Origin of the sequence: Paraburkholderia sp. Ac-20336 (assembly GCF_017105025.1) — a bacterium.
Classification (GTDB): domain Bacteria; phylum Pseudomonadota; class Gammaproteobacteria; order Burkholderiales; family Burkholderiaceae; genus Paraburkholderia.
On record NZ_JAAGPS010000013.1, the window covers coordinates 1 to 56522 of the forward strand.

At 63.2% G+C, this 56522-nt stretch carries 56 protein-coding genes, 1 tRNA gene and 2 pseudogenes (1 of these 59 running past the window's edge); 19 read left to right on the top strand and 40 right to left on the bottom strand.

All coding sequences use genetic code 11. The features are described from left to right. The coding region (locus tag GXB81_RS07320) for a hypothetical protein (protein ID WP_205988762.1) at nt 1–244 on the top strand (244 nt) is incomplete at its 5' end. Nucleotides 245–386: 142 nt separating this feature from the next. On the opposite strand, the gene GXB81_RS07325 is transcribed toward GXB81_RS07320, so the two are convergent. Beyond that, a complete protein-coding gene (locus GXB81_RS07325; protein WP_167047640.1) occupies nt 387–1502 on the bottom strand; it encodes an AI-2E family transporter in 1116 nt (371 codons plus the stop codon). Between the two features lie 262 nt (nt 1503–1764). Here GXB81_RS07325 and GXB81_RS07330 point away from each other — a divergent pair, with 262 nt between their 5' ends. The 4 genes and pseudogenes from GXB81_RS07330 (at nt 1765) to GXB81_RS07345 (ending at nt 5684) form a co-directional block, all read left to right on the top strand. Next, nucleotides 1765–2979: a DUF2863 family protein gene (locus tag GXB81_RS07330; protein ID WP_167283378.1), complete on the top strand. Its 1215-nt coding sequence runs from the start codon at nt 1765–1767 to the stop codon at nt 2977–2979. Between the two features lie 215 nt (nt 2980–3194). Then, nucleotides 3195–4076 (top strand): annotated as a pseudogene (locus GXB81_RS07335) (response regulator transcription factor). A gap of 111 nt (nt 4077–4187) precedes the next feature. After that, a complete protein-coding gene (locus GXB81_RS07340) occupies nt 4188–4862 on the top strand; it encodes an energy-coupling factor ABC transporter permease (RefSeq protein ID WP_167047649.1) in 675 nt (224 codons plus the stop codon). 177 nt (nt 4863–5039) lie between these two features. Then, the gene (locus GXB81_RS07345) at nt 5040–5684 is read left to right on the top strand and encodes a hypothetical protein (RefSeq protein ID WP_167047652.1); all 645 of its coding nucleotides are present in this window, start codon (nt 5040–5042) and stop codon (nt 5682–5684) included. 111 nt (nt 5685–5795) lie between these two features. On the opposite strand, the gene GXB81_RS07350 is transcribed toward GXB81_RS07345, so the two are convergent. Then, on the bottom strand, nt 5796–6962 hold the full coding sequence (locus tag GXB81_RS07350; RefSeq protein WP_167047655.1) for a M14-type cytosolic carboxypeptidase: 1167 nt from the start codon (nt 6960–6962) through the stop codon (nt 5796–5798). Nucleotides 6963–6994: 32 nt separating this feature from the next. Beyond that, entirely contained in the window at nt 6995–7777 is a 783-nt protein-coding gene (yaaA, locus tag GXB81_RS07355; RefSeq protein ID WP_167047658.1) for a peroxide stress protein YaaA, read from the bottom strand. Between the two features lie 61 nt (nt 7778–7838). Here yaaA and GXB81_RS07360 point away from each other — a divergent pair, with 61 nt between their 5' ends. Together GXB81_RS07360 and GXB81_RS07365 are read left to right on the top strand one after the other, a co-directional pair. After that, nucleotides 7839–8342 carry a putative toxin-antitoxin system toxin component, PIN family gene (locus tag GXB81_RS07360; RefSeq protein ID WP_205988763.1) on the top strand — a complete coding sequence of 168 codons (504 nt, stop codon included), beginning with the start codon at nt 7839–7841 and terminating at the stop codon, nt 8340–8342. A gap of 48 nt (nt 8343–8390) precedes the next feature. Beyond that, nucleotides 8391–9563, top strand: a complete 1173-nt coding sequence (locus GXB81_RS07365) for a pyridoxal phosphate-dependent aminotransferase (RefSeq protein ID WP_167047664.1) — start codon at nt 8391–8393, stop codon at nt 9561–9563. Nucleotides 9564–9774: 211 nt separating this feature from the next. On the opposite strand, the gene GXB81_RS07370 is transcribed toward GXB81_RS07365, so the two are convergent. Further along, the gene (locus GXB81_RS07370; RefSeq protein WP_167047667.1) at nt 9775–10422 is read right to left on the bottom strand and encodes a glutathione S-transferase; all 648 of its coding nucleotides are present in this window, start codon (nt 10420–10422) and stop codon (nt 9775–9777) included. A 127-nt stretch (nt 10423–10549) separates the two neighbouring features. Here GXB81_RS07370 and GXB81_RS07375 point away from each other — a divergent pair, with 127 nt between their 5' ends. The 6 genes from GXB81_RS07375 to GXB81_RS07400 all read left to right on the top strand — a co-directional run bounded on the left by GXB81_RS07375 (nt 10550) and on the right by GXB81_RS07400 (nt 16994). Further along, nucleotides 10550–12106 carry a 3-hydroxyacyl-CoA dehydrogenase gene (locus GXB81_RS07375; RefSeq protein ID WP_205988764.1) on the top strand — a complete coding sequence of 519 codons (1557 nt, stop codon included), beginning with the start codon at nt 10550–10552 and terminating at the stop codon, nt 12104–12106. Continuing rightward, on the top strand, nt 12103–12891 hold the full coding sequence (locus GXB81_RS07380) for an enoyl-CoA hydratase (RefSeq protein WP_167047673.1): 789 nt from the start codon (nt 12103–12105) through the stop codon (nt 12889–12891). The genes GXB81_RS07375 and GXB81_RS07380 overlap by 4 nt, the downstream gene beginning before the upstream one ends. 33 nt (nt 12892–12924) lie before the next feature. Beyond that, on the top strand, nt 12925–13641 hold the full coding sequence (locus GXB81_RS07385; protein ID WP_205988765.1) for a histidine phosphatase family protein: 717 nt from the start codon (nt 12925–12927) through the stop codon (nt 13639–13641). A gap of 20 nt (nt 13642–13661) precedes the next feature. Then, a complete protein-coding gene (locus GXB81_RS07390; RefSeq protein WP_205988766.1) occupies nt 13662–14768 on the top strand; it encodes a phosphotransferase in 1107 nt (368 codons plus the stop codon). Nucleotides 14769–14897: 129 nt separating this feature from the next. Further along, complete coding sequence (locus GXB81_RS07395) at nt 14898–16157, top strand: acyl-CoA dehydrogenase family protein (RefSeq protein WP_205988767.1); 1260 nt, start codon at nt 14898–14900, stop codon at nt 16155–16157. A 135-nt stretch (nt 16158–16292) separates the two neighbouring features. Continuing rightward, nucleotides 16293–16994: a glutathione binding-like protein gene (locus GXB81_RS07400; RefSeq protein WP_167047685.1), complete on the top strand. Its 702-nt coding sequence runs from the start codon at nt 16293–16295 to the stop codon at nt 16992–16994. 54 nt (nt 16995–17048) lie between these two features. Here GXB81_RS07400 and GXB81_RS07405 read toward each other — a convergent pair. From GXB81_RS07405 to GXB81_RS07550, 30 genes and pseudogenes are all read right to left on the bottom strand, one after another. Continuing rightward, nucleotides 17049–17495, bottom strand: a pseudogene (locus GXB81_RS07405) (MaoC family dehydratase); the annotation flags it as partial. Next, nucleotides 17492–17950, bottom strand: a complete 459-nt coding sequence (locus GXB81_RS07410; RefSeq protein ID WP_167047691.1) for a MaoC family dehydratase — start codon at nt 17948–17950, stop codon at nt 17492–17494. The gene GXB81_RS07410 and the pseudogene GXB81_RS07405, both read right to left, overlap by 4 nt. A gap of 34 nt (nt 17951–17984) precedes the next feature. Continuing rightward, nucleotides 17985–19112 (bottom strand): acyl-CoA dehydrogenase, encoded by a 1128-nt coding sequence (locus tag GXB81_RS07415; protein WP_167047694.1) that lies wholly within the window; start codon nt 19110–19112, stop codon nt 17985–17987. A gap of 10 nt (nt 19113–19122) precedes the next feature. Next, complete coding sequence (locus GXB81_RS07420) at nt 19123–20319, bottom strand: acyl-CoA dehydrogenase family protein (protein ID WP_167283370.1); 1197 nt, start codon at nt 20317–20319, stop codon at nt 19123–19125. Nucleotides 20320–20366: 47 nt separating this feature from the next. After that, nucleotides 20367–20792 carry a DUF1178 family protein gene (locus GXB81_RS07425; protein ID WP_167047700.1) on the bottom strand — a complete coding sequence of 142 codons (426 nt, stop codon included), beginning with the start codon at nt 20790–20792 and terminating at the stop codon, nt 20367–20369. A gap of 256 nt (nt 20793–21048) precedes the next feature. Beyond that, the gene (locus tag GXB81_RS07430; protein WP_205988768.1) at nt 21049–21573 is read right to left on the bottom strand and encodes a DNA-binding protein; all 525 of its coding nucleotides are present in this window, start codon (nt 21571–21573) and stop codon (nt 21049–21051) included. A gap of 19 nt (nt 21574–21592) precedes the next feature. Further along, nucleotides 21593–21883, bottom strand: a complete 291-nt coding sequence (locus tag GXB81_RS07435) for a hypothetical protein (RefSeq protein ID WP_167047706.1) — start codon at nt 21881–21883, stop codon at nt 21593–21595. A 299-nt stretch (nt 21884–22182) separates the two neighbouring features. Beyond that, nucleotides 22183–22773, bottom strand: a complete 591-nt coding sequence (locus tag GXB81_RS07440; protein WP_167047709.1) for an NUDIX hydrolase — start codon at nt 22771–22773, stop codon at nt 22183–22185. 43 nt (nt 22774–22816) lie between these two features. After that, a complete protein-coding gene (locus GXB81_RS07445; protein WP_167047712.1) occupies nt 22817–23113 on the bottom strand; it encodes a DUF2818 family protein in 297 nt (98 codons plus the stop codon). Further along, nucleotides 23113–24585 carry an NADH-quinone oxidoreductase subunit NuoN gene (nuoN, locus tag GXB81_RS07450; protein ID WP_167047715.1) on the bottom strand — a complete coding sequence of 491 codons (1473 nt, stop codon included), beginning with the start codon at nt 24583–24585 and terminating at the stop codon, nt 23113–23115. Before nuoN ends, GXB81_RS07445 begins: the two co-directional genes overlap by 1 nt. A 24-nt stretch (nt 24586–24609) precedes the next feature. Continuing rightward, nucleotides 24610–26100, bottom strand: coding sequence for an NADH-quinone oxidoreductase subunit M (locus tag GXB81_RS07455; protein WP_167047718.1), 1491 nt, complete (start codon nt 26098–26100; stop codon nt 24610–24612). Between the two features lie 14 nt (nt 26101–26114). Continuing rightward, a complete protein-coding gene (gene nuoL, locus GXB81_RS07460; RefSeq protein WP_167047721.1) occupies nt 26115–28187 on the bottom strand; it encodes an NADH-quinone oxidoreductase subunit L in 2073 nt (690 codons plus the stop codon). Between the two features lie 17 nt (nt 28188–28204). Then, a complete protein-coding gene (gene nuoK / locus GXB81_RS07465; protein WP_006052894.1) occupies nt 28205–28510 on the bottom strand; it encodes an NADH-quinone oxidoreductase subunit NuoK in 306 nt (101 codons plus the stop codon). Nucleotides 28511–28530: 20 nt separating this feature from the next. Continuing rightward, nucleotides 28531–29220 (bottom strand): NADH-quinone oxidoreductase subunit J, encoded by a 690-nt coding sequence (locus GXB81_RS07470; protein ID WP_205988769.1) that lies wholly within the window; start codon nt 29218–29220, stop codon nt 28531–28533. A 191-nt stretch (nt 29221–29411) separates the two neighbouring features. Further along, complete coding sequence (gene nuoI / locus GXB81_RS07475) at nt 29412–29900, bottom strand: NADH-quinone oxidoreductase subunit NuoI (protein WP_012432383.1); 489 nt, start codon at nt 29898–29900, stop codon at nt 29412–29414. Nucleotides 29901–29915: 15 nt separating this feature from the next. Next, nucleotides 29916–30980 (bottom strand): NADH-quinone oxidoreductase subunit NuoH, encoded by a 1065-nt coding sequence (gene nuoH / locus GXB81_RS07480; RefSeq protein ID WP_167047726.1) that lies wholly within the window; start codon nt 30978–30980, stop codon nt 29916–29918. Continuing rightward, entirely contained in the window at nt 30981–33314 is a 2334-nt protein-coding gene (nuoG, locus tag GXB81_RS07485) for an NADH-quinone oxidoreductase subunit NuoG (RefSeq protein WP_167047729.1), read from the bottom strand. It abuts the gene before it with no gap. 153 nt (nt 33315–33467) lie between these two features. Then, a complete protein-coding gene (gene nuoF / locus GXB81_RS07490) occupies nt 33468–34796 on the bottom strand; it encodes an NADH-quinone oxidoreductase subunit NuoF (RefSeq protein ID WP_167283364.1) in 1329 nt (442 codons plus the stop codon). Beyond that, entirely contained in the window at nt 34793–35278 is a 486-nt protein-coding gene (gene nuoE, locus GXB81_RS07495; RefSeq protein ID WP_167047735.1) for an NADH-quinone oxidoreductase subunit NuoE, read from the bottom strand. Before nuoE ends, nuoF begins: the two co-directional genes overlap by 4 nt. Nucleotides 35279–35411: 133 nt before the next feature. Continuing rightward, complete coding sequence (locus tag GXB81_RS07500) at nt 35412–36665, bottom strand: NADH-quinone oxidoreductase subunit D (RefSeq protein ID WP_167047738.1); 1254 nt, start codon at nt 36663–36665, stop codon at nt 35412–35414. Between the two features lie 9 nt (nt 36666–36674). Beyond that, nucleotides 36675–37277, bottom strand: coding sequence for an NADH-quinone oxidoreductase subunit C (locus tag GXB81_RS07505; RefSeq protein WP_167047741.1), 603 nt, complete (start codon nt 37275–37277; stop codon nt 36675–36677). Between the two features lie 20 nt (nt 37278–37297). Continuing rightward, nucleotides 37298–37777, bottom strand: a complete 480-nt coding sequence (locus tag GXB81_RS07510) for an NADH-quinone oxidoreductase subunit B (protein ID WP_006052903.1) — start codon at nt 37775–37777, stop codon at nt 37298–37300. Between the two features lie 63 nt (nt 37778–37840). Further along, nucleotides 37841–38200: an NADH-quinone oxidoreductase subunit A gene (locus tag GXB81_RS07515; RefSeq protein ID WP_167047744.1), complete on the bottom strand. Its 360-nt coding sequence runs from the start codon at nt 38198–38200 to the stop codon at nt 37841–37843. A 159-nt stretch (nt 38201–38359) separates the two neighbouring features. Continuing rightward, nucleotides 38360–38444, bottom strand: a tRNA-Leu gene (locus tag GXB81_RS07520). 112 nt (nt 38445–38556) lie between these two features. Further along, nucleotides 38557–38946: a preprotein translocase subunit SecG gene (secG, locus tag GXB81_RS07525; RefSeq protein ID WP_167047747.1), complete on the bottom strand. Its 390-nt coding sequence runs from the start codon at nt 38944–38946 to the stop codon at nt 38557–38559. A 79-nt stretch (nt 38947–39025) separates the two neighbouring features. Continuing rightward, nucleotides 39026–39799, bottom strand: coding sequence for a triose-phosphate isomerase (tpiA, locus tag GXB81_RS07530; protein ID WP_205988770.1), 774 nt, complete (start codon nt 39797–39799; stop codon nt 39026–39028). 161 nt (nt 39800–39960) lie between these two features. Further along, nucleotides 39961–40977, bottom strand: coding sequence for an NAD(P)H-quinone oxidoreductase (locus tag GXB81_RS07535; RefSeq protein ID WP_205988771.1), 1017 nt, complete (start codon nt 40975–40977; stop codon nt 39961–39963). A gap of 150 nt (nt 40978–41127) precedes the next feature. After that, a complete protein-coding gene (gene pnp / locus GXB81_RS07540; RefSeq protein ID WP_205988772.1) occupies nt 41128–43275 on the bottom strand; it encodes a polyribonucleotide nucleotidyltransferase in 2148 nt (715 codons plus the stop codon). Nucleotides 43276–43622: 347 nt separating this feature from the next. Further along, entirely contained in the window at nt 43623–43895 is a 273-nt protein-coding gene (rpsO, locus tag GXB81_RS07545; protein ID WP_008920609.1) for a 30S ribosomal protein S15, read from the bottom strand. A gap of 212 nt (nt 43896–44107) precedes the next feature. After that, nucleotides 44108–45529 (bottom strand): branched-chain amino acid ABC transporter substrate-binding protein, encoded by a 1422-nt coding sequence (locus GXB81_RS07550; protein ID WP_241016278.1) that lies wholly within the window; start codon nt 45527–45529, stop codon nt 44108–44110. A 188-nt stretch (nt 45530–45717) separates the two neighbouring features. Here GXB81_RS07550 and GXB81_RS07555 point away from each other — a divergent pair, with 188 nt between their 5' ends. After that, a complete protein-coding gene (locus GXB81_RS07555) occupies nt 45718–46269 on the top strand; it encodes a hypothetical protein (RefSeq protein ID WP_205988773.1) in 552 nt (183 codons plus the stop codon). Nucleotides 46270–46428: 159 nt separating this feature from the next. Here GXB81_RS07555 and GXB81_RS07560 read toward each other — a convergent pair whose 3' ends face one another. From GXB81_RS07560 to GXB81_RS07585, 6 genes are all read right to left on the bottom strand, one after another. Continuing rightward, nucleotides 46429–47982, bottom strand: a complete 1554-nt coding sequence (locus tag GXB81_RS07560) for a 2-isopropylmalate synthase (protein ID WP_205988774.1) — start codon at nt 47980–47982, stop codon at nt 46429–46431. Nucleotides 47983–48365: 383 nt separating this feature from the next. Further along, nucleotides 48366–49235, bottom strand: coding sequence for a CDP-diacylglycerol--serine O-phosphatidyltransferase (gene pssA, locus GXB81_RS07565; RefSeq protein ID WP_167047765.1), 870 nt, complete (start codon nt 49233–49235; stop codon nt 48366–48368). A gap of 24 nt (nt 49236–49259) precedes the next feature. Beyond that, complete coding sequence (locus tag GXB81_RS07570) at nt 49260–49898, bottom strand: phosphatidylserine decarboxylase (RefSeq protein WP_205988775.1); 639 nt, start codon at nt 49896–49898, stop codon at nt 49260–49262. Between the two features lie 132 nt (nt 49899–50030). Beyond that, nucleotides 50031–51047, bottom strand: a complete 1017-nt coding sequence (gene ilvC, locus GXB81_RS07575; protein WP_008920617.1) for a ketol-acid reductoisomerase — start codon at nt 51045–51047, stop codon at nt 50031–50033. Between the two features lie 140 nt (nt 51048–51187). Beyond that, entirely contained in the window at nt 51188–51679 is a 492-nt protein-coding gene (gene ilvN / locus GXB81_RS07580) for an acetolactate synthase small subunit (protein WP_167047783.1), read from the bottom strand. A 111-nt stretch (nt 51680–51790) separates the two neighbouring features. Then, nucleotides 51791–53554: an acetolactate synthase 3 catalytic subunit gene (locus GXB81_RS07585; protein WP_205988776.1), complete on the bottom strand. Its 1764-nt coding sequence runs from the start codon at nt 53552–53554 to the stop codon at nt 51791–51793. A gap of 386 nt (nt 53555–53940) precedes the next feature. Between GXB81_RS07585 and GXB81_RS07590 the strand changes: the two genes are divergently transcribed. The 5 genes from GXB81_RS07590 to GXB81_RS07610 all read left to right on the top strand — a co-directional run. Beyond that, entirely contained in the window at nt 53941–54504 is a 564-nt protein-coding gene (locus tag GXB81_RS07590; RefSeq protein ID WP_167047789.1) for an RNA polymerase sigma factor, read from the top strand. After that, nucleotides 54501–54935 (top strand): DUF3619 family protein, encoded by a 435-nt coding sequence (locus GXB81_RS07595; protein WP_167047792.1) that lies wholly within the window; start codon nt 54501–54503, stop codon nt 54933–54935. Before GXB81_RS07590 ends, GXB81_RS07595 begins: the two co-directional genes overlap by 4 nt. Nucleotides 54936–54951: 16 nt before the next feature. Then, nucleotides 54952–55722 (top strand): DUF3106 domain-containing protein, encoded by a 771-nt coding sequence (locus GXB81_RS07600; protein WP_205988777.1) that lies wholly within the window; start codon nt 54952–54954, stop codon nt 55720–55722. 82 nt (nt 55723–55804) lie between these two features. Then, entirely contained in the window at nt 55805–56272 is a 468-nt protein-coding gene (locus tag GXB81_RS07605) for an RDD family protein (protein WP_205988784.1), read from the top strand. 141 nt (nt 56273–56413) lie between these two features. Beyond that, nucleotides 56414–56522, top strand: partial view of a UDP-2,3-diacylglucosamine diphosphatase gene (locus GXB81_RS07610; RefSeq protein WP_167047798.1) — the beginning only. 833 nt of this gene lie beyond the right edge of the window; the window shows 109 of its 942 coding nt (coding positions 1–109); it begins with the start codon at nt 56414–56416; its stop codon lies beyond the right edge, outside the window.

The following is a 56522-nucleotide window of genomic DNA, read 5'->3' on the forward strand; positions in this document are numbered from 1 at the left end:
CTCAACAGGCAAACCTTCCTCTTTACTGTGTGAGACTCTTGATACTTTTGCCTCGACCCGATCCGAAGATCAGGTCCGCACCCCGCATCAAGCGCCCACACTTATCGGCTGTTGGTTTTTAAAGATCAGTCCGCTCACTCAACCATGCCCAACACCACCCGGCACCGCTTCGTTTGCGTCGCTGCGTCTGCAGCAGAGAAACGAGATTATGGAGACTTTCCGGCACGCCGTCAACAGGTTTTAACACACTGCCCAACCTGCCTGCGCCGCGAAAACCCCTGCCATCCAGGGCCTCCCGCTTCCCCGTGCCCCGCTGGGCGGAACACGAAAGAGCGGAATTCTAGCGGGACCGGATACGACTTGCAAGTACGAATTCAGGGTTTTCCTTAGCGACCCTTGCCGAGGCCGTCCACTTCGCCAACGGCAGGCACCTTCGCATCAGGAGCCAAAGCCCCCGCGGTCGGCGCGCCAATCGCCCAGTCGTGCAGCACGGTATAAGCGACCGCCAGCAAAGTCGGTCCGATGAAAACGCCGAGGAAACCAAATGCCAACGCCCCGCCAAGGATGCCCAGCATCACCAGGATCAGCGGCATATCGCTATTCTTGCCAATCAGGATCGGCTTGATGACGTTATCGGACATACCAACGACCAGCACGCCCCACACGACCAGAAAGATCGCCCACCCTGTCACGCCCCCCTGATACAGCCAGATCGCGGCAGGCAGCCACACGATGACCGGACCGCCCGGCACCACCGACAGAAAAAACGTCGCCAGCCCAAGCAACGCCGGAGCCGGCACGCCTGCAATCCAGCAGCCGAACCCTGCGAGAATGGCCTGCACGAGTGCCGTACCCAGAATCCCGTAGACCACGCCCTTCACCGTGCTGCCCGCCAGCGCGAGCAGATAGTCGGCGCGCTCACCGGCAATACGCCGCATGCCCGCATTCAGCCACGCGGCCGCACCTTCGCCGCCGATATAAAAGAAAAACGCCAGCACAATGCTCAGCGCCAGCAACCCCAGCCCGTGCGTCACGGCAATCGCCGCCGCCAGAATCCACTTGCCGGCGGGAGCCGCGAACGTGTGCAACTGCGCGATCAACTCCGAGTTGCTGCTCGTCACCCGCTCCCAGAAGGCTTCGATGCTCGAACCGACGAGCGGGATTCGCTGCACCCACGGCGGAAGATCCGGCAAGCCCGACTCGAAGAGTCTTTGCACCAGCGCCACGATATCGTGAACATGCGCACCGAATGCAAACCCCGCATACACGAATGGCCCAAGCACAACAACCAGAATGATCAGCACGATCAGCATCGCGGCCAGCTTGCGGCGCCCGCCGACCGCGCTCGTGAGCCGCCGGTAAAGCCCCCACGAGCTATAGCTGAGAATGGCGCCCCACAGCAGCGCGGTCGTGAAAGGTGCCAGCACCAGCAACGAGCCGCCCACGAGAACGATCAACGCGAATACAGCGGCAAGACGTTCGATCAGTTGATCCGATTTCACGATGAATCTCCTATTGCGCCAGGCCATGGCGATGAATTGACATACGCCTGTCAGGCGCCCGCGAAACGCCGTCAGTATAGGGGCGAGTCGCGCGTCCTGAGTGACTTATGCCATTCGGCCAGGAGAACATGAGCCACGCGCGCAAAGAAGCGGCTTTCCCGTCACGAAACGATCCGATTCATGTGCCAATGCTGGCTAAACGGTATAGCGTCCCGGAAAAGATTAGAATATAAGGTTCCGTGCCTCCAATTTTTCCGGATTTATGCGCTCGCGAATCGCCAAACGTCTCCCTCCCGATGCCGACAAGCTTGTCGGTCTCTCGCTCGCGCTTTTCGCGTCGGGCAGCCGCACCGAAGATCGCTTCTGGGAAGCCAAGCTCGATGCGTTGCTGGCCAGGATCGTGCGCAACGCCAACCAGACCACGCTGGACGCCGCGCTCGATCATCTGCAGCAAAACCACCCCGACGCCTATGGCGCGCTCGCCGACATGGCGGAAACCCATAGCGAGTCGTTCCTCATCGAGCACGAAGGCGCGCCCTACGAAGCGCTGCTGATCGCCGCGCCCGTGCTCGCCTGGACCCGCTACGTGATTCCGTCCGGCCCGCTCAAGACCGACGCGGCCGACGCCTTGCGCGCGCATCTGCAGGCGCACGTGCTCGCGGCAAACACGCGCGTCGCGATGGCGCCGTTCCTGTACAGCATCGACCAGTTGCCGCGCCATCACGTCGAAACGTGGCGCATCGCCCAGCAGCTCGCGCAAGCGGCGCTCACCGGCGGCAATGCCAGGCTCAATTTCGGCGAGTTGCCGGAAACCTCGCCGATTCTCGCCGACCCGCGCTTCCTGCTGGCCGTCGTCGCAGCGCCGGTAGGCGAGGCGACCTTCCGTTGGCAGGAAGAAGAGCACGGCAGCCGCATCGAGCGCGGCCAGTGTCTCGAGCAATGGGCCACACAAGGTGGCGCGAATCTGTCGCTCGTGCTGCCGGGTTGCGAATTCGAGTGCCTGTTGCCCGACGCGTACTACTCAGCCTGCCGCGATGCCGACGAAAGCGTGCGTCCTCACACCGTGCGGACCGCCGTGCGTTATCTATTTGACACAATTGGCGCGGCGCCGCAGGACCTTCGCGCGGTGGTCGCCGGCTTCGGCGAACGACGTATCGACGAGTACCGTGTCGGCTTCACGCGCAAGGGCAGCAACGACGTGATTTACGGTGTCGTGTGGCCGCTCTACGGTCGCGAAAACGGCGAGCCGGGCATCGACGAAGAACCGCAGGAGACCGCCGGCTCGGACGACCCGCTCGAGGAAATCGTCGCACTGCTCAAGGAGACAGGCATTACTGACGTGCGTCGCCACGCGGGCCGCTTCGAGCCGGAATATTGCGACGACTGCGGCGTGCCGCTCTACGCAGACCCGCTCGGTGAGATCGTCCACGCGGAAATGCCCGAAGACGCGGAGCCCGCGCAACCACATTTCCATTGAATCTCGACGCCAGCTTCAACGCGTTATCGCAAAAAAGCCCCGCCTCGTGCGGGGCTTTTTGTTGGCGTAGCCGCGCGTCCTATGCCTTTCGGACAGCCGTCAAATCCGAGGGAATTTGTCATCATAGGACTGGTGACGCATGAAAGTGAGTGAGCCCGGTTCATGAACCGCACGAGTGCGTCGCGCTATTTCGCCCGATTAATCTGGAGACATGCATGCGCTTCTCGATTCTCAATTCAAACGCGGAACGACGTGACGGACTCAAGGCCCTGCTGAGGCAGATCGACCGGCTGGCGCGTTTTACCGAAGCCCAGGACTGACGTCAGCTCGAGCGTCCGTTCAAGCGCTATGTGCCTGATCTCGTCGTGATCGACTGGCAGGACTGGATGTCGGTTCTGGATGTCCGTCACCTGCTCAGCGACTACCCCGACCTGCGCATCGCCGTGCTGACCGACGGCACCCCGCCCGCCCTCGTGCGCGCGCTGCTCGACGAAGGCGTGCTCGGCGTCGTGCCGCGCGACACCGATCCGTGTCTCATCGTGCGCGCCTTCGAAATGGTGCTGCTCGGCGGTCATTACGTGCCGCCCGGCGCACTCGCGCTCGATCCTCCGTTGCCATCCGACACCGCGATCCGTCTGTTCGATGAAAAAAATCCGCCGCCGCGCCGCAACCGCCTCTCGAGCGGACTGTCGCCGCGCCAGGAGCAGATCATGCGCTGCGTTCACATGGGCAGCACGAACAAGATGATCGCGCGCACGCTCGGCATTAGCGAAGGCACGGTCAAGATCCATCTGACCAGCATCTTCCAGCAGCTCGGCGCCCCCAATCGCGCCGCCGCGGTCGCGCTTTACAACGGCTGGCTCACGAACCATCTGCAAGTGCTGCACAACAACGGCGAAAGCTCCGCGCGGCCGGTAACGATGGGGCAGACCGGCGCGACTCCGCTGCGACGTCATAAGCGCGCGCGTTTTCAGTATCCGTTGCCAACCAGCGACACTACCCCGGCGCTGCCCATGGCCGCCGAACCCACGACATCGTATGGCGACCCGCCGCATCCCACGCTCCCGCCGAAGCCACTCACACCGGGTTCGACATAACGGCCGGCGTCATACGCGGCATGTCCGCGCGCGTGCGCCCAGAGAGCGGTGGCGGGAGCTGGCATGGAATCCGCTCACACCTTTTCCCGTCCAACGAGTAATATGAGACACATGGGTTTCCTATACACACCGCTTCCGTTCTGGGTCGCTGTCGGCGGCTGGGTTGCCACTGCGATGATGGTCGCGCTCGCGCTGTGGAAAAATCCTTTCAAAAGACTTCAGGACGGCACACTCCAGCACGTATGGCTCGCGATCATTGTCGCGGTGTCGGTGCTGTGGGCGAGCAATGCCTGGCTCGACGACGGCACCGTCATGCATCTGCTCGGCGCCACGCTCTTCGTCACGCTCTTCGACTGGCGGCTCGCGCTGGTCGCCATGGCGTTCGTCACGGGCCTTGCCGCCGTCGTCTTCGATGCGCCATGGCAAGGCATCGCGCTGACGTTCCTCGTGTACGGCGCGCTGCCCGTCGGTATCTCGACCCTGCTCCAGCGCATCTGCATCGCGTGGCTGCCACGCAATCTCTTCATGTTCATCTTTGGCCAGGGCTTCGTTTCTCCCGCCATTGCCGTATCACTGACCGTCGCGGCGGCGCTCGGCCTTCATGTCGCGCTGGCCGGCGGCTCGACAACCGTGGTGCCGGCCGGCTATGCGCTCAGCGTGCTGCTGCTCGCCACCGGCGAGGCGTGGTTTACCGGCATGGCAACCGCGCTGATCGCGGTTTACCGTCCCGCCTGGGTAACCACGTACGATGTCCGCCGATACCGCTTGGGCGGCCCACGCACCTGAGGATTCGTGCGTTGCTGCGAGCGCCGGTGCGTATCTGTGATAATTCAACGCCTGGTCGCGTGAGATTCAGCGAGCGTTCGCGCCAAGACTAGCCCGAATATTTGCAGCAAGATTGAACTCACCCTTTTGCAAGGCATCTTATTTGCCTCATCCCCCCATTAGCGTCTGAAGAACTAGATGGATCGCACCAACGTACCGCGCCGATTGCTGCGGGTGGTCGGCCGGCTGGCAGCCTGCGCAGCGAGTCTCTCGCTCATCTGCACTGCCCCCGCATTCGCCGATCAACTCGAGCAGCACAACGACCTCGTCAACAAGTTTATCAACGACATGCATGCGGACCCGCTCGTCGCGGACTGTGCCGCGCACGGCGACTTCGTCGCCAGCACGTCGACCGCATTCGATCACGTCGAATTTCCACCAAGCTCGTTCGATAGCGCCCACTCGTCCGTCACACCGTGGAACGATTCGTTCGACGAAGGCAAGCAGCGCGTCAAGGTGGACAGCATCGTCACCGTCGAAGGCGTCGGCGTGCCCCAGAACGGCGCCAGCGACCCCGCGGACCTGAAATTCCGCTGCGGCTATGTCGGCTCGCAGATGCTGGCGTTCAGCTGGAACGATCCGGTGCCGCCGAACCGTGCGCATAGCGAGGGATCGCGAGGCGCCTCGGGCAAGCATAAAGGCGGCAAGGGCAAGCACTCGGCGAGCGGCAAGACGTCGAAGAAGTCGGCAGCGAAGTCGTCGAAATCGGGCTCGGGTAAAGCGTCGCGCGCGACCTCGGGCAAATCGGCCACCAAAAGCACAGCGAAGAAAAAGAGCAAATAACGGCGTGGCGTTGATCGACTCGCGTCAACGCCGGCAGCTCGCTCGTCATTCCAATAAGAAAGCGGCGCGCACCGAAAAGTGCGCGCCGCGTTTCTTGCGCCCGTCCGTCTTTTACGCGAACGTCTCCACGTGCCGCAGAATGGCCTGCAACATCGCGGCGCCAAGCGATGCGCTGCGCTCGCCGTTCCAGCCCACGCGTTCATCGGGCAGATTGGCGTTGTCCTTGAACGGCATTTCCAGCGTCAGCGAGAGGCAGTCGAATTCGTTGCCGATGTACTTCGACGCGAGCTTCAAAGCATCCTCGCGATACTTGCTCGCCGCATAGCCATGCTTGTCCTGGAAATCGGGGCTCGCGTGCCTGAACGCCTCGATAAACGCCTTCTGCTCGAGCGCCTGCCGTTCGGTGAAACCCGGCAGCATTTCGGAGCCCGCGACGAACACATAAGGCAGCGCCTCGTCGCCGTGGATATCGAAGAACAGATCGCAGCCCGTCGCGTGGATCGCGTCGCGCACCACCAGCACTTCGGGACTGCGCGCGGCGTCCGGCTCCATCCATTCGCGATTCAGGTTCGCGCCGGCTGCGTTGGTGCGCAGATTGCCGTGCACGCTGCCGTCCGGATTCATGTTCGGCACGATGTGGAACACGGCGTGGTCGTAGAGCTTGCGCGCGACCGGGTCGCCGGCCCAATCGCCCCAGCCGACGAGACGTTTCACGAGCCCTTCGATGAACCATTCGGCCATCGTCTCGCCGGGATGCTGGCGCGCGATCAGCCAGACCTGCTTTTTCGGCGTGGCGGGGGCGGCATCGTCGGCCTCCGGCGTCGCCAGCGTGAGCAGCGAAATGGGCCGCCCTTCGACGCTCCTGCCGAGCTCGGTGAGCGATGCGTGCGGCATCTGCTGCACGGCGCCGAGAAACTCCGCATGGCGTTCCTCGCTATACGGCTCGAAATACGCGTAGTAGATGCTGTCGAAATCGGGCGTGTGATCGATCGTCAGCACGCGGCCGTCATACGAGGTCGGCACGCGAAACCAGTTCACGCGGTCATAGCTCGCGACCGCCCGGTAATCGCGCCAGCCTTCCGCGAACGCGCACGCGGCGGCGTTCTCGAAGGTCATCACGCAGCGCTCGCCGGCCGTGCCGGACAGACGGAAATAGAACCACTGCGCGAATTCCGCGTGGCTGTCGGGCCGCACGCGCAGGCGGATATGGCCGGCGTCCTCGCAGGACAGCACTTCGACCGCCCCCGCGTCGAAATTGCTCGTAATCGATAACGTCATGAGATCCTTCCTGCCCGTGTGCAACGGACGGTTTATTCCGCGATGCGGCGGCGAAATACGTAGGTGGAATCGTTCGAGGCCTCGGCGCTGAACGCATAGCCTTCTGAGTCGAACGCCTGCAGCTGCTCGGGCTCGTCGAGGCGATGCTCGACCGCATAACGCGCCATCAGACCACGCGCGCGTTTTGCGTGGAAGCTGATGATCTTGTAGCGGCCGCCCTTCCAGTCCTCGAACACCGGCGTGACGACCGGCGCTTCGAGCAGCTTCGGCCTGACCGACTTGAAGTATTCGCCCGACGCGCAATTCACGAGCACGCGCGAGCCCGCGGCGTTCTTCTTCAATTGCGCGTTCAACGCCTGCGTGATCCGCTCGCCCCAGAACGCATACAGATCCTTGCCGCGCGGATTGACGAAACGCGTGCCCATTTCGAGCCGGTACGGCTGCAGCAGATCGAGCGGACGCAGCAGGCCGTAGAGGCCGGACAGCACGCGCACATGATTCTGCGCATAGTCGAGATCGGCGGACGACAGCGTCTTCGCGTCGAAGCCTTCGTAGACGTCGCCGTTGAATGCGAGCACCGCCTGCTTGGCGTTGTGCGTGCCGAATTGCGGCGACCAGTCGGCGTAACGCTGGAAATTGAGGTGCGCGAGCTGATCGGAGATGCCCATCAGCGAGGCGATCTGTTGCGGCGACAAACTGCGCAGGCCGTCGATCAGTTCGGCTGCGTCGTCGACGAAATCGGGAATCGTGTGTTTCTTGACGTGCGGCGGGGTTGCGTAGTCGAGCGATTTCGCCGGCGACAGAACGATTATCATAGAGGCTTGCATGCAGGCACGCCGTGCCTGGCGGTCAAAGACGAAAGCCAGATTGTAACGAATGCCCGGTTCCCACGCCTCAAGCGGCGCCTTGCGCGTCGTGCTCGATTCCAATGTCTGGATCGATATTCTCGTGTTCGACGACCCGCATACGCGGCCGATCGCGGCCGCGCTCGAAAGCGGCGCGCTGGCCGCGCTGATCGACGCGCGCTGCCTCGCCGAGCTAACCTACGTGCTCGACTATCCGCAATTCGCGCACAGGAACGTCGACAAGACGGCGGCGCTCGCGTTCGTCGCGCGGTTCGCGCAGATGGTCGAGCCGCCGGCCACCGTCGAACCCGCCGAGGGCGTACGGCCGCTGCCCCAATGCAAGGATCGCGACGACCAGAAGTTTCTCGAACTCGCGCACACAGCACGGGCTGACTGGCTCGTCTCGAAGGACCGCGCGGTGTTGAAGCTCGCGAAGCGGATCGCGCGCGATTTCGGCTTCCAGATCGCCCAGCCGGCGCCGTTCGTCGCGGCTGCGGGCATTGCGCAGAATCTGCCCGTCGCAACGACGCCCTGACGCTTTTCGAGAACCCGGCCCACCCATCGCCCAGCTACGAACCACGCCATGAACGCACCGCACGACACGTCCGCCAGCCCTACGTTTCCGTCCCGCCTGCCGAACGTCGGCACGACGATCTTCACCGTGATGAGCGCGCTCGCCGCGGAAAAAGGCGCGGTGAATCTGGGCCAGGGCTTTCCCGACTTCGCCTGCGATCCGCGCATCGTCGACTCGGTCGCGAACGCGATGCGCGACGGCCACAACCAGTACCCGCCGATGGCGGGCGTTCTGCCGCTGCGTCAGGCGATCGCGGAGAAGATCGCGAATCTGTATGGGCGCCGCTACGACGCAACGAACGAAATCACCGTGACGGCGGGCGCGACGCAGGCGCTCTTGACCGCGATTCTCTGCACCGTCCATCCCGGCGACGAAGTGATCGTGATCGAGCCGACCTACGACAGCTATCTGCCGTCGATCGAACTGGCGGGCGGCAAGCCGGTCTTCGTCACGCTCGAAGCGCCCGACTACGCGATCCCGTTCGACAGGCTGGCCGCCGCGATCACGCCGAAAACGCGGCTCATCATGATCAACACGCCGCACAATCCGACCGGCACAGTGTGGCGCGCGGAGGACATGCGCAAGCTCGAAGAGATCGTGCGCGGCACCAACGTGCTGATCCTCTCCGACGAAGTGTATGAGCACATGGTCTACGACGGCGCGCCACACGAAAGCGCCGCGCGCTATCCGGAACTCGCGCAGCGCAGCTTCGTCGTGTCGAGCTTCGGCAAGACCTACCACGTGACGGGCTGGAAGGTCGGCTACGTGGCGGCGCCCGCCGCGCTCACGGCCGAGTTCCGCAAGGTGCACCAGTTCAACGTGTTCACCGTCAATACGCCGATGCAGATCGGCCTCGCCGATTACATGAAGGACCCCGCGCCCTATCTCGATCTGCCGGCGTTTTATCAGAAGAAGCGCGACTTCTTCCGCGCGGGTCTCGCGAACTCGCGCTTCAGGCTGCTGCCGTGCACGGGCACCTACTTCCAGTGCGTCGACTATTCGGCGATCAGCGATCTGCCCGAAGCCGAATTCGCGCAATGGCTGACCGGCGAGATCGGCGTCGCGGCCATTCCGGTCTCGGCGTTCTACCACGAGGCGCACGAGTCGGGGGTGGTGCGCTTCTGCTTCGCCAAGCAGGAAAGCACGCTCGCCACCGCGCTCGAGCGGCTCGCGCGGCTTTGAGATGCTCCGCGCGATGTCACGAACGAATCCACGTTCCCGGCCATCGCGCATCGTTGCATGGGCGTGTGTGTTACGGCCTGCTTTGTGGTCTGCGTTACATCCGGCCCCACGGCCCGGGTCACAAGCCGATTCACAAGCCGGCTCACGGCCAGCTTCACGCCCCCACCCACACCCCTGCGCAGGCCGTCACACGCCCCACACGCCTCTTTCATCAGGCCGCGCGCGACGCCGCGATATACGCCTTGAGATCATCGGTCACGCGCTGCGCGGCGGGCCGAGCCTTGATCGTCTTGACGTAGCTCTTCCAGTCGATCCCCGCGTCGAGCAGAAAGTCGCGGCCGTAGATGGTCTGCGTCGCCGAGCCCACGAGCGGCAGGTGCACGTAGCCGGAGATATCGGCGACGCTGAAATGCTCGCCGCACAGATACGGCGCGAACTTCGCGATCCGCTTGAAGCCGGCGATGTGATGCGCGAGCAGCTTCTCGACGCGCCCCTTCGTTGCGTCGCTCACCGTGCCGCCGAAAAACGATTCCTTGTACAGATTGCGCGCCGTCAGTTCGAGATGCACGTCGACGAAGGCGATCATCTCGCGCTCCTTGGCCGCCTGCCACGGATCGGCAGAGAAGATCCGCCTGTCGGGAAAGCTCGCGGCGAGATATTCGACGATGCATTGCGATTCGCACAGATCGCCGTTCGCGGTCTGCAGATACGGCACCTTGCCAAGCGGCGAATGCGCGAGCAGCGCCTCGTCCTGGCTCGGCTTCACGAGCACCTCCTCGAACGGAATGCCGTGCTCGAGCAGCACGAACTTGACCTTGTTGTAGTAGTTGGACAGTGCGAAACCGCAGAGCTTCAACATCGGATGCCTCCTTCTTTTCGGTTGTTCGAGCCCGCGCATCGCAATCGAAGCAGCGGCTTTCCATTAAATCATCCAGTAAATTGCACGATCGTGCTATTCTAAAATAACCATGGAGTCGAGCATCGCAATGAACTCTCGCAATTTCAGTATCGAGACCATCGGCATTGTCGGAACCGGTGCAATGGGCCGCGGCATCGCGCAGATCGCCGCGCTCGCGGGCCTGAGCGTGCGGCTCTTCGACACCAACTCCGCTGCCGTCGGCGCCGCGCGCGATTACCTCGCGGACACTTTCGCCAAATTGACGGCCAAAGGCAAGCTCGAGCAGTCGCGCTCGCTGGCCGCGCTCGCGAACGTGAGCGGCGTGCAGAACATCGGCGAGCTGGCCGGCTGCGATCTGGTCGTCGAGGCGATCGTCGAAAAGCTCGACGTGAAGCAGGCGCTCTTTCGCGAACTCGAAACCGTCGTGAGCGGTCGCTGCATCCTCGCGTCGAATACGTCATCGCTGTCGATCACCGCAATCGCCGCGGGCTGCACCGATCCCTCGCGCGTGGTCGGCTATCACTTCTTCAATCCCGTGCCGCTGATGAAGGTCGTCGAAGTGATCGACGGGCTGCGCAGCGACCCCGAGGCCGGCAACGCGCTGATGGACCTCGCGCGCCGCATGGGTCACACGCCGGTGCGCGCGAAGGACATGCCCGGCTTCATCGTCAATCACGCGGGCCGCGGCATGAATACCGAGGGCCTGCGCGCGGCGGGCGAAGGCGTCGCGAGCTTCGCCGATATCGACCGCATCATGCGCGAGCAGGCCGGCTTCCGGCTCGGGCCGTTCGAGCTGCTGGACCTGACCGCGCTCGACGTGTCGCATCCGGTCATGGAATCGATCTATCACCAGTTCTACGAGGAACCGCGCTACACGCCGTCGCCGATCACCGGCACACGGCTGCTCGGCGGACTGCTGGGCCGCAAGACCGGCGAGGGCTTCTACCGCTACGTGGACGGCAAGCAGCAGGTGCCCGACGAAGCGCCCGCGCCGAGCGCGCTGCCGCACAGCGTATGGGTCAGCCAGCGCTACCGCAAAGCGCATGACGCAGTCGTGCAACTGATCGGCCAGGCCGGTGTGAAGCTCGACGACGGCGCGACGCCCGCCGCGAATTCGCTGATCGTCGTCACGCCGTTCGGCCACGACGCGACCACGGCCGCGGTCGACGAAGCGCTCGACGCCAGCCGCGTCGTCGCCGTCGACACGCTGTTCCCGCTCATCGGCGCGAAACGCCGCACGCTGATGACCACGCCGGCCACGACACGCGCCGCCCGCGACGCCGGACACGCGCTCTTCGCCGCCGACGGTGTACCCGTCACCGTGATCCGCGATTCGACCGGCTTCGTCGCGCAGCGCGTGGTCGCGACGATCGTCAACATCGGCTGTGACATCGCGCAAAAGCAGATCGCCACACCCGAGGACATCGACCTCGCGGTCACGCTCGGCCTCGGCTATCCGCGCGGACCGCTCGCGCTCGGTGACGCGCTCGGCGCCACCACGATTCTCGCGATCCTGCGCAACATGTTCGGCGTGCTCGGCGATCCACGCTACCGTCCGTCGCCGTGGCTCGCGCGGCGCGCGCAGCTCGGTCTTTCGCTGACGCAGCGCGACGCCAGCGACATCTCACCGGAGGCCCGATCATGAGCGCCGCCCTGCTCGCTTCACGCCCAGCCAGCAGCGAATCGACGCTGGTCCTCACGCTGTCGAATCCCGGCGCGCGCAACGCGCTGCATCCGGACATGTACGCGGCCGGCATCGAGGCGTTCGACACCGTCGAGCGCGATCCGTCGATTCGCGCGGTCGTGATCACCGGCGCCGACAACTTCTTCTGCGCGGGCGGCAACCTGAACCGCCTGCTCGAAAACCGCGCGAAAGATCCGTCCGTGCAGGCCGAGAGTATCGACCAGCTCGGTCAGTGGATTTCAGCGCTGCGGCTGTCGTCGAAACCAGTCATTGCCGCGGTCGAAGGCGCCGCGGCCGGCGCCGGCTTTTCGCTCGCGCTCGCCTGCGATCTGATCGTCGCCGCGGACAACGCGAAGTTCGCGATGTCGTATGCGCGCGTCGGCCTGACGCCCGATGGCGGCGGCTCGTGGTTCCTCGCGCAGGCGCTGCCGCGCCAGCTCGCCACCGAAGTGCTGATCGAAGCCAAGCCGATCGGCGCGGCACGTCTGCACGAACTCGGCGTCGTCAACCGGCTCACCAAGCCCGGCATCGCGCTCGATAACGCGCTGGCCTGGGCCGACGAACTCGCGGCGATTTCGCCCAATTCGGTGTCACGCATCAAAGGACTGATCGCCGCGGCCGGCACGCAGCCGCTCGCGGATCATCTGGTCACGGAGCGCGACAACTTCGTCGCCTCGCTGCATCACCGCGAGGGCCTCGAAGGGATCAGCGCGTTCCTCGAAAAACGCGCGCCGGTCTACAAATAGTCTGCCAATCAGCCACGAGAGAGCCGCCCGACCATGCCCGACTATCAGTTGCCGAAACGTCGCCGCATCTTCCTGATGCGCCACGGCGACGTCACCTACTTCGACGATTCCGGCCGCGCGATCGACCCCGAGACCGTGCCGCTCAACGCGAACGGCCGCGAGCAGGCGAGCGCCGCGGGCCGCCTGTTCGCCGAACAGCGGGTGCGCTTCGATCGCGTGATCGTGAGCGGCCTGCCGCGCACGATCGAAACCGCGCGACGCGTGCTCGCCGAAACGGGCCAGCAGATCGAGCCGGAAATCGAGCCCGCGTGGCAGGAAATTCGCGGCGGCAGGCTCGGCAGCATTCCGGCGAGCAATATCGAGGCGGCGTTTCTCGGCGTGTTCGACGGCATCGTGCCCGAAAGCACGCGCTTTCTCGACGGCGAAACGATCGGCGAACTGTTCGATCGCGTGCTGCCGGCCGTCGCGGCGCTGCGCGAGGACACCTCGTGGGACACCGTGCTGCTGGTGCTGCACGGCGGCGTCAATCGCGCGATTCTCTCGCACGCACTGACGGCGGGCGGCCGCACGTTCTTCGGCCATCTGTCGCAGGCGACCGGCTGCATCAACGCGCTCGACATCGGCGCCGCGCCGCGCGACTGGGTGCTGCGCATGCTCAACCATTCACCGCCGTCGCCGCTGCATCGTGACGTGCGCAACACCACGATGGAAATGCTTTACGCGCAATTCATCCGCTACCAGCGCAGTTGACACCGAACTGGAGGAGACACATGGCGCAAGCCACGCAGACCGGCGAACCCGCACCCAAACAGGACTACTCGGCCTTCGAAGGCACCCGTCCCGTCAACGAGCGGCAACGCTTCGACAACGACGCGCTCGCCGCGTGGCTGACCCGTCACGTCGACGGCTTCGCGGGACCGCTCACGCTCGAACAGTTCGCGGGCGGCCAGTCCAATCCGACCTTCAAGCTGATCACGCCGTCGCGCTCGTACGTGATGCGCGCGAAGCCCGGCCCCGCCGCGAAGCTGCTGCCGTCCGCGCATGCGATCGAACGCGAATACCGCGTGATGCACGCGCTGGCCGGCACCGACGTGCCGGTCGCGCAAATGCTCGCGCTGTGCGAGGACGAAAGCGTGATCGGCCGCGCGTTCTACGTGATGGAGTTCGTCGAAGGCCGCGTGCTGTGGGACCAGTCGCTGCCCGGCATGACGGCCGCTGAGCGCACGGCGATCTACGACGAAATGAATCGCGTGATCGCGGCTTTGCATAGCGTCGACGTCGCCGCCGCCGGCCTCGCCGATTACGGCAAGCCGGGCAATTACTTCGCCCGGCAGATCGGCCGCTGGAGCAAGCAGTATCTCGCGTCCGAGACCGAGCCGATCGACGCGATGCAGCGTCTGATCGAATGGCTGCCGCAACATATGCCCGCCGAAACGAGCGGCCGCACCTCGGTCGTACATGGCGATTACCGGCTCGACAATCTGATCTTCGATCGCTACGAGCCGCGCGTGCTTGCGGTGCTCGACTGGGAACTGTCGACGCTCGGCGATCCGCTCGCCGACTTCGCGTATCACTGTATGGCGTGGCACGTCGACCCGGGGCAGTTCCGCGGCATCGCGGGGCTCGACTGGAGCGCCCTCGGCATTCCCGACGAAGCACAGTACGTCGAACGCTATTGCCAGCGCACCGGCTTCGAGATTCACGGCGACTGGAACTTCTATCTGGCGTACAACATGTTCCGCATCGCCGCGATTCTGCAAGGCATCATGAAGCGCGTCGTCGACGGCACCGCATCGAGTGCGCAGGCACTCGACGCCGGCCGGCGCGCGAAGCCGATGGCCGAACTGGCCTGGCGCTACGCGCAGAAGGTGCGCTAGCCGCAAAACAATGCGCCGGGGCCGCATGCCCCGGTTATGGGCCGGGCTGGGCATCATGCCGTTATTTGTGCACGAGCTTGCGAGCCCCGCTTCAACATCATCCGCTGTCCGTTATTCGCGAGGTTTCAGATGAATTTCGATTACACCCCGAAGGTCCAGGCGTTGCGCGAAAAACTGCTCGTCTTCTTCGACGAGCATATTTATCCGAACGAGCAGGCGTTCTATGCGGAAATCGCGCGCAATCGCCAGAACGGCAACGCATGGGTGCCGACCGAGCTGATCGAGCAACTGAAGCAGAAGGCGCGCGCCGCCGGTTTGTGGAATCTGTTCCTGCCACAATCGGAGCGCGGCGCCGGACTGACCAACCTCGAATACGCGCCGCTGTGCGAGATCATGGGCCGCGTGCCCTGGGCGCCGGAAGTGTTCAACTGCAACGCGCCCGACACCGGCAACATGGAGACGATCGAGCGCTACGGCAGCGAAGACAACAAGCGCGAATGGCTCGAACCGCTGCTGCAAGGGCAAATCCGCTCCGCGTTCCTGATGACGGAGCCGGAAGTGGCCTCGTCGGATGCGACCAACATTCAGACCCGCATCGTGCGCGATGGCGACCACTACGTGATCGACGGCCACAAGTGGTGGTCGTCGGGTGCGGGCGATCCGCGCTGCAAGGTCTATATCGTGATGGGCAAGACCGATCCCGAGGCGCCGCGCCATCAGCAGCAGTCGATGATCCTCGTGCCCGCCGACGCCGCCGGCATCACCGTGCACCGCCCGCTCACCGTGTTCGGTTACGACGACGCGCCGCACGGCCATATGGAAATCACGCTCGATAACGTGCGCGTGCCTGCCGCCAACATGCTGCTCGGCGAAGGCCGCGGCTTCGAGATCGCGCAGGGCCGCCTCGGCCCGGGGCGCATCCACCATTGCATGCGGCTCATCGGTCTCGCCGAACGCGCAATCGAGCTGATGGCGAAGCGCTCGCTGCAACGCGTCGCGTTCGGCAAGCCGGTCGCGTCGCAAGGCGTCACGCAGGAGCGTCTCGCCGAGGCGCGCTGCATGATCGAGCAGGCGCGTCTGCTGACGCTGAAGACCGCGTACATGATGGACACCGTCGGCAACAAGGGCGCGCGCGGCGAGATCGCGATGATCAAGGTGGTCGCGCCGAACATGGCGTGTCAGGTAATCGACTGGGCGATTCAGGCGCACGGCGGCGGCGGTGTCAGCGACGACTTTCCGCTCGCTTATGCCTACGCATCGGCACGCACGCTGCGTTTCGCCGACGGCCCCGACGAAGTGCATCGCAATGCCATCGCCAAGCTCGAACTCGCACGCCATCTGGATGCGGGCGCGGCCGCTCGCGTGGAGATGCCGGTCACGCGCGTTTGAGTTCCGCGGCCCGATGTGAAAGGTGAGCGCGGGGGGCTGAGCCCACGGCAAGCAGCATCGTACGATCTATGCTCTAATTTTTCGACCACGGCGGCGCCCTCTTTGCGGCGCCGCTTTGACGAACAGGGAGCAACGATGATCGATGTCTATAGCTGGGCGACCCCGAACGGCCACAAGGTTCACATCATGCTCGAAGAGACGGGCCTGCCCTACACCGCGCATGCCGTGAATATCGGTGCCGGCGACCAGTTCAAGCCCGAATTTCTCGCCGTCAGTCCCAACAACAAGATTCCCGCGATCGTCGACTCCGAGGGCCCGAAAGGCGCTGATGGCCGGCCGTTCGCGCTGTTCGAATCGGGCGCGATCCTGATTTACCTGGCTGAAAAAACCGGCAAGTTTCTGCCGACCGATCCGGCCGCGCGCTACTCGGTGCTGCAATGGCTGATGTTCCAGATGGGCGGCCTCGGTCCGATGCTGGGGCAGGCTCACCACTTCCGCCTCTACGCACCCGAGCAGATCGAGTATGCGGTCAAACGCTACACCAACGAAGCGCATCGCCTGTACGGCGTGATGGACACGCAACTCGGCAAGACGCGTTATCTCGCCGGCAACGACTATACGATCGCGGACATCGCCTCGTTCCCGTGGACGCGCTCATGGAAAAACCAGGGCATCGAACTCGATGCGTTCCCGAACGTGAAGCGCTGGCATGAAGAGATTGCCGCTCGGCCCGCGGTGGTGCGCGGCGTCGACGTGCTCGCGTCCGCACGCGTGCCGCTGATGGACGACAAGGCGAAAGAGATGCTGTTCGGTGCCACCCAGTACGCGAAGCATTAACTGCTTCGTCTTCCCGGCGATACGCCCCGACGCCAGGCAAAAAGTGCGAGCCCGCATGCACACCGGCCGCTCGCTGCCCTGCCGCTCCACCGTGACGTTCCATGCGACCTGCACGCCGCCGTCGTCGACTTCGGTCACGGATTCCACCGCAAACTTCCCGCGCAGCGACGAACCCACCAGCACCGGCGACACGAAACGCACACGATTCAACCCGTAGTTGACGCCCATGCGCTGCTCGAACGTCACCGTTTCACCGAGCAGAGCCGGAATCAGCGAGAGCGTCAGAAAACCATGCGCGACCGTGCCGCCAAACGGCGACTCGCGCCTGGCCCGCTCGGGGTCGACGTGAATCCATTGATGATCGCCGGTGGCCTCGGCAAAACGATCGACCTTATCCTGATCGACGCTCAACCATTCGCTGACGAGCGGTTCGGCGCCCACGCGCGCGAGCACAGCCTCGGCATTGTTGAAAGCGGCGAGCGGCGCCGCACTCGCCGTCATGCCGCGGCTCCCGGCTTGCGCAGCCCGAACATGCCCTTCGAACGCACCGTAATCACCGTTTCGCCATGCTGATTGATGCCTTCCCAGCGCGTCGATACGATGCCGCGATCGGGTTTGCTCTCCGACACGCGCTTGTCGACGATGACGTTCATCATCGTGATCGTGTCGCCGACGCGCACCGGCTTGAGCCAGCGAATCTCGTCGATACCGGGCGAGCCCATCGACGTCGAACCCGCCAGCACGTTGCGCACGAGCATGCCCATCATCACCGAGCACGTATGCCAGCCGCTCGCCACGAGGCCACGAAACGGCGATTCGGCCGCTGCGGCTTCGTCGAGGTGAAACGGCTGCGGATCGAACTTCTGCGCGAACTCGACGATCTCCTCGCGCGTGAACGTGTGCTTGCCGACTTCGTGCGTCGTGCCGACTTCCATGTCTTCGAAACTGAATCCCATCGTGCCTCTCCTTGATCCGGTTGAATTGCGCCGATCAGTCTTCGGCGACGGCAAAGCCGGGAAGCGTGGCGAACCGCGCAAGATGATGATCGACGTCGCCAAGCGTGGTCTCGATGATCGCGAGGCGCTTAAATAGATGCGCCGCCGCTACCTCGTTCGTGACGCCCATGCCGCCATGCAACTGCACCGCCTGCTGACCGACGAAACGCGCCGCCTGACCGACGCGCACCTTTGCCGCCGAAATTGCGCGACGGCGTTCGTCGGCATCTTCGCTCGCATAGCGCATCGCAGCGAGATAGGTGATGGAGCGCGCCTGTTCCGCGTGAATCAGCATCTCGACCATACGATGCTGCAACGCCTGGAAACGCGCGATCGGCTGGCCGAACTGCTGGCGCGTTTTCGTGTAGTCGACGGTGGCGTGGTTCAGCGCGTCGAGCGCGCCGATCGCCTCCGCGCACAGCAGCAACGTGCCGTAGTCGGCGATCTGTTCGAGCGCCACCGCGCCCGCGTGCTGACCGGCGAGCCGACGCGCGGGCGTGCCGGTGAATTCGAGCGTGGCCGCGCGCTGGCCGTCGATGGTGCGATATTCGGTGACTTTGGCACCGGCCGCGCCGCGCGCCACGACAAAAAGCGCGATCTCGCCATTCAGGCGTGCCGGCACGATCCAGTGATCCGCCTGCGCGCCGTGCAGCACGACCGACTTCGTGCCACCTAGCGCGTACTGCTCGCCCTGAGCGCTCGCCGTCGTGGCGATGTCGAACAGATCGTAACGTGCGTGCGGTTCATGAAAGGCCACGGCCAGTTTGCATTCGCCCTGCGCCGCGCGCTCGAGCAACGCGGCGTCTTCGCCTTCGCTCGTGCCCGCTATGCGTAGTGCCTCGATGCCGACCACGGTCGCCCAATACGGCTCGATGACCAGCGCGCGACCGAGTTCCTGCATGACCACCAGCATGTCGATCGGACCACCGTTGAAACCGCCCTGCGCTTCCGGCACCGGCAGCGCGGTCAAACCGAGTTCGGTGAACGCGGCCCAGTGCGCGGCCGACACACCGGCTTCCGAGCGCACGATCGCCTGACGCGCCTCGAAGCCGTAGCTTTTCTCGAGATAGCGGCGCAGCGCGTCGGCAAATTGCTGTTGTTCGTCGTTGAAAGTGAAGTCCATGCGCCGCTCCTCAAAGTCCGAGAATCATCTGCGCGATGATGTTCTTTTGAATTTCGTTCGAGCCGCCGTAGATCGACGTCTTGCGGAAGTTGAAGTAGTACGCAGCGAGCGGCGCGGCATCGTCATCGCCGGCGAGGCTGTGCTCGCGCTCGCCTTCGAGGAACGGCACGTCGAACGGCGCGGCAAGCGGACCAATCGCTTCGAACATCAGCTCGGTCAAGCCCTGCTGCACTTCGGTGCCTTTGATTTTCAGCATCGACGCTTCCGGGCCCGGCCCGCGTCCGCCCGCCTCGTTGGCAACCACGCGCTGCACGGTGACTTCGAGCGCCATCAACTCGATTTCGAGATTCGCGACCTTCGCGGCAAAGACCGGGTCCAGCAGCAACGGCTTGCCGTTCTTCTTCTGATTCAGCGCGACGCGCTTAAGAAAGACGAGTTCACGCTTCGAGGTGCCGACCCGCGCGATGCCGGTGCGCTCATGACCTAGCAGGTATTTCGCGTACGTCCAGCCGCGATTTTCCTCGCCGACCAGATTCTCGAGCGGCACTTTCACGTCTTCGAAAAACACCTCGTTGACTTCGTGATCTTCGTCGAGCGTGATGATCGGCCGCACGGTGATGCCCGGCGTTTTCATATCGATCAGCAGAAACGAAATGCCTTCCTGCTTTTTGGCCCCGCTGTCGGTGCGCACGAGGCAGAACATCATGTCGGCGTACTGGCCCAGCGTGGTCCAAGTTTTCTGGCCATTGACCACGTAATGATCGCCGACGCGCTCGGCACGGGTGCGCAGCGATGCGAGATCCGAGCCCGAACCCGGCTCGGAATAGCCCTGGCACCACCAGTCTGTGCCGTCGAGAATACGCGGCAGATAGTGGCGCTTCTGCGCCTCGTTGCCGTATTTCATCAGCACGGGTGCGACCATCGATACACCGAAGGGCAGCACGGAAGGCGCACCAACTCGCGCGCACTCTTCCTCCCAGATATGCCGCTGGGTCGCATCCCAGCCCGGGCCGCCATATTCGCGCGGCCACGCAACCACCGACCAGCCTCGCGTGCCGAGCAACCTGTGCCAGCTAGCGAAATCTTCGCGGGAAAGACGTTTGTGATTGAGTACCTTGTCGCTCAGCTCACGGGGCAGATTCGCCTCGAGCCAGGCGCGGATGTCGGCGCGGAACGCGTCTTCAGCGGAGGAATAGTCCAGATTCATGCGTAGTGTCTCCTGGCCGCCACCACCTGGCGCCAGCAGGCACCGCGCTATTGCAGCGGTTCCTTCAGGGCAGCCGGGACTGGCAGCGGCATCACTTCGATGCCTTCCTCGACCAAGGCACGCGCATCTTCCGGTGTCGTGACACCACGAATATTGCGTGCGGGCGCTTCGTTGTAGTGAATGCGCCGCGCTTCCTCGGCGAAGCGGTCGCCCACGTTCTCGGTCTTTTCCAGTACCTCGCGCAGTGCGCGCATGACACGCGCCTGCATGTCACCGGTATCCGCCGGCGCTTTCGTGTCAGCCGCACCCGACAGATTCAGGCGCGGTGCCGACGGCAAGCGGCTCACTTCGTTCGCACCGCAGATCGGACATTCGACGAGCTTGCGAGACTGCTGCGATTCGAAGTCATCAGCCGAAGCGAACCAGCCTTCGAACCGATGGCCATGCGGACACTGTAAATCGAGGACCTTCATGTGGAATCAGGGCTTGCGTGCCAGTTTAGCGCAAAAAGAAAATTTATGAACGATCGTTCGTAAAATTTAAGATCGATGCTCCAGAGTTGGACGTAGTGAACAAATCGGGCGCGGTGGGCGATTTTAACGCTTTGCGCCAGGCGCTGCCGAAGGCAAGTCGCCACGTGAGCCGTACCGGTTTCGCCTGACGAACCCTGCTGGACCGCTCACCCATCATGCTTAAGGGCTCTCTACACCGGCATGCCCCGCACCACGCTTACGCGACGAGGCTTTCAATCCGGCGGCTGACGCGCGCTTCGATCTGACGCGCCCCCCGGGCAAGATTGATCTGTTTCGCCAGCTTTGCAACATCCACCACGTCTGCCTTGATGTTGTATCCGCCGCGCGAAGTGAGCCACTCAAGCACGTCGGACAGATGCCACACCGACGTACTCCCTTCGTGGACAGGCGGAGGGAAGTCCGTGGCGTGGCTCAGCATCAGCTTGCGCATGTTCTGCCGCGATACGCCGGCGACTTCCGCCGCATCGGTCAAGCCAACGAAATCGGGCCCCGCCTCTACAAGCTGCGCAGACGGCACCGCGCGTTTGACATCCTTGAGCGCGCTGACGACAGCCTCGAGCGCAGATGCACCTTCGCGGGAAAACAGCAGCCCCAAGCGTCCCGGTTGTCCCACGCCGACCGTGGCGTCGTCGCACCCTGCTTCGCCCAGCCGTTCGACGATCTCGTCGGCATCGCAGTCTTCGGCTGCGAGCCGGTATTTCAACGTGAACACATATTCCATACGTTACTCCTGTCTTCATTCAGCCCAGGTTTGCGCCTTTCATGTTCGGCGCCACACGCCCCGTTACCGCACGAGCCGTGCAGTTGTCGACGATACGCCGCAAGTGCTTGGCGTGATTGCCCGAATTCTTCGGCGTACTCCAGACACTCGATATACAGAACTCTCCGCAGCGGCATTCCGCCTCTTTATAAGGACAGTAGATTTTTCCCCACGCGTGACCTCTCCCACCATCCTGGACGCGCCAGCCATGCTTCTCCGCGTAGACCAATGCCGCTTCGATCTCCTTCTTCGCGTGCTTTCCTCTAACCATCGACACCTCCAATTTAACCGACGCCTCATAAGTTGTCAATCGACAACTACAAAGACTTTCAAAGTCAGACCTCTTCGCTGCCTATCGTTCGTTATTCAAAATAAAAACGATGACGAACGCGGTGACCGGAAAGCTCATACTAGCGACACGCGAACGACTCGACGAGCCAGCCAGATGGCCTATGAAAAACGGATATTCAGGTGTCGGAGAAAAAGCGTTGCCCAATGACAAAGCCCCTGCCGGTCATCGACCGGCAGGGGCTTCTCGTGTTATAGGCCGGATATCTGGCAGCGCCAGACTTATACCGTCTCCGGCGTCGCCGTCGGCCAGGCGCCCGAGAGCACCTTCTCCAGCCAGAACGTGCCGATAATCGTCTTCACGTCGGTGATCTTGCCGGTGCGCACCCATTCGGATACGTCCTCGAACTTCGCCGTAAAGAGTTCGAGGAACTCGCCCTCGTCGAGCTTGCGCTCGCCGGCGACCAATCCGCGTGCAAGATAGATGTCGATGAACTCGGTCGAATACGAAATGATCGGGTGGATGCGCGTCAGGTACACATACTCGCGCGCGGTATAGCCGGTTTCCTCGCGCAACTCGCGCGCCGCGCAGGCCAGCGCGCCTTCGTTCGGATCGAGCTTGCCGGCCGGATACTCGACCATGACCTTGCCCATCGGATAGCGATACTGGCTCTCAAGCAGCACGCGACCGTCGTCGAATAGCGGAATCACCATGACGGCACCCGCATGCTTGACGTATTCGCGGGTCGCCTGCTTACCGTCAGGCAACCGGACCGTATCGTACTTGACCGTCATGAACGGCCCTTGATGAACCGTCTTGCTGTCGATACACGTCTCGGTTAGCGCGGCATCGTGATTGGGAAGTTCAGCCATGTGCGGACCTCAAAACAGCCTGGTGCGCGACGGCGGGACGCCGTCAGCGGCGTTTGACGAGATATTGGAAGGTAAAGCCGGGAAAAGCGAACACGACGAACAGCGCAAACGTGATCGCATAGAACTGCCAGCCCTGTTCGAAGCGGTTTCCCGCGCGCGCTTCGAGCAGAAAACCCAGCGCGCCAACCACGAAATACAACACGATCAGTTCGGCAATCCGCAGCCAGGCGCTTTTCTTCGCCGCTTTCAACGGCACGGCGGCGAAGAGGCGCTGATTCAGGAACGGCAGGTTGGCGCCCACGAACGCCAACAGCACGATAAACCAACCCGCAGCGGACATCAGAGCAGCAGCGTGTGCTGGATAGCCTGCAGGCAGGCGCGCAGCAGCGGGTCGGGCACGATACCGAGCACCAGCACGGCCACGCCGTTGAGCGCGAGCAGCGCGCGCGTGCTCGTGTCGGCGACGATCGGCGACTTGTCCTGCGGCTCGTCGAAGTACATGAGCTTGACGATACGCAGGTAGTAGAACGCGCCGAACAGCGAGGTGATAACCGCCAGAACCGTGAGCCAGGTCAGACCGGCGTTCATCGTCGCCTGCAGCACGGCGAGCTTCGCATAGAAGCCGACTGCCGGCGGAATGCCCGCGAGCGAGAACATCATGATCATCATCACGAACGCGAACACCGGGCTGCGCTGATTGAGGCCCTTGAAGTCCTCGAGCGTGTCCGCTTCGAAATCGCGGCGGGCGAGCAGCATGATGACGCCGAAGGTGCCGAGCGTCGTGATCAGGTAGACGATGCTGTAGAACATCGCCGAACCGTACGCGCTCGCGGCGCCCGTGGTCTTCTGGTCGACTACGCCAGCGAGCAGGCCGAGCAGCACGAAGCCCATGTTCGAGATCGCCGAGTACGCAAGCATCCGCTTGACGTTGCGCTGCACGATACCGGTGATGTTGCCGACGATCAGCGACAGCGCCGCGAGGATCACGAGCATCTGTTGCCATTCGACCGCGAGCGGCAGCAGGCCCATCACGAGGAAGCGCAGGCCCCACGCGAATGCCGCGACCTTCGGACCGCCGCCAACCGTGAGCGTCATCGCCGTCGGTGCGCCCTGGTACACGTCGGGCACCCACATGTGGAACGGCACCGCCCCCATCTTGAACGCCACGCCGGCCACGATGAAGATCACGCCGAACAGCAGCACGCTCGGATCGTAGTGGCTCGTGCCGATCGCCTTGAACACTTCGTTGAGGTCGAGCGAGCCGGTCGCGCCGTACAGCATCGAGATACCGTACAGCAGGAAGCCCGAAGCGAGCGCGCCGAGCACGTAGTACTTCATCGCCGCTTCGTTCGACGACGCCACTTCGCGGCGCAGCGCGATCACCGCATACAGCGACAGCGACATCAGTTCGAGACCGAGATACAGCGTCAGGAAGTTGTTGCCCGAGATCATCACGATCTGGCCGAGCAGCGAGAACATGCCGAGCAGGAAGAAGTCGCCGCGGAACAGGCCGCGGTCCTCAAGATAACGGCGCGAATAAACGATCGACACCGCGTAGCCGAGCGACACCACCGCCTTCATCACGTTGGCGAACGAATCGACCACGTACATGTGGTCGAAGAAGTAATGCACCTGCGGATCGAACGCATTCATCGCGAACCAGATGCCGGCGACCAGCGTCGAGAAGAACGCGATGAAATACGTGGTGCGGCGACCGTCCGGGCCGACGAACGTGTCGTTGAGCCACGCGACGACAACGGCCAGCATCAGCAACGCGTCGGGCAACAGAGCAGTCATAGGGGCGTTTTGCATGGTCTTAAATTCCTCCGCTCGTCGTTACTGAGGCAACGGCAGCTTCGATTGAGCAACGTGGGAGAGGAGGTTTTCCACGGATACGTGCATCACATCGGTAAAGGGCTTCGGGTACAGCCCCATGAACAGCGTCAGTGCGGCGAGCACTGCCAGCATGAAAAATTCGCGACGGCTGATGTCGGCGAGATGCTTCACGTGGTCGTTCGCGACCGCGCCGAAGTACACGCGCTTGTACATCCACAGCGTGTAGGCCGCGCCGAGGATCAGCGTAACCGCCGCACCGCCCGCGATCCAGAAGTTGTACTGGACAGCCGCCAGGATCACCATGAATTCGCCGACGAAACCGGAGGTGCCCGGCAAGCCGCAGTTCGCCATCGAGAACAGCATCGCGAACGCCGCGAACTTCGGCATCATGTTGACGACGCCGCCGTAATCGGCGATCTGACGCGAATGCATGCGGTCGTACAGCACGCCGATGCTCAGGAACATCGCGCCCGACACGAAGCCGTGCGAGATCATCTGCACGATCGCGCCTTCCGCACCGAGCTGGTTGAAGATGAAGAAGCCGAGTGTAACGAAGCCCATGTGCGCGATCGACGAATACGCGACCAGCTTCTTCATGTCGGCCTGCACCATCGCGACGAGGCCGATGTAGATCACCGCGATCAGCGACAGCGTAATGACGACCGGCGCGAGGAAATGGCTCGCGTCAGGCGCGATCGGCAGCGAGAAGCGCAGGAAACCGTACGCACCGAGCTTCAGCATGATCGCGGCCAGCACGACCGAGCCGCCGGTCGGCGCTTCCACGTGCGCATCGGGCAGCCACGTATGCACCGGCCACATCGGCACCTTCACCGCGAAGGCCATGAAGAACGCGATAAACAACAGCACCTGCGGCGTCATCGCGATCTGCGCGTGCTGCCACGTGGCGAGATCGAACGTGCCGGTTTCGTTGTACAGATACAGCAGCGCGACCAGCATCAGCAGCGAGCCCATCAGCGTGTACAGGAAGAACTTGAACGCCGCATACACGCGGTTCGCCCCGCCCCACACGCCGATGATGATGTACATCGGGATCAGCGTCGCTTCGAAGAACACGTAGAACAGCATGCCGTCGGCCGCGCTGAACACGCCGACCATGATGCCCGAGAGGATCAGGAACGCCGCGAGGTACTGGCCGACGTTCTTCGTGATCACTTCCCACGCGGCGATCACGACGATCACCGTAATCAACGCGGTCAACACGACGAACCACATCGAAATGCCGTCCACGCCGAGGTGGTACGCGATGTGGAAGCGCTCGATCCAGCTCGCCTGCTCGACGAACTGCAGATCCGCCGTGCTCGAATCGAAACCGGTGATCAGCGGAAGCGTGACGATGAAGCTCAGGACCGAGCCGATCAGCGCGATCCAGCGCGCCGGCGCCGGGTTGTCGTCCTTGCCGATCGCGAGGACCAGCAGGCCGAAGAGAATCGGCAACCAGATCGCGATGCTGAGAATCGGATAAGCGTGCATGAGTGTCCCTCGCCTTATTTGCCGCCGAGCGTTACAAACAGGGTCAGGAGCCCCAGCATGCCGATAATCATGGCGAACGCGTAGTGGTAGATGTAGCCGGATTGGAGGAAGCGGATCACGCTCGCGAACCAGCCGATAAAGCGTGCGCTGCCGTTGACGATGCCGTCGATCACGACCACGTCGCCTTCCTTCCACAGACCCCGGCCGATTGCCACCGCGCCGCGAGCAAACACGACTTCGTTGATCTTGTCCATGTAGTACTTGTTATCGAGCAACGTGTAGATCGGGCCGAACGCGCGCTTGATGACAGCCGGCAGGTCCGGACGGATCAGATACAGGAACCATGCAACTACGACACCGGCGAGCGCGAGCCACACCGGCAGGCCCGACACCGAGTGCAGACCCATCGACGCCCAGCCCTGGAACTCTTCGGCCATTTCGTGCAGCGCCGGATGGTTCTCGCCGATGTAGATCACCTTGTCGAACGCGACGCCATGCTGGAAGAAGTCGCCGAACAGCATCGGACCGACACCGATCGCACCGATCACGATCGACGGAATCGCCAGCAGCACCAGCGGCACCCACACGACCCACGGCGTTTCGTGCGGCTCGTGAGCGTGATCATCGTGACCATGAGCGTGACCGTGATCGTCGTGGCCGTGCGCGTCATGCGCATGCGCCGCGGCTTCGATACCCATCGGCGATTCCGGATGCTTCGGACCGCGGAAGCGCTCCTTGCCGTGGAACACCATGAAGTACATACGGAACGAGTACAGCGCAGTCACGAACACGCTCGCGACCACCGCGAAGTAGGCGAAGCCCGAACCCGGCAGATGCGACAGCTTCACCGCGTCGATGATCGAGTCTTTCGAGTAGAAACCCGAGAAGAACGGCGTGCCGATCAGCGCAAGCGAACCGATCAGCGACGTGATCCACGTGATCGGCATGTACTTGCGCAGGCCGCCCATGTTGCGCATGTCCTGATCGTGGTGCATGCCGATGATGACCGAACCCGCGCCGAGGAACAGCAGTGCCTTGAAGAACGCGTGCGTCATCAGGTGGAACACGGCGACCGAGTAGGCCGAGGCGCCGAGCGCGACCGTCATGTAACCGAGCTGCGACAGCGTGGAATAAGCGACCACGCGCTTGATGTCGTTCTGGACGATGCCGAGGAAGCCCATGAACAGCGCCGTGATCGCACCGATGACCATCACGAACGACAGCGCCGTATCCGACAGTTCGAACAGCGGCGACATACGCGTGACCATGAAGATACCGGCCGTCACCATGGTTGCCGCGTGAATCAGCGCGGAGATCGGCGTCGGGCCTTCCATCGAGTCCGGCAGCCACACGTGCAGCGGGAACTGGGCCGACTTACCCATCGCGCCGATGAAGAGGCAGATGCACGCAACCGTGAGCAGGCCCCAGTCCGTGCCCGGGAAATTCAGCGCCGCGAGTTCGGTGCGCTTCGCGAAGACTTCGCCGTAGTTCATCGAACCGGCGAACGCGAACAGCAGGCCGATGCCGAGCAGAAAGCCGAAGTCGCCGACGCGGTTCACGAGGAACGCCTTCATGTTCGCGTAGATCGCCGACTCGCGCTTGAAGTAGAAGCCGATCAGCAGGTACGACACGAGACCCACCGCTTCCCAGCCGAAGAACAGTTGCAGGAAGTTGTTGCTCATCACGAGCATCAGCATCGAGAACGTGAACAGCGAGATGTACGAGAAGAAGCGCTGGTAGCCGTCGTCGTCGGCCATGTAGCCGATCGTGTAGATGTGCACCATCAGCGACACGAAGGTCACGACGCACATCATCATCGCGGTCAGCGAGTCGACGAGGAAGCCGACTTCGAGCTGCGTCTTGCCGATCGACATCCATTCATAAACGGTCGCGTTGAAACTCGCGCCGTCCATCACCTGGAAGAAGACCATGACCGACAGGATGAACGAAACCGCGACGCCGAGGATCGTGACCGAATGCGCGCCGGCTCGCCCTACCGCCTTTCCGAACAGCCCTGCAACCAGGGAACCGGCAAGCGGTGCCAGCGGAATTGCCAACAGCAGGTTTTCATTGAGTATCGTGGACATAACCGCTTTTCCTGAAATTAACCTTTGAGCTGATCGAGATCCTCGACATTGATCGTGTCGAGACTACGGAACAGGGTCACCAGAATTGCGAGGCCGATCGCCGCTTCCGCGGCCGCCACCGTCAGCACGAAGAAGACGAAGATCTGGCCATGCACGTCGCCGAGGTAGTGCGAGAACGCGACGAAATTGGTGTTCACCGCGAGCAGCATCAGTTCGATCGCCATCAGGATGATGATGACGTTACGGCGGTTCAGGAAAATGCCGACGATGCTGATCGCAAACAGGATCGCACCGAGGACAAGGTAATGGGCTAGGGTCAACATGATTTCTATCTCCTGTCCGCTCAGCTGTTCTTGGCAGGTGCCGAGTCGGCTGCCGCTGCCGCCGCAGCTGCGGCTTCTTCCGCGGCGAGGGTCGCCGCGGTTTTCTCCGACGCCATCTTCACGACGCGCACGCGGTCCTGCGCACGCACCTTGACCTGCGCGCTGACGTTCTGCCGCTTGCTGTCCTTCTTGTGGCTCGTGGTCAGCGCGATCGCAGCGATGATCGCCACCAGCAGTATCAGGCCGGCGACTTCGAACGCGAAGATGTAGTCCGTGTAAATGATCTTGCCGATCAGGCGGGTGTTCGACCAGTCGCCCATGCCGTTCGCGGCCGCGGCCGTATCGTGCAGCACCGTCGACGTCGCGCCGTAGCCGTGCCACAGGATCAGTGCGGTCTCGATCACGATGATCGCGCCCACCACCGTCGCCATCGGCACGAAGCGTTTGAAGTCTTTGCGCAGCACGTCGAGATTGATGTCCAGCATCATCACGACGAACAGGAACAGCACCATCACCGCGCCGACGTAGACGAGCACCAGCAGGATCGCGAGGAACTCGGCCTCGAGCAGCATCCAGATCGCCGCTGCGTTGAAGAACGCCAGCACCAGGAACAGTGCGGACGCCACCGGGTTGCGCGAGATGATCACCTTCAGCCCCGAGACAACCAGGAGCAGCGCGAAGATGTAGAACAGTACGGTCGTGAATTCCATGATTACCGGTTCATCGTTAGGCCATCGTCAGGCATTGTTCTTTGGCACGCGTGGTCAGCAAAAGCGGGCGAACCGCCAGAACAGTCGCACAGGTGCGCCGTGCCGCGGCGTTCAGACCGCGGCGCTCGGCCCGACAGCAGGCCGTGTTACTGCTTTTACTGCCGCTATTACTGCATCAACGGAAAAGCACTTCAACGATACGGTGCGTCGGCAGCCTTGTTGGCGGCGATCTCCGCTTCATAGCGATCGCCGACAGCCAGCAGCATGTCCTTCGTGAAGTACAGGTCGCCGCGCTTCTCGCCGTGATACTCGAGAATGTGCGTCTCGACGATCGAGTCGACCGGGCAGCTTTCTTCGCAGAAACCGCAGAAGATGCACTTGGTCAGGTCGATGTCGTAGCGCGTCGTGCGGCGCGTGTTGTCCGCGCGCGTTTCCGATTCGATCGTGATCGCGAGCGCCGGGCATACCGCTTCGCACAGCTTGCAGGCGATGCAGCGCTCTTCGCCGTTTTCATAGCGGCGCAGCGCATGCAGACCGCGAAAACGCGGCGAGATCGGAGTCTTCTCTTCCGGGAATTGCACCGTGACCTTGCGCTGGAACGTATAACGTCCGGTCAGCGCGAGACCCTTGAGCAGTTCCGTGAGGAAGAAAGTCTTGAAGAAGTTTTGGATTGCGGTCATAGGTTCGTCCGCCCTTTATTTCCAGATATTCAACGGCGACATGATCCAGAAGCCGACCACCACCAGCCACACCACGCAGACCGGAATGAACACCTTCCAGCCGAGACGCATGATCTGGTCATAGCGGTAGCGCGGGAACGTGGCGCGCGCCCAGATGAATACCGACAACAGGAAGAAAACCTTGGCGACGAGCCAGACGATGCCCGGGATGAACGACAGGAAACCGAACGGTGCGCTCCAGCCGCCGAGGAACAGAGTTGCAGCCAATGCCGAGATCACGATCATGTTGATGTACTCGGCGAGGAAGAACAGCGCGAACGCCATACCCGAGTAATCGATCATGTGGCCCGCGACGATTTCCGATTCGCCTTCCACCACGTCGAACGGGTGACGGTTCGTTTCGGCGATGCCCGAGATGAAGTAGACGACGAACATCGGCAGGAGCGGCAGCCAGTTCCACGACAGGAAGTTCAGGCCGTGCGAGGCGAAGAAGCCGTGCTCCTGCGAGCCGACGATGCCCGACAGGTTCAGCGTGCCGGCCGTCATCAGCACGACCACGAGCGCGAAGCCCATCGAGATTTCGTACGAAACCATTTGCGCCGCGGCGCGCATCGCGCCGAGGAACGCGTACTTCGAGTTCGACGCCCAGCCGGCCAGAATCACGCCGTACACGCCGATCGACGAAATCGCCATCGCGTACAGCAGGCCCGCGTTGATGTCGCCGAGCACCGCGCCCGCCTGGAACGGAATCACTGCCCAGACCGCGAAGGCCGGCACCACCACCATGATCGGCGCGATGAGGTAGATCCAGCGGCTCGCCTGGGCGGGCTGGATCACTTCCTTGAGCAACAGCTTCAGCACGTCGGCGATCGGCTGCAACAGGCCGGCGGGGCCGACGCGGTTCGGGCCGAGACGCACGTGCATCCAGCCGATCAGCTTACGTTCCCACAGGATCAGGTAAGCCACGCACAGCAGGATCACAACGGCCACCACCAGGATGCGCACGAGCGCCCACACCGTGGGCCAAGCGACACCGAGAAGCTGGGACCCGCCCGAGTTGATCGTATCGAACAAGCTCATTTACGCCTTCTCCACCAGCAGTTCACCGAACAGGCTGCCCAGCGCTGCACCGGCAGGTGTAGCCGCCGACACGCGGACCACCGTTTCCGCAAGATTCGCGTCGCGCACGGCCGGCAACTGCACCGCTTGCTCGCCCTGGCGCACGCGTACCGCGTCGCCTTCCTTCAAACCCAGTTTGTCGAACAGCGCAGCCGGCAGGCCGACCGAGTTCGCCACACGTGCGGCCGCAGTCAGATGCAGCGACTCCGCGCGACGCACGAGCGCGTCGGCATGATAGATCGGCACGTTCGCGAGACGCTCGAACCGGCCTTCCACCGCCTTGGCCGCCTTGCCGCGCGTCACCGTGACGCTGGTGCGGTTCGACAGACGCGAGTTCAGCTCGCCGTCGCCGAGCGCAGCCGCGCGCACTTCCTCGACCGTGTCGTAGTCGAAACCCGGCACGCCGAGCAGGCTACCGAGCACACGCAACACCTTCCATGCCGGACGCGTGTCGCCGAGCGGACGCACGACGCCGTTGAACGGCTGCACCGTGCCTTCCGCGTTGACGAAGGTGCCGCCCGTCTCCGTGAACGGCGCGATCGGCAGCAGCACGTCGGCGTAGTCGGCGCCGGTCTGGAACGGCGACATCACGACGACCATCTCGGCCTGCTTCAGCGCGGCGAGCGCCTGCGCCGGATTGGCGGTATCGAATTCCGGTTCGAGATTCAGCAGCAGATAACCCTTGCGCGGCTGTTCGAACACTTCGCGGGCGTTCAGGCCGCCTTCGCCCGGCAGCGCGTTCACAAGGTGCGCGCCGACCGTGTTGGCCGCTTCCGTGAGGAAGCCGAGCGTCGCACCGCTTGCCTCGGCAATCCATTGCGCCGCCGCGTGGATCGCGGCGAAGTCGGGATGACGCACCGCTTCGTTGCCGAGCAGCACGAGACGGCGTTCGCCCGTGGCGAGCGAATCTGCAACCTGCTTGTCAGCATCGGTAGGCTGCGTGCCCACGAACGCTTCCGGCAGTGCCACGCCCTTTGCCTGCGCGACCGCGCCGGCGATGCCCGCGAGCACATCGAGCCATGCCGACGGTGCCGCCACCACGCGTTGAGCTTGCGGAATCAGTGCGTCGTCGTTCGTGGCCTGCACGAGCGTGAGTTGCGTGCCGCCCTTGGCCGCCTGGCGCAGACGCGCTGCGAACAGCGGATGATCGCGACGCAGGTCCGAACCGATCACGAGCGCCGCGTCGATATTCGACAGTTCGGCGACGGCGGTGCCGAGCCACGGCGCGCCGGTCACTGGCGCCGAGAAATCGGACTGGCGCAGACGGAAGTCGACATTCGGCGTGCCGACCGCTTGCGCAATCTGCTTGAGCAGGAACAGTTCTTCGATCGTGCTATGCGCGCTGGAAAGCGCTGCGAGCGCATTCGCACCGTGGTCGCCCTTGATGCCCTTCAGACCCTTGACCACGTAGTCGAGCGCCGTCTGCCAGTCGGTTTCGACCCACTGGCCGCCCTGCTTGAGCATCGGCTTGGTCAGACGCTCGGGGCTGTTGAGGCCTTCATACGAGAAGCGGTCCTTGTCCGAAATCCAGCATTCGTTGATGGCTTCGTTTTCGAACGGCAGAACACGCATCACGCGATTGTTCTTGACCTGCACGACGAGGTTCGCGCCGACGGAATCGTGCGGGCTCACCGACTTGCGGCGCGACAGCTCCCACGTCCGCGCGCTGTAGCGGAACGGCTTGCTCGTGAGCGCGCCGACCGGGCACAGGTCGATCATGTTACCCGACAGTTCGGAGTCGACCGTCTTGCCGACGAACGAGGTGATTTCAGAATGCTCGCCGCGGCCAAGCATACCGAGTTCCATCACGCCGGCGATTTCCTGGCCGAAGCGGACGCAACGCGTGCAGTGGATGCAGCGCGACATTTCTTCCATCGAGATCAGCGGGCCGACGTTCTTGTGGAACACCACGCGCTTTTCTTCGCTATAGCGCGACGACGACTTGCCGTAACCGACGGCCAGATCCTGCAGCTGGCATTCGCCGCCCTGGTCGCAAATCGGGCAATCGAGCGGATGGTTGATCAGCAGGAACTCCATCACGGCTTGCTGGCCCTTCACCGCCTTGTCCGATTGGGTGCGCACGATCATGCCGGCCGACACCGGCGTCGCGCATGCGGGCACGGCCTTCGGCATCTTCTCGACATCGACCAGACACATCCGGCAATTGGCCGCAATCGACAGCTTCTTGTGATAGCAGAAGTGAGGAATGTACGTGTCGACCTTATGCGCAGCCTGGATCACCATGCTGCCTTCAGGCACCTCGACTTTCTTGCCGTCTATTTCCAGTTCAACCATGATGGTCAATCTTCCTTAACCTGTTACCGCTCAATCGTTCGCCTGTTCAGCGCCCGCTTCGGGCGATGAATCCTGCGGTTGAGGTGTACGTCGGGTAGTTATCCGGTAGTTATCTGTCTGCCAACCCTGCCGGCTCGACTCGGGCAGCCATCGTCAGGCAGCCACGGTCTCCGGCGTCGCCGCCGTGCCGGCATGACCGCCAACGAGGCAATGCTTGTGGGCGACGTGATACTCGAATTCGTCCCAGTAGTGCTTGAGCATGCCGCGAACCGGCATGGCCGCCGCGTCGCCGAGCGCGCAGATCGTGCGGCCCATGATGTTTTCCGCGACCGAGTTCAGCAGATCCAGATCTTCCTGACGGCCGAGGCCATGCTCGATACGATGCACGACGCGATACAGCCAGCCCGTGCCTTCGCGGCAAGGCGTGCACTGACCGCACGACTCTTCGTAATAGAAGTACGACAGACGCAGCAGCGAGCGCACCATGCAGCGCGTCTCGTCCATCACGATCACAGCGCCCGAACCGAGCATCGAGCCGGCCTTCGCGATCGCGTCGTAATCCATGTCGGTCTGCATCATCATCTCGCCCGGAATCACGGGCGCCGACGAGCCACCGGGAATCACGGCCTTGATCTTCTTGCCGCCGCGGATGCCGCCGGCCAGATCGAGCAGCGTGGCGAACGGCGTGCCGAGCGGAATTTCATAATTGCCCGGACGTTCGACGTCGCCCGAGATCGAAAAAATCTTCGTGCCGCCGTTGTTCGGCTTGCCGATTTCGAGGTAATTCTGCGGGCCGACCGCCAGCAGGAACGGCACCGCCGCGAACGTTTCGGTGTTGTTGATCGTGGTCGGCTTGCCGTACACGCCGAAGCTCGCCGGGAACGGCGGCTTGAAGCGCGGCTGGCCCTTCTTGCCTTCGAGCGATTCGAGCAGCGCAGTTTCTTCGCCGCAGATGTAGGCGCCGTAACCGTGGTGCGCATGCAGCTGAAACGAGAAGCCCGAGCCCATGATGTTGTCGCCGAGGAACCCGGCGCGGCGCGCTTCTTCCAGCGCCTCTTCGAAGCGCTTATAGACGTCCCAGATTTCGCCGTGAATGTAGTTGTAGCCGACCGTGATGCCCATCGCGTACGCGCCGATCGCCATGCCTTCGATCAGCGAATGCGGATTGAAGCGCAGGATGTCGCGGTCCTTGAACGTGCCCGGCTCGCCTTCGTCCGAATTACAGACGAGGTACTTCTGGCCCGGAAACTGGCGCGGCATGAAGCTCCACTTCAGGCCGGTCGGGAAGCCCGCACCGCCACGGCCACGCAGACCCGATGCCTTCACATCGGCAATCACCTGCTCGGGCGGAATCTTTTCTTCCAGGATGCGGCGCAGCTGGGCATAACCGCCGCGCGCCACGTAATCTTCGAGATGCCAGTTATCGCCGTTCAGCCCGGCGAGAATCAGCGGTTTGATGTGACGATCGTGTAAACACGTCATTTCGAAAGCTCCTCGAGCAGCTGGTCGATCTTCGCGCGGCTCATGAAGCTGCACATGCGATGGTTGTTCACCAGCATCACCGGCGCATCGCCGCACGAACCCATGCACTCGCCTTCTTTCAGGGTGAACTTGCCGTCGGGCGTGGTTTCACCGAAGTCGATACCGAGCTTCTGCTTCAGATATTCGGCGGCGCTTTCGGAGCCGCCTTCCGGGCCGAGCTGGCACGGCAGGTTCGTGCAGAGCGTGATCTTGTACTTGCCGACCGGCGAGGTCTCGTACATCGTGTAGAAAGTCGCGACCTCCTGCACGGCGACTGCCGGCATGCCGAGATAATCCGCGACGAACTGCATGAGTTCGGGCGACAGCCAGCCATGCTCTTCCTGAGCAGTGGCCAACGCCGACATCACGGCGGACTGTTTCTGATCGGCGGGGTACTTCGCGATCGCACGATCGATTTCTTTCAGGCCTTCAGCTGAGATCATTTTCAGACACGACTCTTTCAATTCCTACCGAACGAAAACCTGTCGCCGACATGACACTGCGACAGACCCGGCGTTCCTTTGCTTGACGCGCGTGCCGGTGCGAAAACCGGCCGCGCGCGTCGATGAATACGTCCTAGCGATCCACTTCGCCGAACACGATGTCCTGCGTACCAATGATCGTCACGGCGTCGGCGATCATGTGGCCGCGCGCCATTTCGTCGAGCGCGGACAGGTGCGCATAGCCCGGTGCGCGGATCTTCAGGCGATACGGCTTGTTGGCGCCGTCCGAGATCAGATAGATGCCGAACTCGCCCTTCGGATGTTCGACCGCGGCATACGCTTCGCCTTCAGGCACATGGAAGCCTTCGGTAAACAGCTTGAAGTGGTGGATCAGATCTTCCATGTTCGACTTCATGCCGACGCGCGACGGCGGCGCAACCTTGTGATTGCTCGTCATCACCGGGCCCGGATTCTTGCGCAGCCACTCGATGCACTGCTTCGCGATTCGCGTGGACTGGCGCATTTCTTCGACGCGCACCAGATAGCGGTCGTAGCAGTCGCCGTTCACGCCCACCGGAATGTCGAAATCGAGCTTGTCATAGACTTCGTACGGCTGTTTCTTGCGCAGGTCCCACTCGATGCCCGAACCGCGCAGCATCGCGCCGGTCATACCGAGCTGCAGCGCGCGCTCCGGACTGACCACGCCGATGCCGACCAGACGCTGCTTCCAGATCCGGTTGTCGGTAAGCAGCGTTTCGTATTCGTCGACGCACTTCGGGAAACGCGTAAAGAAGTCGTCGATGAAATCGAGCAGCGAACCCTGACGAGTCTCGTTCATCTTCGACAACGCCTTCGCATTGCGAATCTTCGACGCCTTGTATTGCGGCATTGCGTCAGGCAGATCGCGATAGACGCCGCCCGGACGATAGTAAGCCGCGTGCATCCGTGCGCCGGACACCGCTTCGTACACGTCCATCAGGTCTTCGCGCTCGCGGAACGCGTACAGGAACACGGCCATCGCGCCGACGTCGAGCGCGTGCGCGCCGATCCACATCAGGTGGTTCAGCACGCGCGTGACTTCGTCGAACAGCACGCGGATGTATTGCGCGCGCAACGGCACGTCGATGCCGAGCAGCTTTTCGATGGCGAGCACGTAGCCGTGCTCGTTGACCATCATCGACACGTAGTCGAGACGGTCCATGTACGGCACCGACTGGATGAACGTCTTGTTTTCGGCGAGTTTTTCAGTCGCGCGATGCAGCAAACCGATATGCGGATCGGCGCGCTGGATGACTTCGCCGTCGAGTTCGAGCACGAGGCGCAGCACGCCGTGCGCTGCCGGATGCTGCGGACCGAAATTGAGCGTGTAGTTCTTGATCTCTGCCATGGCGTTCCCTTAGTGTTTCAGACCGCCATAGCGATCCTCGCGGATCACGCGCGGCGTGATTTCCCGCGGCTCGATCGTCACCGGCTGATAGACGACGCGCTTCTCTTCCGGGTCGTAACGCATTTCGACGTAGCCGGAAACCGGGAAATCCTTACGGAACGGATGACCGATGAAACCATAGTCGGTCAGGATGCGGCGCAGGTCCGGGTGACCCTCAAAGACGATGCCGTAGAGGTCGAACGCTTCGCGCTCGTACCAGTTGACCGAATTCCAGATTTCGACGACCGACGGCAGGATCGGCATGTCGTCGTCCGGCGCGAATACGCGCAGACGCAAACGCCAGTTGTTCTGCACCGACAGCAGTTGCAGCACAGCCGCGAAACGCGGGCCGTCGTAAGCGCCGTCGGCATAGGTTTGATAGTCGACGCCGCACAGGTCGATGCACTGCTCGAAACCGAGCGAGCGATCGTCGCGCAGACGCTTTGCCACGTCGAGGTAATCGCTCGCCTTGACGACGATCGTCAACTCACCGATTGCCTCGGTGGTGCTCAACAGGAGGCCGCCAAAGGCCGCCTCGAGGTTCGCTTTCAGGGTCTCGAGTTTGCTTGCCATATTGTGGGGAGGCGTTGGCCTTATTGACGGGCGATGGTGTTGGTGCGGCGAATCTTGGCCTGTAGCTGGATCACGCCGTACACGAGCGCTTCCGCAGTGGGCGGACAGCCCGGCACGTAGACGTCGACCGGGACGATCCGGTCGCAACCGCGCACCACCGAGTACGAGTAGTGATAGTAGCCACCACCGTTCGCGCACGAGCCCATCGAGATCACCCAGCGCGGCTCGGCCATCTGGTCGTAAACCTTGCGCAAAGCGGGCGCCATCTTATTGCACAGCGTGCCGGCGACGATCATCACGTCCGACTGACGCGGACTCGGACGAAACACCACGCCAAAACGGTCGAGGTCATAACGGGCGGCACCCGCATGCATCATCTCGACCGCACAGCACGCAAGACCGAACGTCATCGGCCACAGCGAGCCGGTACGCGTCCAGTTGATCAGTTTGTCTGCCGTAGTGGTGACAAACCCTTCTTTCAAGACCCCTTCGATACTCATTTGCTTTCCACTCCAGACGGGGTGGCAAGCCTTGGCCACCCACGCAAACCGGCGATTAATCCATCATTCCCAGTCGAGGCCGCCCTTCTTCCAGATATAGGCAAAGCCAAGCAGGAACTCGAGCAGGAAAATCATCATTGCCATGAAACCGGCCCAGCCGATGTCACGCAATGCCACGCCCCACGGAAACAGGAACGCGGTTTCAAGGTCGAAAATAATGAAGAGAATGGCGACGAGGTAGTAGCGCACGTCGAACTTCATGCGCGCATCTTCGAATGCTTCGAAGCCGCACTCGTATGGTGCGTTTTTCTCGGTATCGGGCTTGTTGGGACCGAGGATCTTGCCAATACTGACCAGTGCTACGCCTAAACCGGTGCCCACAAGAAGGAACAGCAAAACGGGGAAATAGGCTGCGAGGTTCAAGACAATCCTCAATCGGTTGGTTCTGAGTGCCGTCAGGAGCATAGCACTACTGACGCTGAATCACTTCCTCAATGCACATGACGCAAGCCAGAAGACCCTACGCCAGAAGCGAAAAATGCCAGCCGAAGCGAAGCAAACGGCTGGCATTTAGATAACATTTGGTGCCGACGGCGAGACTCGAACTCGCACAGCTTTCGCCACTACCCCCTCAAGATAGCGTGTCTACCAATTTCACCACGTCGGCACTCTATGCAATCCGGGAAAACAACTTGTAAAACCCGCGAATCGCTTCAAGACTTGAATTGTAACTTGTTTAAGCAGATTGTTCAACGCACAAAAGCACGTCGCACGAAAATTTATTTCGGAACACCCGTCGCCGGAACCGAAGCGGGCGATGCAGGTGCAGCCGCCTGCGCAGGTGCCGAAACAGCTGCTGGTGCAGATGCGCCGGCAGGCGCCACCGGTGCCGTTACCGCCGCGCCGAGCACGCCAGCAGAAGGCTTCGCGTGATACGCGCCGAGGTAAGTGAGCGCCAGCGTCGTGATGAAAAACACCGCGGCGAGCACTGCCGTGGTACGCGAAAGAAAGTTGGCCGAACCGGTTGCACCGAACAGGCTACCCGATGCGCCACTGCCGAACGCCGCGCCCATGTCGGCACCTTTACCGTGCTGCAGCAGAACGAGTCCGATGACCCCCAGCGCCGACAACAACTGAACGACGATAATCAATGTTTTCAAATACAGCATCACACTCACCCGAGTCTTTATTTAAGCGCGCCGCACACTGCGTGTTGCGCGAAATGGAGTTCCCACCGAGGCGTCCGGCTTAGCCGGCGACGCTCGTTGCGGCCGCCTTGCAGATTGCCAGAAAATCCTGATCTTTCAGTGACGCGCCGCCGATCAGACCGCCGTCGATATTCGGCTGGCGGAACAGCTCTTCCGCGTTTTCCGGCTTGACGCTACCGCCGTACAACAGCGGCACATCCGCCGCGCCCTTTGCCGCGAGGCGCGTACGCAGGAATGCATGCACGGCCTGCGCCTGCCCGGCCGTTGCGCTCCTGCCGGTGCCGATTGCCCAAACCGGCTCGTAAGCGACGACAAGACGGGCCGCATCCTGCGCCGACAGTTTCGCCAGCACTTCATCGAGTTGCGCGCCGACGACCTGCTCGGTCGAGCCGGCTTCGCGCTCTTCGAGCGTTTCGCCCACGCAGACGATCGGCGTCAGACCCGCTTCGAGCGCGCGCTGCGTTTTCACCGCGACCAGCTCGGCGCTTTCGCGATGGTATGCGCGACGCTCCGAGTGCCCGACGATGGCGAGCGTTGCACCGAAATCCGTCATCATCGGTGCGGCCACTTCGCCGGTATAGGCGCCGTGCGTGAACGCCGAAACGTCCTGCACGCCCCACACGACCCGGCTGCCTTCCAGCAACGATTGCGTCTGGGCCAGATAGACACCCGGCACGCACACGCCAACCCGCACGTCGACCGGCAATTCGCTGGCGCCTTGCGCCACCGCTTGCAATAGCACGGCATTCGCGGCAAGCCGCCCGTGCATCTTCCAGTTACCGACTACCAGTTTGGCTCGTTGTTGCTTCGACATCGTCTCGTATTTCCTGTCTTGCCTGCTGTCAGCGGACGCCGCTTGCGGCGGCTTGCGACTCTTGCAGCCTTCACGCCCGCAATCCAACTGTCGGGCGTCATCCGGCGTGCGCAAAACGCGCAATTTTACTGCGTGGGGTGAAACGGGTCAAACCGCCTGTGTCAAGCGTCCTGACCCCACGTCAACACGATCTTGCCGACGTGCGTGCTGCTTTCCATCAGCGCGTGCGCTTCGGCAGCCTGCGCGGCCGGAAACACGCGATGCACGACCGGCTTGATGCGTCCAGCCTCGATATGCGGCCACACGCGCTCCTTCAGTTGCGCGGCGATCCGCGCCTTGAACTCGACCGGCCGCGGACGCAGCGTCGAACCGGTCACCGTCAAACGGCGGCGCATGACCTCGTTCAGATTCAATTCCGCTTTCGCGCCGCCGAGCATCGCGATCAGCACGAGACGCCCGCCGTCGGCCAGCGCCGAAAGTTCGCGCGGCACGTAGCTGCCCGCCACCATGTCGAGGATCACGTCGACGCCGCGATCGTTGGTCAGCGACCTGATGACCTCGACGAAATCCTCGGTCTTGTAGTTGATCGCCCGCTCGGCGCCCAACGCTTCGCACGCTCGGCATTTTTCGTCCGACCCCGCCGTCGCGAACACGCGAAAACCGAGCGCATGCGCGATCTGGATCGCGGTCACGCCAATCCCGCTCGAGCCGCCCTGCACGAGCAGCGCTTCGTTCGAACCGCCCTCGCCCTGACCGAGCTGCGCGCGATCGAACACGTTGCTCCACACCGTGAAGAAGGTCTCGGGCAGCGACGCCGCCTCGACATCCGCCAGACCCGCCGGCGCCGGCAGACATTGCAGCAGCGGCGCGCTCGCGTATTCCGCGTAGCCGCCGCCCGCCAGCAGCGCGCACACGCGATCGCCGACTTTCAAACCGAACGGGTTGTTCTTCCCGTCGATCGCGCCGCCCACGATCTCGCCCGCCACTTCCAGCCCCGGCAGATCGGACGTACCCGGCGGCGGCGCATAGCTGCCCTTGCGCTGAAACACATCCGGACGATTGATGCCCGATGCTGCCACCTTGATCAGCACCTCGCCCGCCTTGGGTTGCGGCATCGGCCGCTCCGCCAGCTTGAGGACCTCAGGCGCACCGAATTCGGTGATTTCGATCGCTTTCATCTGCGTCAGCTCCAAGATTGGATGGTGTTGCCTACCCGTTGCCGCCCTCGGCCCGAGCACCACGCCGCCATTCGAATGCGCAACACGATCCATCCTGCATGAAAAACGGCCGGCGCGCATACGCGCTGCCGGCCGTTGTTTGCTACCGCGTTACTGCGGCGTCGGTTCGCCTTGCGGCGCGCCGTTCGCGGCGTCGTTCAGCAAGGCCTTCGCCGACAGACGCACACGACCCTTCTCGTCCGTCTGGATGACCTTGACCTTCACCTGCTGGCCGTCCTTGAGGTAGTCGTTGATGTCCTTGATGCGCTCGTTGGCGATCTCGGAGATATGCAGCAGACCGTCCTTGCCCGGCAGGATGTTCACGATCGCGCCGAAATCGAGCAGCTTGAGCACGGTGCCTTCGTACACCTGGCCCACTTCGACTTCGAGCGTGATGTTCTCGATGCGCTTCTTCGCTTCGGCCATGCCTTCGCTGCTCGTGCTCGCGATCGTGACGACGCCGTCGTCCGAAATGTCGATCGTCGTGCCGGTTTCCTCGGTCAGCGCGCGGATCACCGAGCCGCCCTTGCCGATCACGTCGCGGATCTTTTCCGGATTGATCTTGATCGTGATCATGCGCGGCGCGAACTCCGACAGTTGCGTGTTCGCACCCGACACCGCCGTGGTCATCTTGCCGAGGATGTGCATGCGGCCTTCCTTCGCCTGCGCGAGCGCGACCTGCATGATTTCCTTCGTGATGCCCTGGATCTTGATGTCCATCTGCAGCGCGGTCACGCCTTGTTCCGTACCCGCGACCTTGAAGTCCATGTCGCCGAGGTGATCTTCGTCGCCGAGGATGTCGGTCAGCACCGCGAAGCGGTTGCCTTCGAGGATCAAGCCCATCGCGATACCGGCGACGTGCGCCTTCATCGGCACGCCGGCGTCCATCAGCGCGAGGCAGCCGCCGCACACCGAAGCCATCGACGACGAACCGTTCGACTCGGTGATTTCCGACACGACGCGGATCGAGTAGCCGAATTCGTCGGCGCTCGGCAGGCATGCGACGAGCGCGCGCTTGGCGAGACGGCCGTGACCGATTTCACGGCGCTTCGGCGAACCGACGCGGCCCGTTTCGCCGGTCGCGAACGGCGGCATGTTGTAGTGAAGCATGAAGCGTTCGCGGTACTCGCCTTCGAGCGCGTCGATGCTCTGCTCGTCGCCCTTCGTGCCGAGCGTCGCGACCACCAGCGCCTGGGTCTCGCCGCGCGTGAACAGCGCCGAGCCGTGGGTACGCGGCAGCACGCCGGTGCGGATTTCGATCGGGCGTACGGTGCGCGTGTCGCGGCCGTCGATACGCGGCTCGCCGTTCAGGATCTGCGTACGGACGATCTTCGCTTCGATGTCGAACAGCACATTGCCGACCGACGCCTTGTCGGCCGCCACGGTGCCGGCTGCCGCCGCGTCTTCCTCGAGCTTCGCCGAGGTGGCCGCGTAGACTTCCTTCAGCTTGGTCGAACGAGCCTGCTTGTCGCGGATCTGGTAAGCGGCGAGCAGATCGGCTTGCGCGAGTTCCGTCACGCGCGAGATCAGCGCTTCGTTCTTCGGCGCCGGCTGCCAGTCCCACTCGGGCTTGCCGCCTTCGCGGACCAGTTCGTGGATCGCGTCGATCGCGATCTGCATCTGCTCATGACCGAACACGACGGCGCCGAGCATCACGTCTTCGCTCAGCTGCTGCGCTTCCGATTCGACCATCAGCACCGCGCGTTCCGTACCGGCGACGACGAGGTCGAGCGCCGATTCCTTCATCTGCGGACGCGTCGGGTTCAGCACGTATTCGTTGTTGATGTAGGCCACACGCGCCGCACCGACCGGGCCGTTGAACGGCAGGCCGGACACCGCGAGCGCCGCCGACGCGCCGATCAGCGCGGGGATGTCGGCGGGGATTTCCGGATTCAGCGACAGCACGTGAATCACGACCTGCACTTCGTTGTAGAAGCCTTCCGGGAAGAGCGGACGCAGCGGGCGGTCGATCAGGCGCGAGATCAGCGTTTCGCCTTCCGACGGACGGCCTTCGCGGCGGAAGAAGCCGCCCGGAATCTTGCCGGCGGCGTAGGTCTTTTCGAGGTAATCGACGGTCAGCGGGAAGAAGTCCTGGCCCGGCTTGGCGGTCTTGGCGCCGACCACGGTAGCCAGCACGACGGTGTCTTCGACATCGACGATCACCGCGCCGCTCGCCTGGCGAGCGATTTCACCGGTTTCGAGGCGAACGGTGTGCTGCCCCCACTTAAACTCTTTGACGATCTTATTGAACATAGTCATTGCTTTTCCTCATCGTAATGCCGCGCGGACCGGAAGCGGCGCGGCAACGCCGGGGCCGGCGCCGCATGGGAAGAGTCGTGTTATGCCATTCCAGAGAACCGCGCTGCACGAATACGCGCGACCCGCTGGAATGACACAAAACTCCGCCCTGAAGCCCGGCCATGTTTTTATTACTGTTTCTCTACTGCTGCTGCTTTGCTGCCGATACTGCCCTGCCTGTGAACGCCGCGCGAACCGGCATACGCCGCGAATCACAGACGGCGCGCATCACATGAAGCGCGCCGCGCAAAAACAAAATGCCTGTATCAGCGAAACTGACACAGGCATCTTGCTGAACGACTGGCCGATTACTTACGCAGACCCAGCTTTTCGATCAGGCTGCGGTAACGGTCCGCGTCCTTACCCTTCAGGTAGTCGAGCAGCTTGCGACGGCGGCTCACCATGCGCAGCAGACCGCGGCGGCTGTGGTGATCCTTCGTGTGCTCCTTGAAGTGGGAGGTCAGTTCGTTGATGCGGGTCGTGAGCAGCGCGACCTGAACTTCGGGGGAGCCGGTATCGTTAGCTGCGCGTGCGAATTGCGCGACGACTTCGGACTTCTTGCTTGCTTCAACTGCGGACATATCAATTTCCTTGATGACTGGACAGGCGGTCACGGAAGAAAGGCCGTGCCGTGGATTACCCGTTTCACAAATTTACTGAGTTCTCCCGTTTGCGACTGAATCAGGACCCAGCCCCATAACGGGACGCGTATTGTAGCACAGTGCGTTCCGGCCGCGAAACCTAGGCTGGCGCGCGGACCAGACGCCGCGCGAGACCATGCGAGACCGGCCACTCAAGGCCGCCGCATCCTGCAGACGGTCGGCGCGATCGTGCGCTCGGCCGGCAGCGCCAACACCGTGCGGAATCCGTAGCCGGAGCCTTCGTTGTCGAAACGCACGCCCGGCGTGCCGGCTTTGTCCATTTCCATCACGTAGAGGGGCTGGATCAGCTGATGGTCGTCGGCGCGCATCCACGACGCGTGAAAGCCGTTGTCGAAACGGATGCCTTCGAGCGCCTTCGCGACCGCCGTCGGATCGGCGCTGCCGGCGCGGGTCATCGCAGCGGCGAGCGTTTCGATCATCAGCGGCATGCGCAGCACCGGGTAGTCGTCCTGCGCGGCCGGAAAGCGCGCGCGGAACGCCGCATACCACGCGTCCGAGGCCGCGCCGCCCGCGTTCGGATGCCAATCGGCCACCGCGATCACATGACCCACGCCCGCGTCGCCGAGCGCCGCCGGCGCGCCGAGGCTGTTGCCATAGAACGTATAGAACTTCGTGTCGAGGCCCTGCTCGCGCGCCGCCTTGACGAGCAGCGTCAGGTCGTTGCCCCAGTTGCCGGTGATCACCGCGTCCGCGCCGCTCGCGCGAATCTTCGCGATATAGGGCGCGAAATCCTTCACGCGGCCGATCGGATGAAATTCATCGCCGACCACCGCGATGTCCGGGCGCTTCGCCGCGAGCGTCGAGCGCGCGAGGCTGCTCACGTCATGGCCGAAGCTGTAATCCTGGTTCAGCAGATAGACCTTTTTCACGGCCTTGTCGCGCTCGATCACGTCGGCGAGCGCGGCCATGCGCATGCCAGCGTGCGCGTCGAAACGGAAGTGCCAGAAGCTGCAGTCCGCGTTGGTGAGCGCGGGGTCGTCGGCGGAATAGTTGAGGAACAGTTCGCGATTGTCCGGCTCGCGGCTGTTCTGCTTGTCGATCGCACCGATCAGCGCGGCCGCGACCGCCGAACTGTTGCCCTGCATGATGTAGCCGATATGGCGATCGGCGGCCGCGCGCAGTTGCGTGAGCGCTTCCTCGGTGCTGCCCTTGCTGTCGAGCACGACCAGTTCGAACGGATGCGCGCCGTCCGGGAGCTTCACGCCGCCGCTCGCATTCACCTGCTCGACACCGAAGCGCAGATTGCGCTCGACCGCCGCACCGGCATTCGCGAACGGACCGGACATGCCTTCGATCAGCGCAAGCTGGATCGGCTTGCCGGTGGGTTTGCCGGCGGACATGCCGGCTGCGTTGCTTGCAGACCTGCTCGTCGGTTTGCCCACCGCGCCCACGCCCGGCGTGACGGCCGCCGCCGTCACACTCGCGACCTGACCGGCCGCTGAACCAGCCGAACCCGCCGCGACTGTCGCCACTGCACGAGCCGCGCTCACCCCCGCCACCATCGAAACCGCCGTGAACGCCACCGCGGCCACCGCCCGTTGCCAGATCGCCATCGTTACTGTCCCGCCTGAATCTTCGAAGCGCGGATCATAGGACGCCGCGCACGGAATAGGCAAGCCGGCGCATCCGTTACCGTTCTGCCGGCGGATCATCACGAAGCGCAGGTCTTTTGCGACAGCGCGTGTCAAAATAAAGCGTCTCGATGATAAAAACCGCTACTCAAACGCCATCGGAGGAATCCATGCCGAATCACCACCGCCGCGCGGCAGCCTCGATCGCGGCACCCACCGGCATGCGCCTGCGCCGTGCCGCGCTGGTCTGTATGAGCGCGCTGGCGCTTGCCGGCTGCGCGCAACCCTGGCAGCAATATCAGCCGGGTGCGGACGTATCGACGGTCATCGCGCGCCTCGGTCCGCCGCGCGAAACCTACGATCTGCCCGACGGCGGCAAGCGCCTGATGTGGCCGACCCAGCCGATGGGCGAAACCACCACCGCCGCCGACATCGATGCGGCCGGCAAGATCGTCAACATGCGCCAGGTGCTGCAGCCGAATGAGTTCTACCGCGCCGAGATCGGCAAATGGACGCGCAGCGACGTGCTCGTGAACTTCGGCCGACCGGTCGAAACGGCGTACTTCCCGCTCATGAAGCGCGAGGTCTGGACGTATCGCTACCTCGAAGACAACGTCTGGTACATGCTCTACAGCTTCTATTTCGACGACCAGGGCATCCTGCGGCTCACGCAGAAAACGCCGGACCCGTTGCACGACCCGGATCGCCGCAGCCTGTTCTGAGCGAGGCTCCGCGCGCCGCGGGGTTAGCCGCGGCACGCGCAACGCAGTACCGCAACAACGTAACGATCCTCGCCGCGCCCCTTCCAGAACCACCGCGCCAAAAAAAGAAGCCCCGTGCACCGAACCGCACGGGGCTTCTGCATTACGGCACGCGCACAATCACACGCCTTCCGAGCGCTGCGGATTCAGCTTGTCCGTATTCGAATACAGCTTGTTGAGCGCCGAGATATAAGCCTTCGCCGATGCCGCGACGATATCGGGATCGGTGCCCACGCCATTGACGATGCGCCCGCTCCTCGACAGCCGCACCGTCACCTCGCCCTGCGCCTGGGTGCCGGTCGTGATCGCGTTGACCGAGTACAGCAGCAGTTCCGAGCCGCTGCCCACTTCCGTTTCGATCGCGTTGAGCGTCGCATCGACGGGGCCGTTGCCGCGCGCCTCGCCGGTGATCTCCTTGCCCTCGACCGAGAACACGACCTTCGCATGCGGCTGCTCGCCGGTTTCCGAGTGCTGCGACATCGACAGGAATTTGTAGTGCTCCTTCTCCTGCGCCTGCGCCGATTCCTCGTTGACGATCGCGATAATGTCCTCGTCGAAGATTTCCGCCTTGCGGTCGGCCAGTTCCTTGAAGCGCGCGAAAGCGGCGTTCAGTTCGGCCTCGCTATCGAGCGCGATGCCGAGTTCCTGCAAACGCTGCTTGAACGCGTTGCGGCCCGACAGCTTGCCGAGCACGATCTTGTTCGCGGTCCAGCCCACGTCTTCGGCGCGCATGATTTCGTAGGTGTCGCGCGCCTTCAGCACGCCGTCCTGATGGATGCCCGACGCATGCGCGAACGCGTTCGCGCCGACCACCGCCTTGTTCGGCTGCACGACGAAACCGGTGATCTGCGAGACGAGCTTCGAGGCCGGCACGATCTGCGTCGTGTCGAGACCGACGTCGAGGCCGAAGTAATCCTTGCGGGTCTTCACCGCCATCACGATTTCTTCGAGCGAGGTATTGCCCGCGCGCTCGCCGAGACCGTTGATCGTGCACTCGACCTGACGCGCGCCGCCAAGCTGCACGCCGGCGAGCGAATTCGCCACCGCCATGCCGAGGTCGTTATGGCAATGCACCGAGAACACCGCCTTGTGCGAGTTCGGAATGCGTTCGCGCAGCGTCTTGACGAGCTGGCCGTACAGTTCCGGCACGCCGTAGCCGACCGTGTCCGCGATGTTGATCGTGGTCGCACCCTCGGCGATCACCGCTTCGAGCACGCGGCACAGGAAGTCCATGTCGGAGCGGCTGCCGTCTTCGGGCGAGAACTCGACGTCGTCGGTGAATTTGCGCGCGAAACGCACCGCGAGTTTCGCCTGCTCGAACACCTGCTCCGGCGTCATGCGCAGCTTCTTTTCCATGTGCAGCGGCGACGTCGCGATGAACGTGTGGATGCGGAAGTGATCGGCCGGCTTGAGCGCGTCGGCGGCGCGCTGGATGTCCTTGTCGTTCGCGCGCGCGAGCGAGCAGACCGTGCTGTCCTTCACGAGGCCCGCGATCGTGTGGATCGCGTCGAAGTCGCCGTTCGAGCTGGCCGCGAAGCCGGCTTCGATCACGTCGACTTTCATCCGCTCGAGTTGCTTGGCGATGCGGATCTTTTCTTCCTTCGTCATCGATGCCCCCGGCGATTGCTCGCCGTCGCGCAACGTGGTGTCGAAAATGATCAGTTTGTCGGACATATCGGGCCTCCTCGGGAGTCGTTCGGATGTGGGGATAGGATGTTTGATTCGGCGATTGGCATGGCCGCTCGCGAGGCACGTTTGCGAAGGTCGCGACCGACGCGAACGGAGCGCAACAGCGCATCGAGGCGAGAATGAAGCGGGCGGAGCGGCGCTCGGCTCGATGACGAGGCGCGGGCCGAGCCCGGACGGCCACGCAAAACGCACTTATCCGACGACTATAGCGGCATTCAACGGGCCGCGCAATGCGCGCCGGAGCGGCCCGCGGCGGGGTCGGCGCAGGGCTCCGCAGCAGGCTGCACGCGTAGGCCGGGAAACGAAAAACGGCAGCCCTCGGGCTGCCGTTTTCTCATGACGCCGACGCGCCAGCGCGGGCTCAAACCTTACCGGTCGCGCGTCGCCGAGCGCGCCGGATTGGCCCTGCCACGCACCGCCTGATAAGCCCAGAACACGTAGCCGGACAGACCGTACAGCACGAACAGGCCGAACAGCATCAGCGGCGGATCGGACGACACGAGCACGAACGCGACCACCACGAGCAGGATCACACCGAACGGCACGCGATGCCGCACGTCGAGCGCCTTGCCGCTGTAGAACGGTGCGTTCGACACCATCGTCACGCCCGCGTAGATGGTCAGCACGAAGGCGACCCACGGCAACCAGACGAGCTTCAGCGGCACGCGGTTGTCAGTGGCGAGCCACACGAAGCCGGCGATCAGCGCCGCCGCGGCCGGGCTCGGCATGCCCTGGAAGAAACGCTTGTCGACCACGCCGATGTTCGTGTTGAAACGCGCGAGCCGCAGCGCCGCGCCCGAGCAATAGACGAACGCCGCGAGCCAGCCCCAGCGGCCGAGGTCTTTCAGGACCCACTCGTACATGACGAGCGCCGGCGCGACGCCGAACGACACCATGTCCGACAGGCTGTCGAACTGCTCGCCGAAGGCGCTTTGCGTATGCGTCATGCGCGCGACGCGGCCGTCCATGCCGTCGAGCACCATCGCGACGAAGATCGCGATCGCCGCGATTTCGAAGCGTACGTTCATCGCCTGCACGACGGCGAAGAAGCCGCAGAACAGCGCCGCCGTGGTGAACGCGTTCGGCAGCAGATAGATGCCGCGTTTTCTGAGGAACTGCTGACGCTGCGCGCGCCGGCTCTCGACAGCCGACGGCTCCGTCACGATCGGCTTGTTGCGGCGAAACGGCCGTGGCAGCGGTCCGTTGTTACGGGGTCGACGCGGTTTGAATGCGGCCATTCGGACAACCTCCTGTATGCCGCTTTACAGCTCGGCGAGGATCGTGGACGACGCCGACACCTTCTCGCCGATCGACACGCGCGGACGGCTGCCCACCGGCAGATACACGTCGACGCGCGAACCGAAGCGGATGAACCCGTAACGCTGGCCGCGCGTAAGCGGCTCGCCGGCACGGACGTAGCAGAGAATGCGCCGCGCGATCAGCCCGGCGATCTGCACCGAGGTCACGGTCTGGCCGCCGGCCATTTCGATCACGACCGCATTGCGCTCGTTTTCGAGCGAGGCTTTATCGACCGCCGCATTCAGATAGGCGCCCGGAAAGTATTCGACCTTCGAGATCGCGCCGTCGACCGGCGAGCGCTGCGAGTGGACGTTGAACACGTTCATGAACACGCTGATTTTCAGCGCCTCGCGATTCGCATAAGGGTCATGCGCGGTTTCGACCGCGACGATGCGGCCGTCGGCAGGACACAGCACCGCGTTGGCCTGGGTCGGAATCGGACGGGCCGGGTCGCGGAAGAACTGCACGACGAACAACAGGATCAGCCAGAAGATCCACGCAATGCCGAACCCCGCGAAGGCGTGAACCAGTAAGGCAACGACGGCCGCGATGGCGATGAACGGCCAGCCTTCTCGCGCGATGATCGGATGAGGGTAATTCATGGATGGCTTCTGTGTTTTTGTAAAACCGTAGGATAGCAAAAGCCGCCCAGGGTTCAGCACCCTTGGACGGCTTTTTGACTGGTCCGGCCGCCGCGCCGAAGCGCCGCGCCGGACCTCGTTGCGTCGCGACGCTTAGTTCTTCGACTGGTCGACGAGCTTGTTCTTCGCGATCCACGGCATCATCGCGCGCAGCTTCGAGCCGACCTGCTCGATCTGGTGCTCGGCCGTCAGGCGGCGGCGCGATTGCAGCGTCGGTGCGCCAGCCTTGTTCTCGATGATGAAGCTCTTCGCGTACTCGCCGGTCTGGATGTCGGTCAGCACGGCCTTCATCGCCTTCTTCGTTTCAGCGGTCACGATGCGCGGACCCGTCACGTACTCGCCGTACTCGGCGTTGTTCGAGATCGAGTAGTTCATGTTCGCGATGCCGCCTTCGTAGATCAGGTCGACGATCAGCTTCAGTTCGTGCAGGCACTCGAAGTACGCCATTTCCGGCGCGTAACCCGCTTCGACCAGCGTTTCGAAGCCGGCCTTGATCAGGTCGACGGTACCGCCGCACAGCACGGCCTGCTCGCCGAACAGGTCGGTTTCGGTTTCTTCGCGGAAGTTCGTTTCGATGATGCCGGCACGGCCGCCGCCGTTAGCCGCTGCATACGACAAAGCGATGTCGCGCGCTGCGCCCGACTTGTCCTGGGCAACCGCGATCAGGTGCGGCACGCCGCCACCTTGCGAGTAGGTGCCGCGCACCGTGTGGCCCGGTGCCTTCGGCGCGATCATGATGACGTCGAGGTCGGCGCGCGGGATCACCTGGCCGTAGTGCACGTTGAAGCCGTGCGCGAACGCGAGCGCCGCGCCCTGCTTGATGTTCGCGTGAACTTCCTTCGCGTACACGTCGGCGATCTGCTCGTCCGGCAGCAGCATCATGACGACGTCCGCGCCCTTGACCGCTTCCGCGACTTCCTTCACTTGCAGGCCGGCGTTCTCGGCCTTGCTCCACGATGCGCCGCCCTTGCGCAGACCGACCGTGATGTTCACGCCGCTTTCCTTCAGGTTCAGCGCGTGCGCATGGCCTTGCGAGCCATAGCCGATGATGGTGACCTGCTTGCCCTTGATGAGGGAGAGATCGGCGTCCTTGTCGTAGAAAACTTTCATGTCGGTTCCTTGGCTAGATTCGATGATTCAGGAAATTCAGGTACTGCAAATAATGTGCTGCGAGCCGGGTTCGAAGTGAGCTGCCCGGCCTTATGATCGTGACGCCAGCTCACGGCGTCGAAACAGGAAAGCGCCGCGTATCAGACCTTCAGGATGCGCTCGCCGCGCCCGATGCCCGAGCCGCCCGTGCGGACCGTCTCGAGAATCGCCGTGGAATCGAGCCCTTCGATGAAGGCGTCGAGCTTGTCGCTCGCCCCCGTCAGTTCGATCGTGTAGGTCTTTTCGGTGACGTCGATGATGCGGCCGCGGAAAATATCCGACATCCGCTTCATCTCCTCACGCTCCTTGCCGACCGCCCTCACCTTGATCAGCATCAGCTCGCGCTCGATGTGGGCGCCCTCGGTAAGGTCGACCACTTTCACCACCTCGATCAGGCGGTTCAGATGCTTCGTGATCTGTTCGATCACGTCGTCCGAGCCAATGGAGACGATGGTCATGCGCGACAGCGAACGGTCTTCGGTCGGAGCCACCGTCAAGGTTTCGATGTTGTAGCCGCGTGCCGAGAAAAGCCCCACCACGCGCGACAGCGCGCCCGGTTCGTTTTCCAGCAGGACGGAAATAATGTGTCTCATGTTTCGCTTCTTCCAGATGTTTTGTCGATGTCCGCGAGCGGCGCGACGCCGCTTCGTTTGCCCTCGCCCTTTTTGAAGGCGCGCATGACGAAGCCGGCGGCCTGGCCGTCGTTATAGATCTTCCGAACCCATGAGCATCTCGGTGATGCCCTTGCCGGCCTGAACCATCGGCCAGACGTTTTCGGTCGGATCGGTCTGGAAGTCGAGAAACACCGCGCGATCCTTGAGGCGCAACGCTTCCTTCAGCGCCGGCTCCACATCGGCCGTGCGCTCGATGCGCATGCCGACGTGGCCGTACGCTTCGGCGAGCTTCACGAAATCCGGCAGCGCATCCATGTACGAATGCGAATAGCGCTTGCTGTATTCGATCTGCTGCCACTGACGCACCATGCCCAGATAGCGGTTGTTCAGCGAAAGAATCTTGACCGGGAGGTCGTACTGCTTGCAGGTCGACAGCTCCTGGATGCACATCTGGATCGAGCCTTCGCCCGTGATGCACAGCACGTCGTCGTCCGGGTGGGCCATCTTCACGCCCATCGCGGCCGGCAGGCCGAAACCCATCGTCCCGAGGCCGCCGGAGTTGATCCAGCGACGCGGCTTGTTGAACTTATAGAACTGCGCGGCCCACATCTGGTGCTGGCCGACGTCGGAACACACGAAGGCATTGCCGTCGGTCAGCTCCCACGCCTTTTCGACCACGTACTGCGGCTTGATGACGTCGCTCTTGCGGTCGAACTTGAGGCAGTCTTTCGCGCGCCAGCCTTCGATGTCCTTCCACCAGTCGGCCAATGCCGCGGTGTCCGGGCCATGCTCGGCCGTCTGCAACTGTTCGATCAGCTCCTTCAGCACTTCCTTCACGTCGCCGACGATCGGAATGTCGACCTTGACGCGCTTGGAAATGGAGGAAGGATCGATGTCGATATGGATGATCTTGCGCGGCCGCGAGGCGAAGTGCGCCGGGTCGCCGATCACGCGGTCGTCGAAGCGCGCACCGATCGCGATCAGCACGTCGCAGTGCTGCATCGCCATGTTGGCTTCGTACGTGCCGTGCATGCCGAGCATGCCGAGGAATTTCTTGTCGCTCGAACGGTAGCCGCCCAGACCCATCAGCGTGTTGGTGACCGGATAGCCGAGCAGATCGGCGAACTGGTTCAGCTCGCGCGAGGCGTCCGCGAGAATGATGCCACCACCGGTGTAGATGTACGGGCGCTTCGCCGACAACAGCAGCGAGACTGCCTTGCGGATCTGGCCGGAGTGGCCCTTCGTGACGGGGTTGTACGAGCGCAGCGACACGCTCCGGATCGGCTCGTACTGGCACGGCGCCTTCGACACATCCTTCGGAATGTCGATCAGCACGGGGCCGGGGCGGCCGGTACGGGCAATGTAGAACGCTTTCTTGACGGTGGCGGCGAGATCGCGCACGTCCTTCACGAGGAAGTTGTGCTTCACGCAGGGACGCGTGATACCGACCGTGTCGCACTCCTGGAACGCATCCTGACCGATCGCGGCAGTCGGCACCTGGCCGCTGATCACCACCATCGGGATCGAATCCATGTAGGCGGTGGCGATGCCGGTCACCGCATTGGTGACACCGGGGCCGGACGTCACGAGACATACGCCGACCTTGCCGGTGGAACGCGCATAGGCGTCGGCAGCATGCACGGCAGCCTGTTCGTGGCGCACGAGCACATGCTGGAATTTGTCCTGCTTGTACAGCTCGTCGTAAATGTAGAGTACCGAGCCGCCGGGATAGCCCCAGATGAACTCGACGTCTTCGTCGGCCAGTGCCTTCATGAGCACGGTGGCGCCGATAGAGTCGGCTTCGTGGAGAGGGGTCGTATCCGACGTGGAGAATTCCGCGCTGGGCATATTCATTGATTGACCTTTCGAATTTTCGGCAAAAAATTGATCGGGTGCTCTCTGCCGGGCTCGTGACTCGGGTTCAAGCGGCGCGTCCAGTTGACAGGCGGGCTTCTTGGGCCACACCTCAATTGAGACAACTCACTTATGTTGCGAACCAGCGACAATAGCGGCTGGCGCGCTCGCGGTCAAGCAAATATTGCCTCAGGCTTGTGCGTCGATTCGGAAAAATGCCCGCAATGACCGCGACGATTCGCACGGCGCGCAATCCCGCAACCGTCATGCAAATGCAAGCCGAAGCACGTTTCACCCCTCGCCACGCAAAAGTTTGTTAGCATCCGCGAGTTTTACGACATTTTTCGACCGATTACGCGCACGCCCGCTGCGCCGACCTCACACGGATGGCATCAGACAAGGAACTCGCCGATTTTCTGGCGGGCGTCGAAAGGCGCGCATTCAAGCAGACGGTCTACGCCGTGCGGGACGACGACGCCTCGCTCGACATCGTGCAGGACGCGATGATCAAGCTCGCCGAAAAGTACGGCGATCGTCCGGCGGCCGAGTTGCCGCTGCTGTTTCAGCGTATTCTGCAGAATGCGATGCACGACTATTTCCGTCGTGCGAAAGTACGCAATACGTGGATCAGCCTGTTCTCGTCGCTCGGCAATGCGGACGACGACGAATTCGATCCGCTGGAGACGTTCGAGGCCGAGGCCGGTTCGGCCGGTGCCGAGAGCAACGAGCAGAAGCTCGAGCGCGAACAGGTCCTGCAGTTGATCGACGACGAGATCCAGAAATTACCGGCACGTCAACGGGAGGCGTTTCTCATGCGTTATTGGGAGGATATGGATGTCGCCGAGACTGCCGCCGCAATGGGCTGTTCCGAAGGCAGCGTGAAAACGCACTGCTCCCGGGCCACCCACACGCTGGCGCAAGCGCTCAAGGCCAAAGGAATCACGCTATGAGCTCCCTTGAAACCCGAGAACTCGAGTTCGCGCGCGAAATGCGCCGCGCGCTCGACGAAAACACCGCCAATCTCTCCCCCGCCACCGTCGACCGGCTCGCCACGGCACGCCGCGCGGCACTCGCGCGCAAGAAGCCCGAGCCCGTCAGCGCGCCGTCGTTCGTGCCCGCTTTCGCCGGCATGCCGGCCGGGATGGCCAACCTGTCGGGAAGCGGCTTCAGGCAGCCGCGCCACCGTTCGCCGCTGCGCCGCTTCGCGCTCGCGTGGCCGCTCGCCGCGCTGCTGGTGAGCCTCGTCGGCATTGCGTACTGGGAAGACCACCAGCGCACCGCCGAACTCGCCGATATCGACGCCGCCATGCTGAGCGACGACTTGCCGCTCAATGCCTACCTTGACCACGGTTTCAACGCGTATCTTTCACGCGCCCACTGAGCGGGAGATTTCTCGGGTGAGTTACAAGCGCGGCCTGGCCGTTGTTTTCGGATGCACGATCGCGGCCCTGGTGTCGTTTGCCGCGACGTACCCGCGCTTTCATCCGGGCCCGGCAGCCCCGGCCAGCCCCTCGGCCGGCAACAACGCCACAGCGAAAGCTCCCGCCCCCACGCTGTCCGTCGAATTGCCCGGCCTGCCCGGCAACAACAGTCCGCTTGCATGGGCGCGCCTGAGCGCCGCCGAGCATGTCGCGCTCGCGCCGTTCGCCTCCGAATGGGATTCGTTTAGCGACGAGCGCAAGCGCAATTGGGTCAAGATCGCATCGCGTTACGCGAAAATGTCGCCTGATGCGCAAAAACGCCTGCACGAGCGCATGAGCGAATGGGTCCGCATGACGCCGGATCAGCGGCGTGTCGCGCGCGAGAACTACCAGGTATCGAAGGAATTGCCGCGCGAAGCCCGCCAGAACGCGTGGAAGGCGTATCAGCAACTGCCCGAGGACCTGAAGGAACGGCTGGCCGCCAGCGAGCACAAACGCCGGCCGAGCGTCGTCAGCGCGCCGCCGTCGGCGCGTAACGAGCTCAAGGGTATCGACCGCCTCGTCAACGCGCGCGAACATGGCGGCGCGAGCGAGGCGGCAGCGGCGAGCGCCGCGGCGGCCGCATCGTCGCCGGGAGCGAGCGCGCTGCCGTCGCCGCCCGCGATTCCGGCGGCGGGCAGTTTCGTGCCGGCGACGCCGGTGCCGGTATCGCCGGCCGAAGCGCCGTCGATCTTCAACGGCTCCTGATCCGCCACCTCGTCCCTCCCTCGCCCCTCCCGTGTCCCAGCCCCTCGCGACCTCGCCCCTGCCCACCACCCCCGCGCCCGGCATGGTGCCGACCGTGCGGCGCCGGCTTGCGGCGTTGCTCTACGAAGCGGTGATCCTGTTCGGCGTCGTGTTTATCGCCGCTTATCTGTTCAGCACGCTGACGCAGCAGCGCAACGGCCTCACGCATCACAATCTGCTGGCCGGCTGGATCGGGCTCGTGGTCGGCGTGTACTTCGTGTGGTTCTGGACTCACGGCGGACAGACGCTACCGATGAAGACCTGGCGCCTGCGGGTCGTTTCCGCCGATGGCGGGCCGCTTTCCGTCGCACGGGCGGTTGCGCGTTATGTGCTTGCATGGCTGTGGTTTTTACCGCCGCTTGCGGTGCATCCGCTGCTGGGGTTGCGGGTGCCGCAGACGCTTGTCGTTGCGGGTGTCTGGTTCGTGGTGTGGGCCGCGAGTGGGCGTTTTGATTCGCAGCGGCAGTTTCTGCATGACCGGTTGGCGGGGACGAGAATAGTGCAGGGTTAGTGGCCCCTTGGGCGGGGCGGGGCTTCTTTGTCTTTGTTCTCTGCGCCGCAGGCCCCCTCGTAATAAGAACTTCTCATGACTGTCACGTCAGAGTCACGCGCGCCCGGCCCAATACGGGCACCGCCACTCGACGTGTAAGCCATGGACCCCAAGACGTCCGCGACTTCCCTGTTTCGCCAGATCGGCCCGAGCGTCGACACCGTCGCTTTCCGTCCGGCCCCGGGTTCCGCCCAGCACGGTCTGCCGCCGC

Coding starts and splice junctions, on each gene's coding strand:
- GXB81_RS07330 (WP_167283378.1), top strand. CDS start 1,765: ATGCGCTCGCGAATCGCCAAACGTCTCCCTCCCGATGCCGACAAGCTT.
- GXB81_RS07340 (WP_167047649.1), top strand. CDS start 4,188: ATGGGTTTCCTATACACACCGCTTCCGTTCTGGGTCGCTGTCGGCGGC.
- GXB81_RS07345 (WP_167047652.1), top strand. CDS start 5,040: ATGGATCGCACCAACGTACCGCGCCGATTGCTGCGGGTGGTCGGCCGG.
- GXB81_RS07350 (WP_167047655.1), bottom strand. CDS start 6,962: ATGACGTTATCGATTACGAGCAATTTCGACGCGGGGGCGGTCGAAGTG.
- yaaA (WP_167047658.1), bottom strand. CDS start 7,777: ATGATAATCGTTCTGTCGCCGGCGAAATCGCTCGACTACGCAACCCCG.
- GXB81_RS07360 (WP_205988763.1), top strand. CDS start 7,839: ATGCCCGGTTCCCACGCCTCAAGCGGCGCCTTGCGCGTCGTGCTCGAT.
- GXB81_RS07365 (WP_167047664.1), top strand. CDS start 8,391: ATGAACGCACCGCACGACACGTCCGCCAGCCCTACGTTTCCGTCCCGC.
- GXB81_RS07370 (WP_167047667.1), bottom strand. CDS start 10,422: ATGTTGAAGCTCTGCGGTTTCGCACTGTCCAACTACTACAACAAGGTC.
- GXB81_RS07375 (WP_205988764.1), top strand. CDS start 10,550: ATGAACTCTCGCAATTTCAGTATCGAGACCATCGGCATTGTCGGAACC.
- GXB81_RS07380 (WP_167047673.1), top strand. CDS start 12,103: ATGAGCGCCGCCCTGCTCGCTTCACGCCCAGCCAGCAGCGAATCGACG.
- GXB81_RS07385 (WP_205988765.1), top strand. CDS start 12,925: ATGCCCGACTATCAGTTGCCGAAACGTCGCCGCATCTTCCTGATGCGC.
- GXB81_RS07390 (WP_205988766.1), top strand. CDS start 13,662: ATGGCGCAAGCCACGCAGACCGGCGAACCCGCACCCAAACAGGACTAC.
- GXB81_RS07395 (WP_205988767.1), top strand. CDS start 14,898: ATGAATTTCGATTACACCCCGAAGGTCCAGGCGTTGCGCGAAAAACTG.
- GXB81_RS07400 (WP_167047685.1), top strand. CDS start 16,293: ATGATCGATGTCTATAGCTGGGCGACCCCGAACGGCCACAAGGTTCAC.
- GXB81_RS07410 (WP_167047691.1), bottom strand. CDS start 17,950: ATGGGATTCAGTTTCGAAGACATGGAAGTCGGCACGACGCACGAAGTC.
- GXB81_RS07415 (WP_167047694.1), bottom strand. CDS start 19,112: ATGGACTTCACTTTCAACGACGAACAACAGCAATTTGCCGACGCGCTG.
- GXB81_RS07420 (WP_167283370.1), bottom strand. CDS start 20,319: ATGAATCTGGACTATTCCTCCGCTGAAGACGCGTTCCGCGCCGACATC.
- GXB81_RS07425 (WP_167047700.1), bottom strand. CDS start 20,792: ATGAAGGTCCTCGATTTACAGTGTCCGCATGGCCATCGGTTCGAAGGC.
- GXB81_RS07430 (WP_205988768.1), bottom strand. CDS start 21,573: ATGGAATATGTGTTCACGTTGAAATACCGGCTCGCAGCCGAAGACTGC.
- GXB81_RS07435 (WP_167047706.1), bottom strand. CDS start 21,883: ATGGTTAGAGGAAAGCACGCGAAGAAGGAGATCGAAGCGGCATTGGTC.
- GXB81_RS07440 (WP_167047709.1), bottom strand. CDS start 22,773: ATGGCTGAACTTCCCAATCACGATGCCGCGCTAACCGAGACGTGTATC.
- GXB81_RS07445 (WP_167047712.1), bottom strand. CDS start 23,113: ATGTCCGCTGCGGGTTGGTTTATCGTGCTGTTGGCGTTCGTGGGCGCC.
- nuoN (WP_167047715.1), bottom strand. CDS start 24,585: ATGCAAAACGCCCCTATGACTGCTCTGTTGCCCGACGCGTTGCTGATG.
- GXB81_RS07455 (WP_167047718.1), bottom strand. CDS start 26,100: ATGCACGCTTATCCGATTCTCAGCATCGCGATCTGGTTGCCGATTCTC.
- nuoL (WP_167047721.1), bottom strand. CDS start 28,187: ATGTCCACGATACTCAATGAAAACCTGCTGTTGGCAATTCCGCTGGCA.
- nuoK (WP_006052894.1), bottom strand. CDS start 28,510: ATGTTGACCCTAGCCCATTACCTTGTCCTCGGTGCGATCCTGTTTGCG.
- GXB81_RS07470 (WP_205988769.1), bottom strand. CDS start 29,220: ATGGAATTCACGACCGTACTGTTCTACATCTTCGCGCTGCTCCTGGTT.
- nuoI (WP_012432383.1), bottom strand. CDS start 29,900: ATGACCGCAATCCAAAACTTCTTCAAGACTTTCTTCCTCACGGAACTG.
- nuoH (WP_167047726.1), bottom strand. CDS start 30,980: ATGAGCTTGTTCGATACGATCAACTCGGGCGGGTCCCAGCTTCTCGGT.
- nuoG (WP_167047729.1), bottom strand. CDS start 33,314: ATGGTTGAACTGGAAATAGACGGCAAGAAAGTCGAGGTGCCTGAAGGC.
- nuoF (WP_167283364.1), bottom strand. CDS start 34,796: ATGACGTGTTTACACGATCGTCACATCAAACCGCTGATTCTCGCCGGG.
- nuoE (WP_167047735.1), bottom strand. CDS start 35,278: ATGATCTCAGCTGAAGGCCTGAAAGAAATCGATCGTGCGATCGCGAAG.
- GXB81_RS07500 (WP_167047738.1), bottom strand. CDS start 36,665: ATGGCAGAGATCAAGAACTACACGCTCAATTTCGGTCCGCAGCATCCG.
- GXB81_RS07505 (WP_167047741.1), bottom strand. CDS start 37,277: ATGGCAAGCAAACTCGAGACCCTGAAAGCGAACCTCGAGGCGGCCTTT.
- GXB81_RS07510 (WP_006052903.1), bottom strand. CDS start 37,777: ATGAGTATCGAAGGGGTCTTGAAAGAAGGGTTTGTCACCACTACGGCA.
- secG (WP_167047747.1), bottom strand. CDS start 38,946: ATGCTGTATTTGAAAACATTGATTATCGTCGTTCAGTTGTTGTCGGCG.
- tpiA (WP_205988770.1), bottom strand. CDS start 39,799: ATGTCGAAGCAACAACGAGCCAAACTGGTAGTCGGTAACTGGAAGATG.
- GXB81_RS07535 (WP_205988771.1), bottom strand. CDS start 40,977: ATGAAAGCGATCGAAATCACCGAATTCGGTGCGCCTGAGGTCCTCAAG.
- pnp (WP_205988772.1), bottom strand. CDS start 43,275: ATGACTATGTTCAATAAGATCGTCAAAGAGTTTAAGTGGGGGCAGCAC.
- rpsO (WP_008920609.1), bottom strand. CDS start 43,895: ATGTCCGCAGTTGAAGCAAGCAAGAAGTCCGAAGTCGTCGCGCAATTC.
- GXB81_RS07550 (WP_241016278.1), bottom strand. CDS start 45,529: ATGGCGATCTGGCAACGGGCGGTGGCCGCGGTGGCGTTCACGGCGGTT.
- GXB81_RS07555 (WP_205988773.1), top strand. CDS start 45,718: ATGCCGAATCACCACCGCCGCGCGGCAGCCTCGATCGCGGCACCCACC.
- GXB81_RS07560 (WP_205988774.1), bottom strand. CDS start 47,982: ATGTCCGACAAACTGATCATTTTCGACACCACGTTGCGCGACGGCGAG.
- pssA (WP_167047765.1), bottom strand. CDS start 49,235: ATGGCCGCATTCAAACCGCGTCGACCCCGTAACAACGGACCGCTGCCA.
- GXB81_RS07570 (WP_205988775.1), bottom strand. CDS start 49,898: ATGAATTACCCTCATCCGATCATCGCGCGAGAAGGCTGGCCGTTCATC.
- ilvC (WP_008920617.1), bottom strand. CDS start 51,047: ATGAAAGTTTTCTACGACAAGGACGCCGATCTCTCCCTCATCAAGGGC.
- ilvN (WP_167047783.1), bottom strand. CDS start 51,679: ATGAGACACATTATTTCCGTCCTGCTGGAAAACGAACCGGGCGCGCTG.
- GXB81_RS07585 (WP_205988776.1), bottom strand. CDS start 53,554: ATGAATATGCCCAGCGCGGAATTCTCCACGTCGGATACGACCCCTCTC.
- GXB81_RS07590 (WP_167047789.1), top strand. CDS start 53,941: ATGGCATCAGACAAGGAACTCGCCGATTTTCTGGCGGGCGTCGAAAGG.
- GXB81_RS07595 (WP_167047792.1), top strand. CDS start 54,501: ATGAGCTCCCTTGAAACCCGAGAACTCGAGTTCGCGCGCGAAATGCGC.
- GXB81_RS07605 (WP_205988784.1), top strand. CDS start 55,805: ATGGTGCCGACCGTGCGGCGCCGGCTTGCGGCGTTGCTCTACGAAGCG.